General features: G+C 72.4%; 56 protein-coding genes and 2 pseudogenes (2 of these 58 running past the window's edge). 22 read left to right on the top strand and 36 right to left on the bottom strand.

Annotated elements, in window-relative coordinates:
* Nucleotides 1–2,589: the 5' portion of a DEAD/DEAH box helicase gene (locus tag AB0M80_RS20785; RefSeq protein ID WP_364567044.1), read on the bottom strand. The gene continues 189 nt to the left of window position 1, outside the view; 2,589 of the gene's 2,778 nt are visible here — the first part of the coding sequence; it begins with the start codon at nt 2,587–2,589; the stop codon falls past the left edge of the window.
* A 189-nt stretch (nt 2,590–2,778) separates the two neighbouring features.
* Between AB0M80_RS20785 and AB0M80_RS20780 the strand changes: the two genes are divergently transcribed.
* The gene (locus AB0M80_RS20780; RefSeq protein ID WP_364567041.1) at nt 2,779–3,354 is read left to right on the top strand and encodes a hypothetical protein; all 576 of its coding nucleotides are present in this window, start codon (nt 2,779–2,781) and stop codon (nt 3,352–3,354) included.
* On the opposite strand, the gene AB0M80_RS20775 is transcribed toward AB0M80_RS20780, so the two are convergent.
* The 7 genes from AB0M80_RS20775 to AB0M80_RS20745 form a co-directional block, all read right to left on the bottom strand.
* Nucleotides 3,351–4,232, bottom strand: a complete 882-nt coding sequence (locus AB0M80_RS20775) for a YegS/Rv2252/BmrU family lipid kinase (RefSeq protein WP_364567038.1) — start codon at nt 4,230–4,232, stop codon at nt 3,351–3,353. The two genes, AB0M80_RS20780 and AB0M80_RS20775, sit on opposite strands and share 4 nt — an antisense overlap.
* A complete protein-coding gene (gene tatC / locus AB0M80_RS20770; protein WP_364567035.1) occupies nt 4,232–5,203 on the bottom strand; it encodes a twin-arginine translocase subunit TatC in 972 nt (323 codons plus the stop codon). The genes AB0M80_RS20775 and tatC overlap by 1 nt, the downstream gene beginning before the upstream one ends.
* A 90-nt stretch (nt 5,204–5,293) precedes the next feature.
* On the bottom strand, nt 5,294–5,605 hold the full coding sequence (gene tatA / locus AB0M80_RS20765; RefSeq protein WP_364567032.1) for a Sec-independent protein translocase subunit TatA: 312 nt from the start codon (nt 5,603–5,605) through the stop codon (nt 5,294–5,296).
* A 31-nt stretch (nt 5,606–5,636) separates the two neighbouring features.
* Complete coding sequence (locus AB0M80_RS20760) at nt 5,637–5,849, bottom strand: bacteriophage holin (protein WP_364567029.1); 213 nt, start codon at nt 5,847–5,849, stop codon at nt 5,637–5,639.
* Nucleotides 5,850–5,858: 9 nt separating this feature from the next.
* Nucleotides 5,859–6,839, bottom strand: coding sequence for a WYL domain-containing protein (locus tag AB0M80_RS20755; RefSeq protein ID WP_364567026.1), 981 nt, complete (start codon nt 6,837–6,839; stop codon nt 5,859–5,861).
* Entirely contained in the window at nt 6,836–7,819 is a 984-nt protein-coding gene (locus AB0M80_RS20750) for a WYL domain-containing protein (RefSeq protein WP_364567023.1), read from the bottom strand. Before AB0M80_RS20750 ends, AB0M80_RS20755 begins: the two co-directional genes overlap by 4 nt.
* 10 nt (nt 7,820–7,829) lie before the next feature.
* Nucleotides 7,830–8,261 carry a helix-turn-helix domain-containing protein gene (locus tag AB0M80_RS20745; RefSeq protein ID WP_364567021.1) on the bottom strand — a complete coding sequence of 144 codons (432 nt, stop codon included), beginning with the start codon at nt 8,259–8,261 and terminating at the stop codon, nt 7,830–7,832.
* A 106-nt stretch (nt 8,262–8,367) separates the two neighbouring features.
* Here AB0M80_RS20745 and AB0M80_RS20740 point away from each other — a divergent pair, with 106 nt between their 5' ends.
* On the top strand, nt 8,368–9,276 hold the full coding sequence (locus tag AB0M80_RS20740) for an NADP-dependent oxidoreductase (RefSeq protein ID WP_364567019.1): 909 nt from the start codon (nt 8,368–8,370) through the stop codon (nt 9,274–9,276).
* A 20-nt stretch (nt 9,277–9,296) separates the two neighbouring features.
* Nucleotides 9,297–9,995 (top strand): SDR family oxidoreductase, encoded by a 699-nt coding sequence (locus AB0M80_RS20735; RefSeq protein WP_364567016.1) that lies wholly within the window; start codon nt 9,297–9,299, stop codon nt 9,993–9,995.
* Here the strand turns inward: AB0M80_RS20735 and AB0M80_RS20730 are convergent.
* Both AB0M80_RS20730 and pafA read right to left on the bottom strand, forming a co-directional pair.
* Nucleotides 9,992–11,026, bottom strand: coding sequence for an oxidoreductase (locus tag AB0M80_RS20730; protein WP_364567013.1), 1,035 nt, complete (start codon nt 11,024–11,026; stop codon nt 9,992–9,994). The two genes, AB0M80_RS20735 and AB0M80_RS20730, sit on opposite strands and share 4 nt — an antisense overlap.
* Nucleotides 11,027–11,130: 104 nt before the next feature.
* Entirely contained in the window at nt 11,131–12,489 is a 1,359-nt protein-coding gene (pafA, locus tag AB0M80_RS20725; protein WP_364567011.1) for a Pup--protein ligase, read from the bottom strand.
* Nucleotides 12,490–12,633: 144 nt separating this feature from the next.
* Here pafA and AB0M80_RS20720 point away from each other — a divergent pair, with 144 nt between their 5' ends.
* Both AB0M80_RS20720 and AB0M80_RS20715 read left to right on the top strand, forming a co-directional pair.
* The gene (locus AB0M80_RS20720; RefSeq protein ID WP_364567008.1) at nt 12,634–14,115 is read left to right on the top strand and encodes a phosphatase PAP2 family protein; all 1,482 of its coding nucleotides are present in this window, start codon (nt 12,634–12,636) and stop codon (nt 14,113–14,115) included.
* A gap of 103 nt (nt 14,116–14,218) precedes the next feature.
* Entirely contained in the window at nt 14,219–15,418 is a 1,200-nt protein-coding gene (locus AB0M80_RS20715) for an alpha/beta hydrolase-fold protein (protein ID WP_364567005.1), read from the top strand.
* Nucleotides 15,419–15,658: 240 nt separating this feature from the next.
* Here the strand turns inward: AB0M80_RS20715 and prcA are convergent, their stop codons facing one another.
* From prcA to dop, 4 genes are all read right to left on the bottom strand, one after another.
* Complete coding sequence (gene prcA, locus AB0M80_RS20710) at nt 15,659–16,450, bottom strand: proteasome subunit alpha (RefSeq protein ID WP_364567002.1); 792 nt, start codon at nt 16,448–16,450, stop codon at nt 15,659–15,661.
* 51 nt (nt 16,451–16,501) lie between these two features.
* The gene (prcB, locus tag AB0M80_RS20705) at nt 16,502–17,356 is read right to left on the bottom strand and encodes a proteasome subunit beta (RefSeq protein WP_364566999.1); all 855 of its coding nucleotides are present in this window, start codon (nt 17,354–17,356) and stop codon (nt 16,502–16,504) included.
* Nucleotides 17,357–17,496: 140 nt separating this feature from the next.
* Nucleotides 17,497–17,691 (bottom strand): ubiquitin-like protein Pup, encoded by a 195-nt coding sequence (locus AB0M80_RS20700; RefSeq protein ID WP_003075646.1) that lies wholly within the window; start codon nt 17,689–17,691, stop codon nt 17,497–17,499.
* A gap of 85 nt (nt 17,692–17,776) precedes the next feature.
* Nucleotides 17,777–19,279 carry a depupylase/deamidase Dop gene (gene dop, locus AB0M80_RS20695; protein WP_364566996.1) on the bottom strand — a complete coding sequence of 501 codons (1,503 nt, stop codon included), beginning with the start codon at nt 19,277–19,279 and terminating at the stop codon, nt 17,777–17,779.
* A 41-nt stretch (nt 19,280–19,320) separates the two neighbouring features.
* On the opposite strand from dop, the gene AB0M80_RS20690 reads away from it, so the two are divergent.
* Complete coding sequence (locus AB0M80_RS20690; protein ID WP_364566993.1) at nt 19,321–19,839, top strand: NUDIX domain-containing protein; 519 nt, start codon at nt 19,321–19,323, stop codon at nt 19,837–19,839.
* On the opposite strand, the gene AB0M80_RS20685 is transcribed toward AB0M80_RS20690, so the two are convergent.
* Genes AB0M80_RS20685 through AB0M80_RS20675 form a run of 3 tightly spaced genes read right to left on the bottom strand, consistent with a single transcriptional unit; the run spans nt 19,830 to nt 21,767 of the window.
* A complete protein-coding gene (locus AB0M80_RS20685) occupies nt 19,830–20,441 on the bottom strand; it encodes a hypothetical protein (protein ID WP_364566990.1) in 612 nt (203 codons plus the stop codon). The genes AB0M80_RS20690 and AB0M80_RS20685 overlap by 10 nt on opposite strands.
* A 52-nt stretch (nt 20,442–20,493) precedes the next feature.
* Nucleotides 20,494–21,435, bottom strand: a complete 942-nt coding sequence (locus AB0M80_RS20680; RefSeq protein ID WP_364566987.1) for an aldo/keto reductase — start codon at nt 21,433–21,435, stop codon at nt 20,494–20,496.
* Nucleotides 21,432–21,767, bottom strand: coding sequence for a hypothetical protein (locus AB0M80_RS20675; RefSeq protein WP_364566984.1), 336 nt, complete (start codon nt 21,765–21,767; stop codon nt 21,432–21,434). Before AB0M80_RS20675 ends, AB0M80_RS20680 begins: the two co-directional genes overlap by 4 nt.
* Nucleotides 21,768–21,838: 71 nt before the next feature.
* Between AB0M80_RS20675 and AB0M80_RS20670 the strand changes: the two genes are divergently transcribed.
* A complete protein-coding gene (locus AB0M80_RS20670; protein ID WP_364566981.1) occupies nt 21,839–22,177 on the top strand; it encodes a metalloregulator ArsR/SmtB family transcription factor in 339 nt (112 codons plus the stop codon).
* Between the two features lie 67 nt (nt 22,178–22,244).
* Nucleotides 22,245–23,126, top strand: a complete 882-nt coding sequence (locus AB0M80_RS20665; protein WP_364566978.1) for a TIGR03620 family F420-dependent LLM class oxidoreductase — start codon at nt 22,245–22,247, stop codon at nt 23,124–23,126.
* Here AB0M80_RS20665 and AB0M80_RS20660 read toward each other — a convergent pair.
* Entirely contained in the window at nt 23,115–23,966 is an 852-nt protein-coding gene (locus AB0M80_RS20660; RefSeq protein WP_364566976.1) for a DUF3626 domain-containing protein, read from the bottom strand. The genes AB0M80_RS20665 and AB0M80_RS20660 overlap by 12 nt on opposite strands.
* A 94-nt stretch (nt 23,967–24,060) precedes the next feature.
* On the opposite strand from AB0M80_RS20660, the gene AB0M80_RS20655 reads away from it, so the two are divergent.
* Nucleotides 24,061–24,987, top strand: a complete 927-nt coding sequence (locus AB0M80_RS20655; protein ID WP_364566973.1) for a DMT family transporter — start codon at nt 24,061–24,063, stop codon at nt 24,985–24,987.
* A 48-nt stretch (nt 24,988–25,035) separates the two neighbouring features.
* Here the strand turns inward: AB0M80_RS20655 and arc are convergent, their stop codons facing one another.
* Nucleotides 25,036–26,838, bottom strand: a complete 1,803-nt coding sequence (arc, locus tag AB0M80_RS20650) for a proteasome ATPase (protein WP_364566970.1) — start codon at nt 26,836–26,838, stop codon at nt 25,036–25,038.
* 366 nt (nt 26,839–27,204) lie between these two features.
* Between arc and AB0M80_RS20645 the strand changes: the two genes are divergently transcribed.
* On the top strand, nt 27,205–28,104 hold the full coding sequence (locus tag AB0M80_RS20645) for a hypothetical protein (protein ID WP_364566967.1): 900 nt from the start codon (nt 27,205–27,207) through the stop codon (nt 28,102–28,104).
* A gap of 13 nt (nt 28,105–28,117) precedes the next feature.
* Nucleotides 28,118–28,567, top strand: a complete 450-nt coding sequence (locus AB0M80_RS20640; RefSeq protein ID WP_364566964.1) for a hypothetical protein — start codon at nt 28,118–28,120, stop codon at nt 28,565–28,567.
* 118 nt (nt 28,568–28,685) lie between these two features.
* On the opposite strand, the gene AB0M80_RS20635 is transcribed toward AB0M80_RS20640, so the two are convergent.
* Nucleotides 28,686–29,516: a tRNA (adenine-N1)-methyltransferase gene (locus tag AB0M80_RS20635; RefSeq protein ID WP_364566962.1), complete on the bottom strand. Its 831-nt coding sequence runs from the start codon at nt 29,514–29,516 to the stop codon at nt 28,686–28,688.
* A 63-nt stretch (nt 29,517–29,579) separates the two neighbouring features.
* A complete protein-coding gene (locus AB0M80_RS20630; protein WP_364566960.1) occupies nt 29,580–30,731 on the bottom strand; it encodes a site-2 protease family protein in 1,152 nt (383 codons plus the stop codon).
* Between the two features lie 324 nt (nt 30,732–31,055).
* On the opposite strand from AB0M80_RS20630, the gene AB0M80_RS20625 reads away from it, so the two are divergent.
* From AB0M80_RS20625 to AB0M80_RS20615, 3 genes are all read left to right on the top strand, one after another.
* Nucleotides 31,056–31,958, top strand: coding sequence for a RecB family exonuclease (locus AB0M80_RS20625; RefSeq protein WP_364566957.1), 903 nt, complete (start codon nt 31,056–31,058; stop codon nt 31,956–31,958).
* Nucleotides 31,958–32,749, top strand: a complete 792-nt coding sequence (locus AB0M80_RS20620) for a thioesterase family protein (RefSeq protein ID WP_364566954.1) — start codon at nt 31,958–31,960, stop codon at nt 32,747–32,749. The genes AB0M80_RS20625 and AB0M80_RS20620 overlap by 1 nt, the downstream gene beginning before the upstream one ends.
* A gap of 64 nt (nt 32,750–32,813) precedes the next feature.
* The gene (locus tag AB0M80_RS20615) at nt 32,814–33,749 is read left to right on the top strand and encodes a ParA family protein (RefSeq protein ID WP_364566951.1); all 936 of its coding nucleotides are present in this window, start codon (nt 32,814–32,816) and stop codon (nt 33,747–33,749) included.
* A gap of 82 nt (nt 33,750–33,831) precedes the next feature.
* On the opposite strand, the gene hisG is transcribed toward AB0M80_RS20615, so the two are convergent.
* The 6 genes from hisG to metH all read right to left on the bottom strand — a co-directional run bounded on the left by hisG (nt 33,832) and on the right by metH (nt 41,345).
* Nucleotides 33,832–34,677 carry an ATP phosphoribosyltransferase gene (gene hisG, locus AB0M80_RS20610; protein WP_364566948.1) on the bottom strand — a complete coding sequence of 282 codons (846 nt, stop codon included), beginning with the start codon at nt 34,675–34,677 and terminating at the stop codon, nt 33,832–33,834.
* A 46-nt stretch (nt 34,678–34,723) separates the two neighbouring features.
* Nucleotides 34,724–34,987, bottom strand: coding sequence for a phosphoribosyl-ATP diphosphatase (locus AB0M80_RS20605; protein ID WP_013226745.1), 264 nt, complete (start codon nt 34,985–34,987; stop codon nt 34,724–34,726).
* A gap of 102 nt (nt 34,988–35,089) precedes the next feature.
* Nucleotides 35,090–35,575 carry a methylated-DNA--[protein]-cysteine S-methyltransferase gene (locus AB0M80_RS20600; RefSeq protein ID WP_364566946.1) on the bottom strand — a complete coding sequence of 162 codons (486 nt, stop codon included), beginning with the start codon at nt 35,573–35,575 and terminating at the stop codon, nt 35,090–35,092.
* A 24-nt stretch (nt 35,576–35,599) separates the two neighbouring features.
* Nucleotides 35,600–37,063, bottom strand: coding sequence for an AlkA N-terminal domain-containing protein (locus tag AB0M80_RS20595; RefSeq protein ID WP_364566945.1), 1,464 nt, complete (start codon nt 37,061–37,063; stop codon nt 35,600–35,602).
* Nucleotides 37,064–37,096: 33 nt separating this feature from the next.
* Nucleotides 37,097–37,774, bottom strand: a complete 678-nt coding sequence (locus AB0M80_RS20590; RefSeq protein WP_364566943.1) for an HAD family phosphatase — start codon at nt 37,772–37,774, stop codon at nt 37,097–37,099.
* Between the two features lie 19 nt (nt 37,775–37,793).
* Nucleotides 37,794–41,345: a methionine synthase gene (gene metH / locus AB0M80_RS20585; protein ID WP_364566941.1), complete on the bottom strand. Its 3,552-nt coding sequence runs from the start codon at nt 41,343–41,345 to the stop codon at nt 37,794–37,796.
* Nucleotides 41,346–41,383: 38 nt separating this feature from the next.
* On the opposite strand from metH, the gene AB0M80_RS20580 reads away from it, so the two are divergent.
* Nucleotides 41,384–42,295, top strand: coding sequence for a PAC2 family protein (locus AB0M80_RS20580; RefSeq protein ID WP_364566939.1), 912 nt, complete (start codon nt 41,384–41,386; stop codon nt 42,293–42,295).
* 4 nt (nt 42,296–42,299) lie between these two features.
* Here AB0M80_RS20580 and AB0M80_RS20575 read toward each other — a convergent pair whose 3' ends face one another.
* A complete protein-coding gene (locus AB0M80_RS20575) occupies nt 42,300–43,235 on the bottom strand; it encodes a phosphotriesterase (RefSeq protein WP_364566937.1) in 936 nt (311 codons plus the stop codon).
* Between the two features lie 38 nt (nt 43,236–43,273).
* Between AB0M80_RS20575 and AB0M80_RS20570 the strand changes: the two genes are divergently transcribed.
* Nucleotides 43,274–43,819: a CGNR zinc finger domain-containing protein gene (locus tag AB0M80_RS20570; protein ID WP_364566934.1), complete on the top strand. Its 546-nt coding sequence runs from the start codon at nt 43,274–43,276 to the stop codon at nt 43,817–43,819.
* Here the strand turns inward: AB0M80_RS20570 and AB0M80_RS20565 are convergent.
* From AB0M80_RS20565 to AB0M80_RS20555, 3 genes and pseudogenes are all read right to left on the bottom strand, one after another.
* The gene (locus AB0M80_RS20565; protein ID WP_364566931.1) at nt 43,814–44,647 is read right to left on the bottom strand and encodes a metallophosphoesterase; all 834 of its coding nucleotides are present in this window, start codon (nt 44,645–44,647) and stop codon (nt 43,814–43,816) included. The two genes, AB0M80_RS20570 and AB0M80_RS20565, sit on opposite strands and share 6 nt — an antisense overlap.
* A gap of 31 nt (nt 44,648–44,678) precedes the next feature.
* Nucleotides 44,679–45,311 (bottom strand): annotated as a pseudogene (locus AB0M80_RS20560) (MarR family transcriptional regulator); the annotation flags it as partial.
* A 123-nt stretch (nt 45,312–45,434) separates the two neighbouring features.
* Nucleotides 45,435–45,746 (bottom strand): annotated as a pseudogene (locus tag AB0M80_RS20555) (helix-turn-helix domain-containing protein); the annotation flags it as partial.
* On the opposite strand from AB0M80_RS20555, the gene AB0M80_RS20550 reads away from it, so the two are divergent.
* The gene (locus tag AB0M80_RS20550; RefSeq protein WP_364566928.1) at nt 45,745–46,017 is read left to right on the top strand and encodes a hypothetical protein; all 273 of its coding nucleotides are present in this window, start codon (nt 45,745–45,747) and stop codon (nt 46,015–46,017) included. The pseudogene AB0M80_RS20555 and the gene AB0M80_RS20550 overlap by 2 nt on opposite strands.
* Nucleotides 46,014–47,414 carry a serine hydrolase domain-containing protein gene (locus AB0M80_RS20545; protein WP_364566925.1) on the top strand — a complete coding sequence of 467 codons (1,401 nt, stop codon included), beginning with the start codon at nt 46,014–46,016 and terminating at the stop codon, nt 47,412–47,414. Before AB0M80_RS20550 ends, AB0M80_RS20545 begins: the two co-directional genes overlap by 4 nt.
* On the opposite strand, the gene AB0M80_RS20540 is transcribed toward AB0M80_RS20545, so the two are convergent.
* Entirely contained in the window at nt 47,321–48,556 is a 1,236-nt protein-coding gene (locus tag AB0M80_RS20540) for an MFS transporter (RefSeq protein WP_364566922.1), read from the bottom strand. The two genes, AB0M80_RS20545 and AB0M80_RS20540, sit on opposite strands and share 94 nt — an antisense overlap.
* The gene (locus tag AB0M80_RS20535) at nt 48,553–49,140 is read right to left on the bottom strand and encodes a helix-turn-helix domain-containing protein (protein ID WP_364566920.1); all 588 of its coding nucleotides are present in this window, start codon (nt 49,138–49,140) and stop codon (nt 48,553–48,555) included. Before AB0M80_RS20535 ends, AB0M80_RS20540 begins: the two co-directional genes overlap by 4 nt.
* A 146-nt stretch (nt 49,141–49,286) precedes the next feature.
* Here AB0M80_RS20535 and AB0M80_RS20530 point away from each other — a divergent pair, with 146 nt between their 5' ends.
* Together AB0M80_RS20530 and AB0M80_RS20525 are read left to right on the top strand one after the other, a co-directional pair.
* Nucleotides 49,287–49,763 (top strand): MarR family transcriptional regulator, encoded by a 477-nt coding sequence (locus AB0M80_RS20530; RefSeq protein WP_364566917.1) that lies wholly within the window; start codon nt 49,287–49,289, stop codon nt 49,761–49,763.
* Between the two features lie 158 nt (nt 49,764–49,921).
* Nucleotides 49,922–51,553, top strand: a complete 1,632-nt coding sequence (locus AB0M80_RS20525; RefSeq protein WP_364566914.1) for an ABC-F family ATP-binding cassette domain-containing protein — start codon at nt 49,922–49,924, stop codon at nt 51,551–51,553.
* Nucleotides 51,554–51,575: 22 nt separating this feature from the next.
* On the opposite strand, the gene mshC is transcribed toward AB0M80_RS20525, so the two are convergent.
* Both mshC and AB0M80_RS20515 read right to left on the bottom strand, forming a co-directional pair.
* The gene (gene mshC, locus AB0M80_RS20520; RefSeq protein WP_364566911.1) at nt 51,576–52,814 is read right to left on the bottom strand and encodes a cysteine--1-D-myo-inosityl 2-amino-2-deoxy-alpha-D-glucopyranoside ligase; all 1,239 of its coding nucleotides are present in this window, start codon (nt 52,812–52,814) and stop codon (nt 51,576–51,578) included.
* Between the two features lie 24 nt (nt 52,815–52,838).
* A complete protein-coding gene (locus AB0M80_RS20515; protein ID WP_364566908.1) occupies nt 52,839–53,615 on the bottom strand; it encodes a TipAS antibiotic-recognition domain-containing protein in 777 nt (258 codons plus the stop codon).
* A gap of 54 nt (nt 53,616–53,669) precedes the next feature.
* Here AB0M80_RS20515 and AB0M80_RS20510 point away from each other — a divergent pair, with 54 nt between their 5' ends.
* Nucleotides 53,670–54,932, top strand: coding sequence for an amidohydrolase family protein (locus tag AB0M80_RS20510; RefSeq protein WP_364566906.1), 1,263 nt, complete (start codon nt 53,670–53,672; stop codon nt 54,930–54,932).
* Nucleotides 54,929–55,276, top strand: coding sequence for a hypothetical protein (locus AB0M80_RS20505; RefSeq protein WP_364566904.1), 348 nt, complete (start codon nt 54,929–54,931; stop codon nt 55,274–55,276). The genes AB0M80_RS20510 and AB0M80_RS20505 overlap by 4 nt, the downstream gene beginning before the upstream one ends.
* Nucleotides 55,277–55,313: 37 nt before the next feature.
* Here AB0M80_RS20505 and AB0M80_RS20500 read toward each other — a convergent pair whose 3' ends face one another.
* Nucleotides 55,314–55,490 carry the 3' end of a VWA domain-containing protein gene (locus tag AB0M80_RS20500; RefSeq protein ID WP_364566902.1) on the bottom strand. The gene runs 1,785 nt beyond the window's last position, so only the last 177 of its 1,962 coding nucleotides appear in the window; its start codon lies beyond the right edge, outside the window; it ends in the stop codon at nt 55,314–55,316.

Here is a 55,490-nt window from a genome sequence, read left to right as displayed (position 1 = left end):
CTTCTCCAGCGATTCACCCCGGGCCCAGCGGTAAACCGGCCAAGCGAACCCGGCGTCCGGCTCGCGGGTCCGCTCCAGCCGGTGCCGCCGCTCGTCCTCGGTCAGCTCCACCCACAGCCGTGCCGTTTCCTGCCACGCTTCGGGCACCGCGCCACCCGGCAGCCGGGGTTCACCCGCGGTGTCCCGGCGGGCTTCGAACACGAGCGTGGAGACGACCGCGGCCAGTTCGGCCGGGTTGAGCTTGCGCCACACGCCGTGCCGGATGCACTCGGCGGCCAGCAGGTCCGACTCGCTGTAGAGCCGGGTCAACCGCCGGCCGTGCTCGGTGACCCGGTCTTCGCCGTCCCCCGCTGATTCCGGGCCCAGATAACCGCGTTCGCCCAACAGGGCGAGGATCCGGTCGAAGGCACGCGCCAGCGAGTGGGTGGTCGCCGCCACCTTCCGCTCCAGCTGCTCGGTCTCCGCGGCGAGTCTTTGATACCGCTCGATCCAGCGCAGGTTCGCCTCACGCTCGGCCAGCCCGTGACACGGATGAGCCCGCAGCGCCCGCCGCAACGCGGCCAGCTCACCGTCTTCGTTCGCCCCCGAACGCCGCTTCTGCCGCCCCGGCAACGAAATCCCGGCGCTCCGCAGCGCCGAGGCGACGTCCCGGCGCGCCCGCGGCGAACGCAGTTCGACGTGCTTGGGCAGCTTGATCCGCCCCAGCACCTCCACCGGCGCGGGGAAATCCGTCACCGACAGCGGCCCCGACCACCGGTCCTCGGTCACCACCACCGGCCGCGGCTCCCGGATCGGGTCCAGCCCCGGGTCGACGACCACGGCCAGCCCCGCCCGGCGGCCCGCCGGCACCGCGATGACGTCACCCTTGCGCAGCTTCTCCAGCGACTCCGCCGTACCGGCACGACGCACCGCGGTGTTCTGCCGGGACAGCGCCTTCTCCCGCGTCGAAATCTTCGCGCGCAGCTCCACGTACTCGAGCATCTCGTCGAAATCGCCGGTCACCGCGGCCGAATAGCCCTTCAGGGCTTCCTTGTTGCGTTCGATCCGGCGCGCGGTGCCCACCACCGACCGGTCGGCCTGGAACTGCGCGAACGACTGCTCCAGCAGCTCACGCGCCTCGGCGGCCCCGACCTGGGCCACCAGGTTGACCGCCATGTTGTAGCCCGGCCGGAACGACGACCGCAGCGGGTAGGTCCGCGTCGACGCCAGCCCGGCCACCTGCTTGGGATCGACCCCGGGCTGCCACGCCACGACGGCGTGCCCCTCGACGTCGATGCCGCGCCGCCCCGCCCGGCCCGTGAGCTGGGTGTACTCCCCCGGCGTCAGCTCGACGTGCGCTTCCCCGTTGTACTTCACCAGGCGTTCTAGAACGACCGTGCGGGCGGGCATGTTGATCCCCAGCGCCAGCGTCTCCGTGGCGAACACGGCCTTCACCAGCCCGCGGACGAACAGCTCCTCCACGGTTTCCTTGAACGCCGGCAACAGCCCGGCGTGGTGACCGGCGATCCCGCGCTCGAGCGCTTCCCGCCACTCCCAGTAACCGAGCACGCCGAGATCGCCCTCGGGGAGATCCGCCGTGCGCTCCTCGATGATCCGCCGGATCTCCTCGACCTCGCCGGGTCCGTTCAGCCGCAGCCCGGCCCGGACGCACTGCGTCACCGCCGCGTCACAGCCGGCGCGGGAAAAGATGAACACGATCGCCGGCAGCAACCCGGCCCGGTCCAGCTGCTCGACGACGTCCACCCGCGACGGCGGCCGGAACCGCGGCATCCGCGGCGGCGCACCCCGGCGGCCACGCGGCCCACGGAACCCGGCCGGCGCGTACTGGCGGCCGATCTCTTCGGTCCGGCGCAGCAGGGTCGGGTTGATCCGCAGCTCGGCCCCCGGGGCGTGCACGTCATCCCCGGCGAACAGGTCGAGCAGCCGGTTCCCGACCAGCATGTGCTGCCAGAGCGGCACCGGCCGGTGCTCGTCGACGACGACCGTCGTGTCGCCCCGGACCTCCACCAGCCACTCGCCGAACTCCTCGGCGTTGCTGACCGTCGCCGACAGCCCGACCACGCGGACGTGCTCGGGCAGGTGCAGGATCACCTCTTCCCAGACCGCGCCGCGGAACCGGTCGGCGAGGTAGTGGACCTCGTCCATGACGACGTAACCGAGGTCGGTGATCGTCGACGAGCCGGCGTAGAGCATGTTGCGCAGCACCTCGGTGGTCATCACGACCACCTGGGCGTTGCCGTTGATCGAGGTGTCCCCGGTCAGCAGGCCGACGGCGTCGGCGCCGTAGCGGGCGACGAGGTCGGCGTACTTCTGGTTCGACAGCGCCTTGATGGGTGTCGTGTAGAAGCACTTGCGGCCTTCGGCCAGCGCCAGGTGCACGGCGAACTCGCCGACCACGGTCTTGCCGGCTCCGGTCGGCGCGCACACGAGCACGCCGTGACCACCCTCGAGGGCCTCACACCCGCGGATCTGGAAGTCGTCGAACTCGAAGGACGCCTCCGCGGCGAAGCGCGTCAGCTGGGGGTACTTCCCGCGACGCGTGGAGGCCGCATAGGCCTCGGCCGGGGACGAAGAAGGGCTACTGGCCACCTCGTCAGGGTTTCACATCCCCCGGGCAGTCCGCACGCCACGTGACCAACGGCGTGGCGCTCCCCGTCTCTGCGTCCTTCGATTTCTCCGGTCGTCACTTGGTGATCGAGAAATTCGGCCCGCCTTATAGGGCGTTATACACTTGCCGGTCCGGGGAACCGGTTGCCGTCCGGCCGCGTCGGAGCCGGCATGACCGAACCGTGCCCGAGCTGCGGCTTGCTGGATCGGGTGCAGCACGTGCCCGCGGCCTACCACGGCGGTCACTCGTTCTACCGTGGCCAGGGCCCGGCGGTCGCGATACCGGCCGGTGACAGCGTCGTCTACACGAACAGCCAGGTCAGCGGGGTGTCGGTCACCGCGGTCGCCCGTGCGCTGGACCCCTTCCCTCCCCCGCGCCGCGGCGGCGGGCTGCTGGCGGCCGCGATCGTGCTGGCCTTGGCCGGGAGTTGTTTCCTGCTGCTGCCGTTCTCGGCGTTCGACGACCCGCCGCCCGGCGGCGCGGCGACGAAGGTGCTGGGTGCGGCCGTGATCTCGCTGCCGTCGGTGTGCGTGTACGGCGCGGCCGGCGTGCTGGTCTGGCTGTACGTGCGGCGCTTGCGGGAGCACCGGCGGCAGCGGCGCGGCGTGCCCGCGGCGCAGCAGGTGTGGGAGCAGGGCTGGTTCTGCCACCGCTGCGGTGGGGTGTACTTCGCCGACACGGGACGGCTGCTGACCCCGGCGCACTTCCGGCAGCTGGTGGCGCGGGCGGGTGGCTACGACCGCTAGGCCAGCACCGTCAGCGCGCCCGGGACGCAGGTGACCGTCACCGGCACCGTTCCTTGCGGTTCCCCGTCGGCGTAGGCGGGCCAGGTGTTGCCGGCCAACGTCACCGAGCGGGCGCGCAGGGTGCGGACCGCGGGGTGGGTGAGGTGCTTGCCGGTGCGCAGGCCCGGGAGCATCCGGATCAGGCCGCGGCGGGTGGCGTGGCCGATGATCGTGACGTCGAAGACGCCGTCCTCGGGGTCGGCCGTCGGGCAGATCGGGACGCCACCGCCGTAGAAGCGGGTGTTGCCGATCGCCACGAGGGTCGCGTCGAGCTCGAGGCGATCGGTTCCGGTGTCGACGACCACCGGGCGGGACCGGAACGCCGCCAGCTCGGCCAGGATCGCGACGTCGTAGCGCCGCGGCCCGGACGGCCAGCGCATCCGGTTGGCGCGTTCGTTGACGCTCGCGTCGAAGCCCGCGCACAGCACGGTCGCGAACCAGGTACTGCCGACGCGGCCGAGGTCGATCCGCCGCCGGGCGCCCGAGCGCAGGGCCGCGACCAGCGCGTCGACCGCGGGGAGCGGCTCGCCGGGCAATCCGAGGGCGCGGGCGAAGTCGTTGCCGGTGCCCGCCGGGACGAGCCCGAGCGCGACGTCGTGGTCCGCGCAGAACTGGACGCCCTGGTGCGCGGCGCCGTCGCCGCCGAGGACGATCAGGACGTCCAGACCGGCGCCGTGCGAGGTCCGCATCAGCGCGCGGGACTCCTCGACGGAGTGGGCGACCAGCACGTCGAGCCGGTCCACGGCGGTGCGCAGCCGCTCGGCGACGGTGTCGGCGATCCGGGCGGCGGCGCCGTGCCCCGACGCCGGGTGCACGGCGAGCGCGGCGTGGATCCCCACTAGGTGACGTCGTCGGTGCTCGACCGGCCGCCGGACGCGGTCGGAGCGGACGGCTCGTCGTCGACCTTGCTCGGGGTGTAGTCGAACGGGGCGGCTTCGTCGTCGGCGAGCTTGTCCCAGCCCTCGTCGGAGCGGACCTTGTCCTTCTTGCGGTCGTGGAAGCGCGCCATCTGGATGGAGATCTCGAACAGCACCGTGAGCGCGCCGGCCAGGCCGAGCATCGAGAAGGGGTCCGAGCCCGGAGTGGCGAAGGCGGCGAACACGAACAGCGCGAACACGATGCCGCGGCGCCACTTCTTGAGCTGCACGTACTTCACGACGCCGACGCGGTTGAGCATCACCACGAGCAGGGGCAGCTCGAAGCTGATCCCGAAGATGACCAGCAGCGACAGCATGAACGAGATGTACTTGTCCGCGGTCAGCGCGGTGATGAACTCCCCCTCGCCGAAGCCCATGAGCAGCTGCAGCGCGTGCGGGAACAGGATGTAGGCGAGGACCGCGCCCGAGGCGAACAGCGCCGACGCGAAGCCGACGAACGTCAGCGCGTACTTGCGTTCCTTGGAGTACAGGCCGGGCGCGATGAACGCCCAGAACTGGTAGAGCCAGGCCGGGGCCAGCAAGACCGCACCGGCGGCGACGCTGACCTTCAGCTGGATCATGAACGCTTCGAACGGCTGGGTCTGCAGCAGCTGGCAGCCCATTTCGCTGTTGAGCCGCCGGTTGGCCGGGATGGCGCAGTAGGGCGCCTTCATGATCTCGCCGAGCGACGGGACCGGGCCCATCTTGGTGCTGAACCAGATGAACCCGAAGATGGCGCCGGCGATGACGGCGAGCATGGCGAAACCGAGGCGGCGGCGGAACTCGTAGATGTGCTCGATGAGCGTCATCGTGCCGTCGGGGTTGGCCCGGCGGCTGCGCTTGCGCCGCTTCGAGCCGCGGTGCTCACCGTTTCCGGAGGCGGGTTCCGCCACGGGTTGTTCCGTTCTCGTCGGAGTCCGCGCAGAGCGCGCCGGGACCGGCGCGCTCCGCGGACAGGGGACCAGGTGTGCCGGAGCCGCCGCTCAGCTGACGTTCTTCTGCGGCTGGTCGGCGGCCTGCTGCTTCTTCAGCTCGTCGAGCTGGCGCTGCAGGTCGGCGACCTGCTGGTCGGTCGCCGTCGCGGCGGGGGTGGCCGGGATCTGCTTCGTCTCGACGGGCTCGGCGTCTTCGTGCGCCGCGGCCTTGTCGCCGGTGAGGTCCTTGGTCTCGGCCTTGAAGATCTTCATGGACTTGCCGATGGACCGGGCCGCGTCGGGAAGCCTCTTGGCCCCGAACAGCAGCACGACGACGAGCACCAAGATGATCAAATGCCACGGCTGCAATCCGTTCAGCATGGTGGCCTCCTATCTGCGTCTGGTAGGGATGTTACTGGTTTTCCGGCTTGCGGTGGCGCTGCGCGAACGCGACGCGCAACGCCGCCGACCGCGCGCGGACGAGCCCCGCACGGTCCTGGGTGTTCGTAGCCACCATGCTTGCGGTCCGCCGGAAGGCACGCAAGACCTTGACGGTCCGCACCAGCAGGACAACGAGGCCGGCGAGGCCGAGCACGATGAGCACGGCGGTGGGCAGGTACGGCACGTCGTCAGCCTAGTGGTCGCAGGTTGACGGAAGGTGACGGGCTCGGGCCACGGCGCCGGCGGCGCGGCGACCGACGTCCGACGCGAGGTCGGCCGGGCTCTCCACCAGCGCTTCTCCGCCCAGCCCCAGCACCAGGCGCACCATCCAGGACTGGTCGGCGTAGCGCATCCGGATCCGCAGGCGGCCGCCGTCGAGCTCGTCGAGTTCCTCGCACGGGTAGTACTCGGCTACCCAGCGTGCGTCCGGGTCGAGGACCAGGACCGCTTCCCGCTGATCGGGACGCTCACGGAAGACACCCTCGGAGATGTCGGTGGGGTGGGCGTGCGCGGGCGGCCGCGACGGCTCGTCGAGGATCGTCAGCTCGTCGATCCGGTCGAGCCGGAACAGCCGGACGGCCTCGGCGCGGCGGCACCAGGCCTCGAGGTAGCCGACCGCCTGGACGATCAGCAGCCGCATCGGGTCGACCGTGCGCTCGGTGATCTGGTCCTTGGACGCGGTGTAGTAGCTCATCCGCAGGGCGTGCCCGCTCTGCAGCGCGCGGGCGACCTCCTCGCGGGTCCGCGCGGTCTTCTTGCCCTCCCGCACGCCCCCGCCGACGACCACGCCGGCCGGCTGGGCCTGCCCGGCGGCGGCCTCGATCTTGGCGATGGAGCGGCGGACGGCGTCGCCGTCGAGCACGCCCGGCGTCTCGGCCAGTGCCCGCAGCGCCACCAGCAGCGCGGTCGCTTCGCCGCCGGTGAGCCGCAACGGGCGGCTCATCCCGGCGTCGTGGGTGACGACGATCGTGTCGCCCTCGAAGGACAGGTCGATCAGGTCGCCGGGGCCGTAGCCGGGCAGCCCGCACATCCACAGCAGCTCGAGGTCCTTGCGCAGCTGCTTGGGCGTGACGTCGAAGTCCTGCGCCGCTTCGTCGACGCGGATGCCCGGGCGCGCGAGCAGGTAGGGCACGAGCGCCAGCAGCCGCGGCATCCGGTCGGTGGATCCGCTCACAGCGCGCTCACCTGCCGGGCCACGACGGCTTCGAGCCGGTCCTGGACGCTCTTGGCCAGCACGTCGGGTTCGAGCACGAGGACGTCGGGGCCCTGGGCGGCGATCCAGTCGGCGGCCGATTCCGGGTAGAGCAGGCCGATCTCCACGAGGTCGCCCTCTTCGCCGTCGATCGCGCACCGGCCGACCACGGTGCCACGGCGGCGGACCCCGGCCGCGCGGCCGTCGGCGACCCAGATCCGGGCGGTGGTGACCGGGGCCGGTTCGCTGTCGCCGGTGGCCGTGACCAGCTTGAGCAGATTGACGCCGTCGGGGCGCCGGACCTCGCCGGGTTTGCCGACGGGGCGGACCTGCCCGGTGACGCGCGACAGCCGGAAGCACCGGGTGGCGCCGCGGTCCCGGTCGTGCCCGACGACGTACCAGCGGGCCCGCCACGACACCACGCCCCACGGTTCGAGGGTCCGCATGATCCGCTCCGGGGAACCGCTGCGGCGGTACTCGAACCGCACCGCCTGGCCGTTCTGGACCGCGGCCAGCAGCGGCCCGAACGCCGGTTCGGCGCGCACGCGTGGCTCGACCACCGTGGGAGCCTGGTCGTCGACCTCCAGGCCGGCGGCGCGCAGCTTCACGAGCGCGCCGTGGGCCTGGCCGGTCAGCTCCGGGGAGTCCCACAGCCGGGACGCCAGCGCGACCGCGGCGGCTTCGTCGGGGGCGAGGTCGATTTCGCCGAGTTCGTAGTCACGGCGGGCGATGCGGTAGCCCTCGATCGCGTCGAAGGCGGAGTTGCGGCCGGTTTCCAGCGGAATACCCAGTTCGCGCAGCTCGGTCTTGTCCCGTTCGAACATCCGGAAGTAGGCCTCGTCGCTGGCCGCGTCGCCGTATCCGGGCACGATGCCGCGGATCCGCTCGGCAGTGAGGTACTGCCGGGTGGACAACAGGGCCAGTACCAGATTGACCAGCCGTTCGGCGCGTGCGGTGGACACCCGGTAGAGCCTAGCCCGCGCCGTCCGGCCCGATCGTGAGGTCCGGGGTACGCGCGTCGTAATCGGTGCGGGCGGCGTCGACGGCGTCGAAGTTGGCCTCGGCCCACGCCTTGAACCCGGCCATCAGCGCGCGCAGCGATTCCCCCAGTGGCGTAAGGGAATAGTCGACGCGGACGGGCACCGCCGGGGTGACCTCGCGGCGCACCAGGCCGTCGCGTTCGAGCACGCGCAGGGTTTGGGTGAGCATCTTCTGGCTGACCCCGGCGATGCGGCGCGAAAGGTCGCTGTAGCGCTGCGGGCCGTCACCGAGCGCGACCAGGATCAGGCTGACCCACTTGCCGGCGATCTCGTCCAGCAGCTTCCGGGTCGGGCACGCCGCCAGATAGGCGTCGTAGGCGGCCTTTTCGGCTTGCCGCCGCTGTTCCGCCGTGCGCGTGGGCACCGGCCTCACCTCCTCGTGCGGTGGGCACCCGCAGGTGCGTACTTCCCAACGGAGAGTAGCTCCCCATACGTTCGCGAGGAAGGTTCGACCCGCGAAGGAGACGAAGATGCGTGCGATGGTGGTCCGCCGGTTCGGTGGCCCGGAGGTCCTGGAGGCCGTCGAGGTGCCGGTGCCCGAGCCCGGTCCCGGGCAGGTGCGGATCCGGGTGGCGGCGGCCGCGGTCAACCCGGTCGATGCGGCCACCCGTTCGGGAGCGCTCAGCGAGGCGGGGGTGATCCCGCCGCGGGAGGTGCTCGGTCTCGGCTGGGACGTCGCCGGCCGGATCGACGACGCCGGGGACACCCGATTCGGCGTCGGCGACGCCGTGATCGGGCTGCGCGACCGCATCGCCCTCCCCCTCGGCGCTTACGCCGAGTACCTCGTCCTCGACGCCTCGGCCGTGGCCCCCGCGCCACCCGGCCTCTCCCCCGTCGAAGCGGCTACCCTCCCCCTCAACGCCCTGACCGCCGCCCAGGCGCTCGACCTCGTCGAGACCACCGGGACCCTGCTGGTCACCGGCGCGGCCGGGGCGGTCGGCGGGTACGCCGTCGCCCTCGCGCACGCCCGGAAGCTGCCGGTGGTCGCCGTGGCGTCCGAAGCCGACGAAGCTCTCGTCCGGCAGTTCGGTGCCGGCGAGTTCGTCCCCCGCGGCCCGGCGCTGGGCGACCGCGTCCGGGCCGTGGTCCCCGGCGGGGTGGACGCCGTCCTCGACACCGCGCTGCTGGGGCTGGACGCGCTCGACGCCGTCCGGGGCGGCGGCGAGTTCGTCGCCTTCGCGGCCGGAGCCGCACCGCTCCCGCTGCGCGGCGTCCGCGTCCGCCACGTCTGGATCCGCGCGGACGGCGAGCGGCTGGCCGAGCTGGCCGGGCGCCTTCCCGCGCGCGTCGCCGGCGTGCTCCCCCTGGCGGAGGCGGCGGCCGCGCACGAACGGCTGGCCGCGGGTGGGCTGCGCGGCCGGCTCGTGCTGACTCCGTGAATCATCCCTAGCCTGGACGCATGGATGATCGCGTTCTCCTCATCACCGGCGCCTCCCGCGGCCTCGGTGCCGCCACGGCACGGCTGGCCGCCGCCTCCGGGTTCAAGGTCGCCCTCGTCGCCCGCAAGGCCGAGTCCGTCACGTCCCTCGCGGCCGAGCTGGGCGAAGACCGGGCCATCGCCCTCGGCGCGGACGTCGGGGACTGGCCGGGCATCTCCGCCGCCGTCGACGAGACCGTGGCGCGGTTCGGCCGGCTCGACGCCGCCTTCGCCAACGCCGGGATCGGGGTCGGGACGTCGTTCTTCGGCGACGACGACCCCGACCCGCGGGCGTGGGAGCCGATGGTCCGCACCAACGTGCTCGGCGCCGCCTACACCGCCCGCGCGGCCCTGCCCGCGCTGAAGGAGTCCTCGGGGCACCTGCTGATCACCGGTTCGGTCGCCGGCCGCTACATCCGCAACGCCAGCCTGTACTCGGTGACGAAGTGGGCGGTGACCGGGATGGCCGGCGCGATCCGCGAAGAGGCCGTCGGTACCGGGGTGCGGGTCACGCTCATCAACCCCGGCATCACCGATACCGACATCCTCGACGACAACCAGCGCACGAAGCCGAAGCTGGAAGCCGACGACATCGCCCGCGCCGTGCTCTACGCGCTCTCACAGCCGCCGTCGGTGGACGTCAACGAGATCATGGTCCGCCCGACCGGCCAGGTGCTCTAGCGGCTCAGGCGGGCCACGCGGCCACCGGCGCCACTCGCCCAGCACATCGTCCCGGCGCAGTCCACCGAGTCGAAGCTGCCGGTGTCGAACGACGTCCAGTGCCGCCCGCCGTCGGGGCTGTAGTCGCTGCCGCCCGGGCCGACGGCGAGCACCGAGCCGCCGCGCCAGGCCAGCCCCGACCGGTACCCGGCGGGGTACTGCGCCGGGGTGTGCCAGGTGCGGCCGCGATCCCGGGTGAGGGCGACGGCCGGGCCGGGCGCGGCGGGGTTCGCGTAGTCGCCGCCGATCGCGACGCCCTGCCCCGGCGTGCGGAACGCGACGGCGAACACGCCCGCGGACGGGCTGCTGGGCAACGGCGTGGCGGCCGCCGTCCAGTGGCGGCCGCCGTCGCCGGAGTGCAGGACGCGGGCGGTGGCGCCGCCGCCGGTGGCCAGCCAGGCGTCGGACGGCCCCGCCGTCGTGAGGCACTGGCCGCTGGCCGCGAACCCGGCCTCACCGGGCAGTGCGGGCGGGAAGCCGCTGTCGGGCACCGGCCGCCAGCTGCGGCCGCCGTCGAAGGTGGCCTGCACGCGGAACCGGCCGTCGACGGGGTCGCTCATCGCCAGGCCGCGCCACGGGTCGAAGAAGGCCAGGCAGTCGTAGAACGCCGCCGCGTCGGTGTTCTGGAAGCTCAGGCGCCAGTGCGCGCCGCCGTCGTCGGTCCGGTAGACGCGGGAGTCGGTGCCGGGGCCGATGGAGAGGACCACGGCGTGGGTGGCGTCGAAGGCCTCGATGTCGCGGAACTGGAGCGTCTCGGTCCCGGGCGGCCCGACGGACTTCCACGTGCGCCCGCCGTCGACGGTGCGCAGGACGGTGCCCTGGGTCCCGCTCACCCACGCGACGCGCCCGCTGACGGCGGACAGGCCCCGGAACTGGGCGGCGACGCCGGTCGGGGCCGGCTCCCACTTCGGCAGGCGCTCCCCCGCCGACGCCGGAGCCACGATCGAAACCACCAGAGCGACCACGAGGACGACCACACGCACGACACGCATGCGCCGATCCTGCCGCACCCCCGCCCCGACTTTCGTCGCGTCCCCGAACGCCGTGAATGCCCCCTTGACGGCTGTAAGAGCCGTCAAGGGGGCATTCACGAAGGTCAGAGCGAGCTGATCAGGCGTTCCACGCGTTCGTCGACCGAGCGGAACGGGTCCTTGCACAGGACCGTGCGCTGGGCCTGGTCGTTGAGCTTCAGGTGCACCCAGTCGACCGTGAAGTCACGGCCCGCGGCCTGGGCCGCGGCGATGAAGTCGCCGCGCAGCTTCGCGCGGGTCGTCTGGGGCGGGGTGTCCTTGGCGGCCTCGATCTCGCCGTCGTCGGTGACCCGGCGGACCAGGCCCTTGCGCTGCAACAGGTCGAAGATGCCCCGGCCGCGGCGGATGTCGTGGTAGGCGAGGTCGAGCTGCGCGATCCGCGGGCTGGACAGGTCCAGGTCGTGCTTGTGCCGGTAGCGCTCGACCAGCCGGTGCTTGATCGCCCAGTCGATCTCGGTGTCGATCTTGCCGAAGTCCTGCTGCTCGACCGCCTCCAGCGCCCGGCCCCACAGCTCGACGACGCGTTCGTTCGCCGGCGTGGAGCCGTTGTCCTTGAGGTGCTGGACGGCGCGGGCGTGGTACTCGCGCTGGATGTCCAGCGCCGACGCCTCACGCCCGCCGGCCAGCCGCACCTGGCGGCGGCCGGTGAGGTCGTGGCTGATCTCGCGGATCGCCCGGATCGGGTTGTCCAGGGTGAAGTCGCGGAACTGGACGCCGGCCTCGATCATCTCGAGCACGAGGTTCGCCGAGCCGACCTTGAGCATGGTCGTCGGCTCGGCCATGTTCGAGTCGCCCACGATGACGTGCAGCCGCCGGTAGCGCTCGGCGTCGGCGTGCGGCTCGTCACGGGTGTTGATGATCGGCCGCGAGCGGGTCGTCGCGCTCGACACGCCTTCCCAGATGTGCTCGGCACGCTGGGAGAGGCAGTAGACCGCGCCTCGCGGGGTCTGCAGCACCTTGCCGGCGCCGCAGATGAGCTGGCGGGTCACCAGGAACGGGAGCAGCACGTCCGCGATCCGGGAGAATTCGCCCGCGCGGGTCACCAGGTAGTTCTCGTGACAGCCGTACGAGTTGCCCGCCGAGTCGGTGTTGTTCTTGAACAGGAAGATGTCGCCGCCGATGCCCTCGTCGGCGAGCCGCCGTTCGGCGTCGACCAGCAGGTCCTCGAGGATCCGCTCTCCGGCCTTGTCGTGCGTGACGAGCTGGACCAGGTCGTCACACTCGGCCGTCGCGTACTCGGGGTGCGAGCCGACGTCGAGGTAGAGCCGCGAGCCGTTCGACAGGAACACGTTGGAGGAGCGTCCCCACGACACGACCCGCCTGAACAGGTACCGCGCCACCTCGTCGGGCGAGAGCCTGCGTTGTCCGTGGAAGGTGCACGTGACCCCGAACTCGGTCTCGATGCCAAAGATCCGCCGCTGCATTCCACCAGAGTAGGCGCTGGACCCCCTTCGACGGTGCGCCGTTCGGGCGTCGACACGCCCCCAGTACGCCACAGACGGTGAAAACTGCCCGGATCAGGCACGATTGGAGCACGGCTCTTGACGTCACGCGGAAGGCGGACTCCTTTGTCACACCAGCTCATCCGGGCCTTCCGGCGGGTCGGCCGGACCGACCGCACCCTGATGCGCCGCAGCGCTGCACTGCCCGCCTCGAAGGCCGACGACGCGCTGATGGCGCTGTCGAGATCCGCGAACAAGTCCCGCCTGTGGTGGGGTGTCGCCGCGGTGCTGGCCACCCGCAAGGGCGCGACCCGCCGGGGCGCGCTGCGCGGGGTCGTCGCGATCGCCGGGGCCAGCGCCGCGGCGAACCTCATCGGCAAGCCGCTGTTCCCCCGCCGCCGCCCGGCCGAGGAAGAGGTGCCGATGCGCCGCCGCCTGCGGAAACGGCCCACGTCCTCGTCGTTCCCCTCCGGGCACTCCGCGTCCGCCGCGGCCTTCGCCACCGCGGTGGCGATGGAGTCGCCGCGAGCCGGGCTCGCGGTGGCCCCGTTGGCGCTGGTCGTCGCCTACTCCCGGGTCCACACCGGCGTGCACTGGCCCTCCGACGTCGGCGTCGGGCTGGGCATCGGCGTCGGCGTCGGCCTGGCCACCCGGCACTGGTGGCCGCTGCACGACGACGTCCCGGGCCGCACGGCCCACGACGCGGACGCGCCCGAGATGGTCGACGGCGAGGACATGCTCGCGGTCGTCAACCCCAGCTCCGGGGTGGCCGGCCAGGACCCGACCGAGGACGTCAAGTTCGCCTGGCCCAAGGCCACGCTGCTCTACCCCGACCCCGAACAGGGCCTGCGTGCCCAGCTCGAAGCCGAGATCGACGCCCGCGGCACGATCCGCGCACTCGCGGTCGCGGGCGGGGACGGCACCGTCGCCGCGGTCGCCTCCGTCGCGGCCGAACGCGACCTGCCGCTCGCCCTGGTCCCGGCGGGGACGCTCAACCACTTCGCCCGCGACGTCGGCGTCACCTCGATGCCCGACGCCGACGCGGCGACCGAAGTCGGCAACGCCGTGCGCGTCGACCTGGGCGAGGTCGAGATCGACGGCGCCGGCGACGCGGCCCACCGGTGGTTCGTCAACACCGCCAGCCTCGGCGGCTACCCGGAGATGGTCCGGCTGCGCGAGAAGCTCCAGCAGCGGCACCCCAAGTGGCCCTCGGCCGCGATCGCGCTGGCCAGGTCACTGCGGAACGCCAAGCCGCTGACCGTCCGGCTCAACGGCAAGCGGACGCAGATCTGGCTGCTGTTCGTCGGCAACGGCACGTACGCGCCGAAGGGGTTCGCCCCGAGCCGCCGTCCCGCGCTCGACACCGGCCTGCTCGACATCCGCTATCTGCGCGCCGACCTGCCCTACTCGCGTGCCCGGTTCCTGCTCGCGATGATCACCCGCAGCCTCGCCGCCAGTCACGTCTACCAGGAGCTCGACCTGCCCGAGCTCGACGTCGAGCTGCTCGACGGCAACCGCCGCGTCGCCACCGACGGCGAGGTCGGCCCGCTCGGCAACCGGTTCCGCTTCCGCTCGCGGCCCAGCGCGCTGACCCTCTACCGCCTTTGATTGATCTTTACCTTCTCTCAACGAACCCACAGCCGCCCCCGGCTAGCTTCGCGGTCGAGTTGCGGGCACTCCTGCCCGCGGCCGGGGGACGAGCGGGGATTCGATGGACGGGCACGGCCTGGCGAGCGTCATCCACCGGGCCGCGAGCGATCCGGTGCTCCCCGGCGACGTCACCGCCCGCGCCCGCGACCTGGGCCCGCTCGAGTCGCCGCTGATCTGGCTCGCCCTCGCCTCGGCCGCGGTCGCCGTCCTCGCCGTCGTGGTCGCGCTCGGGTACCGCCGCCGCGTCCGGCGCTGGGGGTGCACGGCCTTCGGCGTCCTCCTGCTGCTGGCGGCGGTCACCGCGCTCAACAGCTACGTCGGGTACGTCCGCACCGCCGACGACCTGGCCCGGCTCCTCGAGCGTGGCCCCGGCGTCGTCAACCTCGCCGGCCACCTGCTCGACGACGGCCAGGAGGCGCCCGCTTCAGCCGCCCCCGCGCCGCACCCCGGCGCGGGCGCGGCCGCCGCCGGTCAGCGGATCGACGTCCTCAGCCTGCCCGACCCCGCCCACGGGGTCCCGTCGGGCAGCAACTACGTCATCCTCCCGCCGGGGTACGACGCCGACCCCGCCCGCCGTTACCCGGTCGTCTACCTCATCCACGGCTACCCCTTCGGCGGTCCCCGCGACTGGCTCACCTCCGGCGACGCCCCCGGCACGCTCCTGGCGCTCCAGCGGGCCACCGTCATCGCCCCGATGATCGTGGTCAGCGTCGACCTGACCGCCGGCCACCCCAGCACGGACTGGGAGTGCCTGAACGTGCCGGGCGGCCCGCAGCTGGAGACCTACCTCGCCGGCACCGTGGTCCCGGCCGTCGACCAGCGCTACCGCACCCTCGCCGACCGCACGCACCGCGCGCTGGGCGGCATGTCCGGCGGCGGCTTCGGCGCGCTCAACATCGGCCTCCACCACGTCGGCGAGTTCGCCACCCTGGTGATCGCCCTGCCCTACGACGACCTCAACGACTCGATCGGCATCCTCGACGGCAACCCGGCCGCCATCGCCGCCAACACCCCTCGCCGCTACCTGCCGGCGATGGAGTTCACCGCGCCGATCTCGGTGCTGCTCGCGGTCGGCACCGGCGCCCCGACCGACGTCACGACGGCCCACCGGATCGCCGACGCACTGCGCGCCCGCGGCCAGGAGGCGGTGGTCCACGCCGAACGCGGCTTCAACCACACCTGGCACACGGCCCGGGCCACGCTGCCGTACCTGCTGGCCTTCGCCGACCAGACCTTCCGGGCCTCGCCCGCGACGTCCTGAGCCGTTGGAGCTTCTGCCGGGTTGCTCCCGCCGGCCCGAACGCCGGATTGTTCAACGGCCGTCACGCCGCGTCAAGGCGGGAAAGCGTGCCTTGACCCGGCCCGCCGGCCGCTGATGCGGCTGCGTATCGGGCCGGCAGGGGGGTGTGGCCGATGGCCTGCGGGCCGTCTGCATCGGCGAACAATGGCAGCGGGGGCGCGGCCCACCGGCCACGCCCCCGCCTCCGCCTCCGCTCGGAACTTATTCGCCTTCCGGCTTCTTCTCGGGCTCGTCCACGTGGGGGTCCGGCACCGGCAGCAGCGTGTCCAGCGCCGTCCCCGTCAGGCGGCGGAACGACCGCCGCGGCCGGTCGCGGTCCAGGACCGCCACCTCCAGCTTGATCGGGTCCGCGTCGCCGTTGCCGTTCGCCGCGGCGTTCCCCGAGGAAGACGAACCCGCCGAAGACGTCGTGGGCGCCGGCTGGGTCGGCGTCCGCAGGGCGGTCACCGCCACCCCCAGCGCCGCCTGCAGGTCCAAGCCGTCCTCGAACGTCTCCTTCATCTTCGCGGCGATCTTGTCGGCCTGCCCGCCCATCACCACGTACTGCGGCTCGTCGAAGATCGACCCGTCGTAGGTCAGCCGGTACAGCTGGTCCTCCGCCGCGCTCGCCGCGACCTCCGCCACACAGATCTCCACCTCGAACGGCTTCAGCTGCTCGGTGAAGATGCTGCCCAGCGTCGCCGCGTACGCGTTCGCCAGTGCCCGCGCGCTCACGTCACGCCGGTCGTACTGGTACCCCTTGAGGTCCGCGTGCCGGATGCCGGCCACGCGCAGGTTCTCGAACTCGCTGTAGCGCCCGACCGCGGCGAACCCGATCCGGTCGTAGATCTCGGAAACCTTGTGCAACGTCGCCGACGGGTTCTCCGCCACGAACAGCACGCCGCCCGCGTACTTCAGCACCACCACGCTCCGGCCGCGCGCGATGCCCTTGCGCGCCAGCTCGGAACGCTCCCGCATCAGCTGCTCGGGAGAGGCATACAACGGCATCGTCACGGTGTGCGCTCCAGGTTTTTCGGTGTTCCAACGTTCACTGGTCGAGTCCGGTCAGGAAAGCCGGCGCTGGTGGCGCTCGATCCGCCCCGCCACCACGGCTTCGGCCACCGCGGCGGTCTCGGCCTCGGACAGCTGCATGGCGCCCTGCTCGGCGGTGATCGTTACGACGCTCGGGAAGATCCGGCGCACCAGGTCCGGCATGCCCGAGGCGGTGTCGTCGTCCGCCGCGTCGTACAGCGCCTCGACCGCCACCCGCGTCGCGGCCTCGACGTCGGCGTCCGGGTCGTGCAGCTTCTTCAACGCGGACTTCGCGAACAGCGAACCCGAGCCGATGCCCGCGTACCCGCCGTTCTCCTCGTACCGCCCGCCCGCGGCGTCGTAGGACACGATCCGCCCGGCGTGCTTCGGGTCCTCGGCATCCAGGTCGTACCCCACGAACAACGGGATCGCCGCCAGCCCGGCCATCGCCATCTCCAGGTTGGCCTTCACCATCCCGGCCAGCTTGTTCGTCTTGCCGTCCAGCGACAGCGAAACGCCCTCGATCTTCTCGTAGTGCGCCAGCTCCACCGCGTACAGCCGCACCATCTCCACGGCCAGCCCCGCCGTGCCCGCGATGCCCACCGCCGAGTACTCGTCGGTGACGTGCACCTTCTCCATGTCACGGCTCGCGATCAGGTTCCCCGACGTCGCCCGCCGGTCACCTGCGATCAGCACACCGCCCGCGAAGGTCAGCGCGACGATCGTCGTCCCGTGCGGCACCCCCAGCTCCGAGACACCGCTGCCCACCCGGCGCTCCGGAAGCAGCTCCGGCGCCTGCACGCGCAGGAAGTCCGAAAACGACGACGTCGCCGACGAGAAGTACGCGGCCGGCAGCGCGGGACCCGAGATGCCCCTGGTGTTGTCCATACGTGCTCAAAAATCCCATCTGTGCGGGCCAGGCGAGCCCGGGCCCCGCGCCCGGAGCCCCGCCCGCACGCGGACGCGCCCACCACGCGGAGCCCCGGCCGCCGGCTGAACGGTCGGCAAGGGCGCAGTGCCCCGAGCGGCTACTCGCCGCCCTTCTGCACGTAGGCCCGGACGAAGTCCTCGGCGTTCTCTTCGAGCACGTCGTCGATCTCGTCGAGGATCGTGTCCACGTCCTCGCCGAGCTTCTCGCGCCGCTCCTGACCCGCCGCGCCGGTGTCCTCGAACTCCTCGTCGGAGTCACCACCGCCGTGCTTTTCGATCTTTTCCTGGGCCATCTCGCCTCCCGGTGTGGCTGATGTTTCCTAGCCTACCCAGCGGCCCCGACATTCGGGGCAACGCCGCGATCGGTGTGCCAACCGCCTAGTCCGAACCGGTGAGCGCCTCCACCAGCTCCTCCGCCGTCGCCGCGTTGTCCAGCAACTTGCCGACGTGCGCCTTCGTCCCCCGCAACGGCTCCAAGGTCGGGATCCGCACCAACGACTCCTTGCCCACGTCGAAGATGACCGAATCCCACGAAGCCGCCGCGATCGACGTCGCGTACTTCTCCAGCGCCCGGCCCCGGAAGTAGGCCCGCGTGTCCGACGGGGGCGTCGTCACCGCGGCCAGCACCTCTTCCTCCGACACCAGCCGCTTCATCGACCCGCGCGTCACCAGCCGGTTGTACAGGCCCTTCGCCAGCCGCACGTCCGAATACTGCAGGTCGACCAGCCGCAGCCGGGGTGCGCCCCAGGCCAGGTTGTCCCGCTGCCGGTACCCCTCCAGCAGCCGCAGCTTCGCCGGCCAGTCCAGCCGGTCCGCGCACTCCTGCGGATCCCGCGCCAGCGCGTCCAGCACCTCGCCCCAGACCCGCAGGACCTCCTTCGACGCCTGGTCCGCGTCCGTGCGCTCCAGGTTCTGCGAAGCGATCTCGTGGTAGGCGAACTGCAGGTCCAGGCCGGTGTACTTCTTCCCGTTCGCCAGCGCGACCTGCGTCTTCAGCGTCGGGTCGTGGCTGATCTGGTGGACCGCCTTGACCGGCTCGTCCAGCTTCAGGTCGTCGAACCGGATGCCGGACTCGATCAGGTCCAGCACCAGCGCCGTCGTCCCGACCTTCAGGTACGTCGAGTACTCCGACATGTTCGCGTCGCCGATGATCACGTGCAGCCGGCGGTACTTGTCCGCGTCCGCGTGCGGCTCGTCGCGCGTGTTGATGATGCCGCGCTTCAGCGTCGTCTCCAGGCCGACCTCGACCTCGATGTAGTCCGCACGCTGGGAGAGCTGGAAGCCGGCCTCTTCGCTCTGCTGGCCGATGCCGACCCGGCCCGAGCCGGTCACCACCTGCCGCGACACGAAGAACGGCGTCAGCCCCGCGATGATCGCGGTGAACGGGGTCGACCGCGCGCACAGGTAGTTCTCGTGCGTGCCGTAGCTCGCGCCCTTGCCGTCGACGTTGTTCTTGTACAGCTGCAGCTGCGGCTGACCCGGCACGGACGCGGCCTTCATCGCCGCCTCCTCCATCACCCGCTCGCCCGCCTTGTCCCAGATGACCGCGTCGCGCGCGTTCGTCACCTCGGGCGCCGAGTACTCCGGGTGCGCGTGGTCGACGTACAGCCGCGCCCCGTTGGTCAGGATGACGTTCGCCGCGCCCAGGTCCTCGACGTCCGGGTCGTGCCCCGGCCCGGACGGGCCGGTCAGGTCGAACCCGCGCGCGTCCCGCAGCGGGCTCTCCACCTCGTAGTCCCACCGCGCCCGCCGGGCGCGCGGGATGTCGGCCGCCGCCGCGTAGGCCAGCACGACCTGGGTGGAGGTGAGTACCGGGTTCGCCGTCGCGTCGCCCGGCACGGAGATGCCGTACTCGACTTCGGTTCCCATGATCCGCCGCATGTCACCACCCTACGGGGTCGCCCTAGTGGAACGATGCACCCATGCCAGGCAGTGACGAACTCGTTGCCCTCTATGACCAGGCCGGCTCGGTCGTCGGCACCACCACCCGCTCTCGGGTCCGCGACGAGGCGCTGTGGCACGCCGCCGGCGTCGTCCTGGTCCGTTCGGGTGACGGAAACGCGGTCTACGTGCACCTCCGCACCCCCGGGAAGGACGTGTTCCCCTCCACCTGGGACTGCTGGGCCGGCGGCGTGGTCGCCGCCGGGGAGACCCCGGCCGAGTGCGCCCGCCGCGAGCTGGCCGAAGAACTCGGCGTCCAAGGGGTGGAACCCGTCCCCCTGTTCACCAAGGTCTACGACGACGGCCGCAACCGCTCCCACAACTTCGCCTTCGAGGTCCGCTGGGACGGCCCGATCCGCCACCAGGCCGAAGAGATCGTCGAAGGCCGCTGGATCACCTTGGCGGAACTGCGGGCCTGGGTCGACGACCCGGCCCCGGAACTGCCCTTCATCCCCGACGGCCGCGAAGGCGTCCGGGAATGGTTCCGCCGCTACGGCTGAGCCGCGAGCTTCGCCGCCATCGCGGGCAACAGGCGCTTCGCCGCGTCCACGGCCCGGGCCTCCGTGCTCGCCGAGACCGTCAGCCCGGAGACGAGCCTTCCCTTCGCCAGCAACACCGTGCAGGTCTTGCCTTCGCGCCAGGCCCGCTGGAGGTCCACGCCGGGCTGCTCGGGGATGCTCACCGTCTTGCCCGCGCACTCGGCGTTCGCCACGGCCTGCGCAGCGGCCGGGTCCGGGTACGCGGCGACGCGGTGGCGGAGCACGGACCCGCTCGGATAACGCCAGGTCGCGGTCCGGCTGGTCGCCGAGACCCCTTCGGTCAGACACCCCGCCGCTTCGCCCGAACCCGGCTGCACACCCTCCTCCGCGACGTCCACGTCGGACAGCAGCGCCCGCTCGGCGAGCAGGCCGAGATCGGGCGCCGGGGGCGGGACGGGAGCCGCCTTCGCGGGACTCACCGGAGCTTCGGTGACCGGGGCGGTCGACGACGTGGGCACCGGATCGTCGTAGTACGTCTCGAGGTTGTTCGGGTCGGGCCCGTCGCAGCCCGTGAGGCCGACCAACGCGACCGCGGCCAACGCGATCGCCTGCCGATGACGCACCTGCTCCGGCCTCCCGTCGTCCGTGGCGTGCCTGCGAGGGTAATGCAGCCCCTCAGCGCCACTCCAACGAGGACCGGTGTCGCCAGTACGCGCCGGGCTCCTCGGCGAGCGCGGCCAGCGAGTCCCGTTCGGCCGCGGTCAGGTCCAGGGCCGTGGCCCGCAGATTCGCCTCGAGCTGCGTCGTGCTCGCCGGGCCGATGACCGCCCGGCCGGCCCACTCCTGCGCCAGCACCGCGGCCACCGCGACCGCGTCCGGCCCGGTCCCGTGCGCCGCCGCGACCTCGCGCGCCACGGCCGGCGCTTCGACCACCAGCCGGCCGTTGGCCAGGGTTTCCTTGACCAGCACCCGTTTCCCGGCCGCGTGCGCCGCGGCCAGGGCCGGGCCCGCGGACGGTTCCAGGAGGTTCCACGTCGACTGGACCGCCGAGAACACCGCCCGCCCGGCCACTTCCAGCGCAAACGCCCGCTCGATCGCGGCCGCCTGGGCCGGCCCGGACGTCGAAAAGCCCACCGCGACACCGTTCGCGGACAGTTCCGCCAGCGCTTCGAGCAACGGCTCGTCGGTGAACAACGGACTGTCCACAGTGAGCGAATGAACCTGGTACAGGTGCACCCGATCCCCCAGCAGTCCCAGGGTTTCCGCCCACTGCGCGGCGAACCGCGCCGCCGAGTGCTCCTTCACCTCGTGCACGTCGGCGTCGAGCCGCCAGTCCCCGACGTAGGCGTAGCCCCACTTGCTGGAGATCTCGACGTCGGCGTGCCCCCGCTCGGCGAGCCAGCCGGCCAGGAACTCCTCGGAGCGCCCGTACGACCGCGCGACGTCGACGTGCCGGACACCCGCGGCGTACGCGTCGTCGAGCACCGCGAAGGTCGCGGCACGCATCGAAGCGACGTCCCGCACGGGCGGCAGCGCCCCGTCCCGGCCGAGGTTGATGTACGCGGGACGGCCCAGCGCCGCCAGGCCGAGGGCGATCCGGTCGACGCGCGTCCTCATGCCGTCTGCTTGTGCCGGAGGATGGCCAGCCACTGGTCCGAGTTCTGGGCCTGGCGGTGGAGTTTTTCGAGGCGGGCGGCCGGCGCGCGGACGTAGCCCTTGCCGAAGACCGGGGCGATCTGACGCAGGCTGGCGCCGCCTTCACGGGCCGCGAGGAGCAGCCAGTCCGAGGCGTCGGCGCAGGCCGCGGAGGCGCGGCGCAGCTCCCCGAGCAGGTCGATGAGTTCCTGGGCGCTCACCTCGCCCCCTTCGACGGCGGCGGCCGTCGTCTCCAGCCAGGCCAGGACGGCGGCTTCGGTGATGGGCGCGCGGGGCCGGGTTTCTTCGATCACGACGGTGAGTATAGGTCGTTATACGCGAGCGTCCGGGACCTCGCGCCGGCGTGCCTATACTGGAGCCGGTCATGACCACGCACATCGAACCCGCGCCGGACGTCGAGCAGCTGCTCGAGGTGTTCAAGGCGCTCGCGAACCCGGTGCGGCTGCAGGTGCTCGGCTGGCTGCGGGAGCCGGAGCGGCACTTCCCCGTGGAGCGGGCTATCGCGGACCCGGTCGAGGTCGGCGTGTGCGTGAGCCACATCCAGGAGAAGCTCGGGCTGGCGCAGTCGACCGTCTCGGCGTACATGGCCGTGCTGCACCGCGCCGGTCTGGTGCGGGCGACGCGCGTCGGCAAGTGGACGCACTACAAGCGCGACGAAGCCCGGATCGCCGAGCTCGTCGACCTGCTCGGCCGCACCCTCTGACCCACTCCCCTGCCCCGGGTGGCACCTGCATGGCCATACATATCGTAAATCTGCGATACTTCGATTTATGAGCATGATCGAGAACATGCGGCTGAACCGCTACGGGATCTGGACGTTCGACTTCGAGGACCAGCCGGCCGCCCTGATCCGGGACTCCGTGCAGGAGCTGGAAGAACTCGGCTGGCCGGCGGTCTGGATCCCGGAGAGCGAAGGGCGGGAGGCCCTGACGCACGCCGGGTTCCTGCTGTCGGCCACCGAACGCCTCACCGTCGTCAACGGCATCGCGCAGATCTGGTCCCGCGAGCCCCGGTGGACCCGTGGCGCGGCCCTCCTGCTGGCGGACGCCTACCCGGACCGCCACCTGCTGGGTCTCGGCTTCGGCGCCGGGAAGCCGGGCGCAAAGCCGCTTCAGGCGATGAACGCCTACCTCGACGCCCTGGACATCGACAAGAACGTCAACCCCGCACCGCGTGCACCGGCACGACGGCTCCTCGCGGCGTACGGCCCGAAGATGCTGGAGCTGGCCCGCGACCGGTCGGCGGGCGCGCACACCTACCACGTGACCCCGGAGCACACGGCCCAAGCGCGCGAAATCCTCGGCGCGGGACCGTTCCTCGGCGTCGAGCACGCCGTGCTGTTCGAGACCGACCCGGCCAAGGCGCGGATGATCGCCCGCGCCCACCTGCACAGGTACCTGACCTCGGAGTACAACGTCGCCAAGTTCCGGCGGCTCGGCTACACCGAAGCGGACGTCGACGGAGGCCGCGGCAGCGACCGGCTCGTCGACGACCTCGTGTTCTGGGGCGACCTCGAGACGATCACCGCGAAACTGGCCGGGCACCTGGACGCGGGCGCCGACCACGTCGGCATCCAGGTCATCGGGGTCGAGCCGGGCGCCTCGGCCATGCCGCACTGGCGGCGGCTGGCCGAGGCGCTGCTACCCGCGTAGGCCGAACCGCGCGGTGCAGTGCCACACGCGCTTGAGCACCTGGGGGTCGTGCCGGCCGGCGCGGACGGCCTCGCCGATGATGCGGGCGTCGAGCCGGCCGTCCTCGGCGATGTCCTCACCGGCCCGCACGACGTCCTCCCCGCGGTAGTCCGCGTGTTCGGCGAGGGCCGCCACCGGAAGCCGGAACCCGTGGTGCCACACCGTGGGAAACGGCAGGTCGGCGGCCGCCGATTCGACGTCGGTGCCCCGGAAGGACGGGTCCAGCACGAGGGCCGCGACATCGGAAGCCAGCCGGAGCGGGCCGTGGACGTGGGCCTCGATGTAGTCGTCGAGCTCGTCCGGGGCGTCCGCTTCGACGACGGGCAGCAGCGGCATGTGCGCGGCCGTGCCGAAGTGCGCCGGCTCGCGGAAGCTGTCCGGGTAGCAGAAGGTCGTGCGCGTCAGCACCTCCCGCTCGAGCCGGAAGTGCGCCGAGCCGAACCGGACCGACCCGCCCGCCGGGCGGCGGCGGTGGTTGAGCGAGCCGTACTTCGGCCGCGCCGAAGGCGGGAGTTCGTCGTAGACCCCGCCGAACATCCGGTGTTCCCACCGCCATCGGTCACCACCCGGGTGCGCGGTCAGCCCGCCGTTGCCCGTGCCGGTCTCGAACTGCGAGCGGTAGACCCCGTCGGTCACCCAGTGCCGCAGCAGCGGCACGTCCACCACCAGCCGGTCCGGGTGGAAGTGCACCGTGACGTCCAGCCCGTCGGGCAGCGGCGGCCCCGCGACCCGGTCTGCGACGTACCTCACTGCGGGCCGCCACTCTTCGTCCGGCGCTCGTCGGCCGTTCCCCCAGGTCATGAGCGCAGCGTAGCCGGTTCGTATAGGCCGTTATACACAACGCGGGGTCCGAAAACCGCTGGCTCCGCGGCCGGGCGCCGGTTTGACTGCGCCCATGCGATGGGCGGATTTCGGGGTCACGGTGCGGTTCGGGCTGCTGGCCGTGGTGTGGGGTGCGAGTTTCCTGTTCATCAAGGTGGGTCTCGGCGGGCTCTCCCCCGGCCAGGTCGCACTCGCCCGCGTCGCGCTCGGTGCGCTGGCCCTGGCGGTCGTCCTGGTGGCGCGGCGGCGGCCGCTGCCCCGCGATCCTGTGCTGTGGGGCCACCTCGCGGCCGTGTCGGTGCTGTTGTGCGTCGTGCCGTTCCTGCTGTTCTCGTGGGCGGAGCAGTACATTTCGTCCGGCCTGGCCAGCATCTTCAACGCGACGACGCCGCTGATCACGATGCTGCTGGCGGCCGCGGCACTGCCCGAGGAGCGGTTCACCCCGCCCCGGGTGCTCGGTCTGCTGCTGGGGTTCCTGGGCGTGCTCACGATCGTCGGGGTGTGGCACGGCGTGGACGTTTCGCACCGGCTGACGGCCCAGCTCGCCTGTTTGGGCGCCACCACGTGTTACGGCGCGTGTTTCGTCTACCTGCGCCGATTTGTCTCACCACGTGGGACGGATCCGGTCGTCGTCGCGTTCGGGCAGACGGCGTCGGCGACGGTGATCCTGGCGCTGCTGGCCCCCGTGATCGCCGCCACGCCGGTGCACCTGGACCTGCCGGTGGTGGCGAGCATGCTGGCGCTCGGCGTCTTCGGCACCGGCCTCGCCTACGCCTGGAACACCCGGATCATCGCGGCTTGGGGCGCCGCCAACGCCTCCGCGGTGACGTACTTGACGCCGGTGGTCGGCGTGCTGCTGGGCGTGCTGGTGCTGGGCGAACCGGTGAGCTGGAACCAGCCGGCCGGGGCGCTCCTGGTCGTGCTGGGCATCCTCGCGGCCCACGGCAGGTTGCGCGTACGCCGCGCAACCCGGGCCGACGGCGAACTCATCCGCCGCTAGCCACGCCGATGGGGCGGTCGCCGCGGCGACCGCCCCATCGGGTTCGGACTACAGGTACTGACCGGTGTTCGTGGCGGTGTCGATCGCCCGCCCCGAGTCCTGGTTCTTGCCGGTGACGAGCGTGCGGATGTAGACGATCCGCTCGCCCTTCTTGCCGGAGATCCGGGCCCAGTCGTCCGGGTTGGTGGTGTTGGGCAGGTCCTCGTTCTCCGCGAACTCGTCGACGATCGCGTCCAGCAGGTGCTGCACGCGGAGACCCGGCTGCTGGGTCTCCAGCACCGACTTGATCGCCGACTTCTTCGCCCGGTCCACGATGTTCTGGATCATCGCGCCCGAGTTGAAGTCGCGGAAGTACAGGACTTCCTTGTCCCCGTTGGCGTAGGTCACCTCGAGGAACCGGTTCTCGTCGCTCTCCTCGTACATCCGCTCGACGGTGTGCTGGATCATCGCGTCGAACGTCGCCTTCGGGTCCCCGCCGAACTCGGCGAGGTCGTCGGCGTGGATCGGCAGGCCTTCGGCCAGGTACTTGGAGAAGATGTCCTTCGCGCCTTCGGCGTCCGGACGCTCGATCTTGATCTTGACGTCGAGCCGGCCCGGCCGCAGGATCGCCGGGTCGATCATGTCTTCGCGGTTGGAGGCGCCGATGACGATGACGTTCTCCAGGCCTTCGACACCGTCGATCTCCGACAGCAGCTGCGGCACGATCGTGGTCTCCACGTCGGACGAGACGCCCGACCCACGGGTCCGGAAGATCGAGTCCATCTCGTCGAAGAACACGATCACCGGGGTGCCCTCGGAGGCCTTCTCCCGCGCCCGCTGGAAGATCAGGCGGATGTGCCGCTCGGTCTCCCCGACGAACTTGTTGAGCAGCTCGGGACCCTTGATGTTCAGGAAGTAGGACTTCCCGTCCTCGTTGTCGCCCCGCGCCGCCGCCACCTTCTTGGCCAGCGAGTTCGCCACCGCCTTGGCGATGAGCGTCTTGCCGCAGCCCGGCGGGCCGTAGAGCAGGACACCCTTGGGCGGCCGCAGCTGGTACTCCTGGTACAGATCGGCGTGCAGGAACGGGAGCTCGACCGCGTCCCTGATCTGCTCGATCTGCCGGGTGAGGCCACCGATGTCCTCGTAGCGGACGTCGGGCACCTCCTCCAGCACCAGGTCTTCGACTTCCGCCTTCGGCACGCGCTCGTACGCGTAGCCGGCCTTGGAGTCGACCAGGAGCGAGTCGCCCGGCTTGAGCGGCTGCTCCGCCAGCAGATCGGAGAGCAGGACCACCCGCTCTTCGTCCGCGTGCCCGACCACCAGTGCGCGAGGGCTGCCGCCCTCGACGTCCGGTGCGAGCACCTCGCGCAGCGCGCACACCTCACCGACGCGTTCGAAACCGCCGCCCTCGACCACGGTGAGCGCCTCGTTGAGCCGCAGCGCCTGACCGCGGCGCAGCGACGAGATCTCGACCGCGGGCGAAACCGACACCCGCATCTTGCGGCCGGCCGTGAAGACGTCCACCGTGTTGTCCTCGTACGCCTCGACGAAGACGCCGTACCCGGACGGTGGCTGGGCCAGCCGGTCGACCTCCTCGCGGAGAGCGAGGAGCTGTCCTCGCGCTTCGCGCAGGGTTTCGACCAGTTTGGTGTTCCGCTCGGTGAGCTGGCTCACCCTTTCCGAGGCCTCGGCGAGCCGCTGTTCGAGAACTCGGTTCTGCCGTGGCGAGTCGGTCAGTTTGCGGCGCAGCAGCGCCACTTCCTCCTCGAGAAAACGGATCTGCCGAGCCTGCTCGTCCGCCGTCGTCCCAGCTCCGGATGTTGCTGAAGGGTCGGCCTCCTCGCGCCGACCTCCGGGAAGGTCATGATGCATTGGGCACCTCCTCGGAGTGCTTTTCATTCCACGGTACCGGCGATCACCGACAAGAAAAGCCCTTTCCGGATCACAAGATCGGCGCGTCGCGGTTTCGCAGCCTCCCCCAGCACGGACATTCCCGCAGCGCAAGCGGCCATTTCGGTGCCGTGGCGCCCGTCCACGACGGGTCCGGCCGGGCCGGGATGAAGCAAGCACGTCGGGAGTACCCCGCCCGCGAGACCCCCAACCGCCGCGGGGATCCGGGCAATTCCGGCCAGTTCCGCCCTAACCGCGCGGCGGGACGGGCCGGTGGCTAGCATCGGGCGACGCTGTGCCGGCCCCGACGGCCGGGCGCCATCGAAGGAACGCTAGGGGGCACCACTCATGACCTACCCGCCGCAGCAACCGGGCGGCTACGGCCAGCAGCCCGACGGCTACGGGCAGCAGCCCGGGCCGTACGGTCAGCCGCAGCAGGGCGGCTACCCCCAGAGCGGTCCGCAGCCCCAGCCCGGCTACGGCGGCACCCAGCAGTTCGGCGGGCCCGGCCCGTACGACGGCGGCACCCAGCAGTACGGCCGGCCCGGCCCGTACGACCAGCCCGGCCAGGGCGGCTACCCGCCGCAGACGGGCCCTCAGCCCCAGCAGGGCCACCCGCAGTACGGGCAGCAGGACCAGTGGGGCCAGCCGCAGCAGCAGGGCTTCGGCGGCTACGACCCCTACGGCGGCGGCAGCTTCGGTGAGGCTCCCCCGCCCAAGAAGAAGAAAACCGGCCTGATCGTCGGCATCGCGGCGGCCGCCGTGGTGGTCGTCGGCGGCGGCGTGACCGCGCTGGTCCTCACCAACGGCGACGACGGGCAGGCCGCCGCCCCGCCCGCGAGCAGCAGCTCGGCGGCGCCGACGTCCGCGCCGAAGGCGTCCACCCCGAAGCCCAAGACCACCACCGCGCCGGCCAGCCCGACGTCGAAGAGCAGCAAGCCCGCGGGCGGCCCGGCTCCCAGTGGCAAGGCGAGCTCGCAGGAGCTGTTCGACACGACGATCACCGCCTACAACGCGGGCGACGAGAAGGCGCTCGGCGACACCATCTGCCGCAGCGTCTACGAGGGCACCACGGGCGAGATCCCGAAGGTCACGGTCAAGCTGACCGGGACGCCGACGGAGACGGGCGAGAAGGCCACCGTCCGCTACTCCGCCAGCGACGGCAGCAAGACCAAGGTTGGCACGATGTCGGCGCAGAAGGAAGCCGGCCTGTGGTGCCTGTCCAACGTCAAGGCGGACGGCTCGTGAGCACCCGGCGACGGTGAACCGCGCGTTCGCCACCGGGCTGGTCCTGCTCGGCGTGACCGGGGCGGGCGTGGTGCTGGGCCTGCTGCTCGTCGCCCCGGCCGGCCACCCGCCCGGCTCGTCGAGCCCGCCGGCGCCGTCGACCCACCCGTCGGCGCCGCCCTCTCCCGACGCCGCCGACACCGCGGCGGTGGCCGTGCTGGCCCGGGCGATCGTCGACGCGATCGCCGGGCACGACTCGGCGGCGTTCGGGAAGCTCACCTGCCGCCCGCAGAGCGCCGAAGCCCTCGCGGGCCTGCAGCGGATGTGGGACGCGGCCGGTCCGGTCACGGTGAAGCTGGCCGGGCCCCCGGACCTGCGCGGCGAGTCCGCGACGGCGAAGGTCCACGTCGAAGCGGCGGGCGGCACCAAGGACACGCCCTTTCCGCTGCACAAGGAGAACGGCCGCTGGTGCGTGCCGGGCTGAGCCGGCGAGGGCTCCGGTCAGGCGGCGGTGAAGTCCGCCCGGCCCGGATCGGCGTCCCGCAGGAGCGGGCCGATCGAGGTCGCGCGGCGGCCACGGTGAATCCGGTGCGGCGGCGTTCTCAGCCCTTGCCCTTGCTCGGCCGGCGTGAGACCCGCGGGGACACCGTGCCGTCCGCCAGCCGCCGTGCGGTGAGCAGGAACGCCGTGTGCGCCACCATCCGGTGGTCCGGGCGGACCGCCAGGCCCACCACGTGCCACGGCCGCATCAGCGTCTCCCACGACTCGGGCTCGGTCCAGCACTGCTGCTCGCGCAGCGACTCGGTGACGCGCGAAAGCTGCGTGACCGTCGCGACGTAGACCGTCAGCACGCCGCCCGGCACCAGGTGGGCGGCCACGTTCGGCAGCTGCTCCCAGGGCGCCAGCATGTCCAGCACGACGCGGTCGACCTCGCCCTCGTGCGACGCCAGGTCGGCGACGGTGAGCGACCAGTTGGCCGGCTTCTCGCCGAAGAACTTCTCCACGTTGCGCTCGGCGTGTTCGGCGTGGTCGGCGCGGATCTCGTAGGAGTGCACGCGCCCGGCCGGGCCGACCGCGCGCAGCAGCGAACACGTCAGCGCGCCGGAGCCGGCACCCGCCTCGAGCACGCGCGCACCCGGGAAGATGTCTCCCCACATCACGATCTGCGCCGCGTCCTTCGGGTAGATCACCTGCGCGCCGCGGGGCATCGACAGCACGTAGTCCGGCAGGAGGGGGCGCAGCGCGAGGTACGTCGACCCGCCCGCGGACGTGACCACCGATCCTTCGGGCCGGCCGATCAGGTCGTCGTGGGCCAGTGCGCCGCGGTGGGTGTGGTATTCACCGCCACCGGCCAGCGTCAGGGTGTAGTGCCGCCCCTTCGAGTCGGTCAACTGCACCCGATCACCCGCACGAAACGGTCCGCTGACCGACAACACTTCCTCCTGCTCACCCGGATGGCCGACGACAGATCTTCGCAGGCGGTCCGGGCCGCGCCCTCAGCGGGTACGGCGGTTCAGCGCGGCCCGCAGGTCGTCGCGGCGCAGCACGCCCGCCGGGCGGCCTTCGTCGTCGACCACGAGGAACTGCCACGCCGCGGTTTCGCGGACCCGCTCGATGACGTCCTCCCCCGGTTCCGACGCCAGCAGCACGGTCTCGGCCCGGATCGGCTCGGCCGCCAGTTCCGCCGGCGCGTGCGGCGACGAGCTCGCGAGCCGCTCCGCCGCGCCTTCGTCGAGGAGGCCGGCCGCTACGCCGTCGGCGCGGACCAGGACCACGCCCCGGCCGGCCGACGCGGCCAGCGCGTCCGAAACCGGGCTCTCGGCCGGCAGCTGCAGCACCGGCCGGACCAGCTCGCCGAGGACGAGGCCGTCCGGCCACGTGCGGCGCGCTTCCGCGGCCAGCTCCGACCGCGCACCGAGGATCACGAACCACGCCGTCACGACGCAGACGCCCAGCCGCAGCCACCGGTCCGGGCTGCCGGTCGCCAAGCCCCACAACGCCCAGACGAGCAGCCCCGCGGCCACGACCCCGCCGCCGGCGACCGCGGCGCGCGTGCCCTTCGCGCGGATGCCGGTGATCGCCCAGACGCCGGCGCGGACCAGCCTGCCGCCGTCGAGGGGCAGCCCGGGCAGCAGGTTGAACACGCCGACGGCGAGGTTCGCCACCGCGCACTCGGCCACCAGGAGCCAGACCGCGCCGTCCGGGGGCACGGCGAACATCAGCAGGCCGCAGAAGCCACCGAGCAGCAGTGACACCGCGGGCCCGGCCGCGGCCACCATGCCCTCGTCGCCGGGGCGCTTCGGCGTGCGGGCCACTTCGGACAGGCCGCCGAGGAGGAAGAGGCGCAGCCGCCGCACGGGGATCCCCAGCCGCAGCGCGACCAGGCAGTGCCCGAGTTCGTGGGCGAGCACCGACAACCCCAGCAGCAGCGCGAACGCGCCGGCCAGCAGCCACGACGTCGCCGTCGAGGCGTCCGGGAGCAGCCGCCCGACCAGTGGCGCGTACAGCACGACGACGACCAGCGAGCCGACCCACCAGGACGGCGCGAGCAGCACCGGCACCCCGGCGACCCGGAACAGCACGAGGCCGCCGTCCGAGAGGACGGCCTGCCGGGTGCCGCCGGTGCCCTGCTCACTGGTCGCGGCCATGCGGAGAGCCTAGAGCCCCCGGTGTGGGGAGCGGGTGATCCGGGCCCGCCGGTGTCGCATCCGGACGACCCGCGTACCCAGCCGGACGACTCGCGCACCTGGACGGACGACTCGCGTACCCAGCCGGACGACTCGCGTACCTGGACGGACGACTCGCACCTGGAAGCCCGGCTCGATTCCGGGGGCGAGCCGACGGTTCAGGGACGCGAGCCGGCCCTTGGCGTACGCGAGTCGTCCGTCCAGGTACGGGTGTCGTCCGTCCAGGTACGGGTGCCGGGCGTTGCGGTCGCCGGAACTGTCGGACCCCGGCGTTACGCTCTGCCCATGCCCGACGCCGACACCGTCACCACCGACCCGATCACCGCCTCCGCCGTCGCCACCGAGGTGCGGCGGCGGCCCGCGTTGTCGCCGTCACGGGCCAGCGACTTCAAGCAGTGCCCGCTGCTCTACCGGTTCCGCGCGGTCGACCGGCTGCCGGAGGTCCCGACCAAGGCCCAGCTGCGCGGCACGCTCGTCCACTCGGTGCTGGAGCGGCTCTTCGCGCTCCCGGCCGCCGAACGCGTCCCGCCCCGGGCGCGGGAGCTGCTCGGCCCGGCGTGGACCGAGCTGTCCGCGGACCGTCCGGAATGGACCGAACTGTTCGACGGCGGCCAACCGGACGACCACGCCGCATGGCTGCGGTCGGCGGAAAAGCTGCTGGACGCCTACTTCGAGCTGGAGGACCCGCGGCGGCTCGAACCGGAGGCCTGCGAGCTGCACGTCGAGATCGAGCTCGGTTCCGGTGTTCTGCTGCGCGGCTACATCGACCGGCTCGACGTCGCGCCGACCGGCGAGATCCGGGTCGTCGACTACAAGACCGGCGCCGCGCCGCGCGAGATCGGCGAGGCCAAGGCGATGTTCCAGATGAAGTTCTACGCCGTGGTCCTGTGGCGGCTGCGGGGGATCGTGCCGCGCCAGCTCAAGCTCATGTACCTCACCGACGGCCAGTCGCTCGCCTACACGCCCGACGAAGCCGAGCTGCTCCGCTTCGAGCGCACGCTGGAAGCCATCTGGCAGGCCATCCTCAAGGCGGGCAAGACCGGCGACTTCCGGGCGAACAAGAGCAAGCTGTGCAACTGGTGCGACCACCAGGCGCACTGCCCCGAGTACGGCGGCACGCCACCCGAATACCCCGGCTGGCCGGAGCCCGACGCGGGCGACGAGACGCCGCTGGACCGGGCCGACTGATGGCCGACGCCTTCTACGTCCCGCTCGGCGAAGACCGGTTCTCCGCCACCGGGCACACGGCCGGGCCGTGGTCCCCCGACGCCCAGCACTTCGGCCCGCCGTCGGCGTTGCTGGTCCGCGCCCTCGAAAACGTCGAATCCGGCCATCCGGCGGAGCTCGCGCGCGTGACCGTGGAGATCCTCGGCCCGGCGCCGGTCGCCGAGCTCACCGTGCGGGCCCGGATCGAGCGGCCCGGCCGGTCGGTGGAACTGCTGCAGGCGGAGCTGGCGAGCGTCGATCGCGTCGTGGCGCGGGCCTCGGCGTGGCGCGTCGCGACATCGGACACGGCGGAGGTCGGCACCGACGCCGGCCCCCTGCTGCCCGGACCCGGCAGCGTCGAGGAGTCACCGTGGCCGGACAGCTGGCAGAGCGGCTACCTCGACGCGGTGGAGTGGCGCGCGGTGCGCGGCGGCATGGACGTGCCCGGTCCGGCGGCGGTGTGGGCCCGCCAGCGCGTCCCGCTGGTCGACGGCGAGGAACCGAGCGGCCTGCAGCGGCTGTTCACGGTGGCCGACTCCGCCAACGGCGTGTCGAACTACCTCGACCCGCGCCGGTGGTGGTTCATCAACTCCGAGCTGACCGTGCACCTGCGGCGGACGCCGTCCGGCGCGTGGATCGGCCTCGACGCGGTGACCCTGGTCGGCCGGCACGGCATCGGCACGGCGACGAGCATCCTGCACGACGGCGACGGCCCGGTGGCCACCGGCGCCCAGGCGCTGATGGTCCGGCCGCGACAGGCCGGGGGCGGATAGCCACCCACAACGGCCCCGCATCCAATAACCTTCGCGGAACGACCGACTTGAGGAGCGCTCCGGCATGCAGATCACCTCGGTGGTCAACCAGAAAGGCGGGGTCGGCAAGACCTCTCTGAGCGTCGGCACCGCGGCCGCACTGGCCGAGCGGGGCCGGCGGGTGCTCCTGGTCGACCTCGACCCGCAAGGCCACGCGACGACCGAGATGCTCGGGTTGTCCGAGGTCCCCGCGGACCAGCCGAGCCTGGCGAAGGCGCTGGCCAAGACGTGGAAGGGCTCGATCGAGGAACTCGTCGTCCCGCACCCGCGCAGCAACCTGGGCCGCGGCGGCGCGCTCGACGTCGTGCCGACGTCACCGGGGATGTTCGACCTGATCCGGCGGCTCGACTCGTTCCGCGTCCCCGGCTGGCAGCTGGCGCGGGTCATCCAGTTCGCCAACTACGACCACTGCGTCATCGACTGCCCGCCGGCGCTGGACGTGCTGACGAACAACGCGCTGGCGGCGTCGCACGGCATCCTGGTGCCGGTCCAGCCGGACAAGACGAGCATCCGTGCGCTGCGGCTGCTGGCCGACCAGGTGCGGTACGTCGAGCAGACCGTCGGGCGGCAGCCGCTGGCGTGGTTCGGCCTGGTGCCAAGCCTGTACCGGCGGCCGATCTCGCACTACGCGGCCGCGGCGCTGCAGGAGATGTACGAGTTCGGCATCCCGATGCTGTCGCACCTGCCGCTGGGCGTGGTGATGAACGAGGCGGCCGCGCACGGCGTCCCGGTGACGACCTACGCCCCGGAGACGTTGCAGGCGCTGTCGTTCCGCGAGATCGCGGACACGCTGGACAGCCACCTGGCGCAGAACGCGGCCCCGGCGGTGATCCCGGCCGACGAGGAGTTCGTCTTCGAAGACTTCATCTCGGAGGTCGCGGTGGCCCGCAACGTCAACGACAACGGCGTCCGCAAGGGCCTGTACGACCTGCTGCCGAAGAAACCCCACCGCCCGCGCTGAGTCCCGCGTGTCGCGAATGACTCATCGGGGTCCCCCCTGAGTCATTCGCGACGTCGCACGGCGGGGGTCAGCACGGCGGGGGTCAGAGGCGGCAGGAGCGGATGTCCGACGCCAGGATCGCCTTCGCGCCGACCTCGGCCAGCTCGTCCATGATCCGGTTGACCTCCTTGCGCGGCACCATCGCGCGCACCGCGACCCAGTCTTCGTGGGCCAGCGGGGCCACCGTCGGCGACTCCAGGCCCGGCGTGATCGCGATCGCGCGCTCCACCAGCGTCCGCGGGCAGTCGTAGTCCAGCATCATGTACTGCTGCGCGAACACGACCCCGCGCAGGCGGGCGGCCAGCTGCGACTTCGGCTTGCTCTCCTCGGAGCCCTTCCGCTGCAGCAGCACCGCTTCCGACACGCAGATCGGGTCGCCGAACGCCACCAGGTTGTGCTGGCGCAGCGAGCGGCCGGACTCGACCACGTCGGCGATCGCGTCCGCGACGCCGAGCTGGATCGAGATCTCCACCGCGCCGTCGAGGCGGATCACCTCGGCCTCGACGCCGTGGCGGGCGAGGTCGTCGCGGACCAGCCGCGGGTACGACGTCGCCAGCCGCTTGCCGTGCAGGTCCGCCGCCTTCCAGTCCTTGCCCGCCGGGGCGGCGTAGCGGAACGTCGAGCCGCCGAAGCCCAGCGCCTGGACCTCCTCGACCGCGGCACCGGAGTCGAGCGCGAGATCGCGGCCGGTGATGCCGAGGTCGAGGTCGCCCGAGCCGACGTAGATCGCGATGTCCTTGGGGCGCAGGAAGAAGAACTCGACCTCGTTGACCGGGTCGAGCACGGTCAGGTCGCGCTGGTCATGCCGCTTGCGGTAGCCCGCCTCGCCGAGCATCTCCGTCGCCGCGGCGGCGAGGGCTCCCTTGTTCGGCACGGCAACACGCAGCATTTCGCTTTTCTCCTCGTTTTTCGAGCGACGTTCCTCGAGCGACCCGTCACAGGTAGCGGTAGACGTCCTCGGTCGACAGGCCACGGCCGAGCATCAGCACCTGCACCCGGTACAGCAGCTGCGAGATCTCCTCGGCGAGGCGCTCGTCGGACTCGTGTTCGGCGGCGATCCACACCTCGCCGGCTTCCTCGAGCACTTTCTTGCCCTGGGCGTGCACCCCGGCGTCGAGGGCGACGACGGTGCCGGACCCGTCCGGACGGGTACGCGCGCGCTCGGCAAGCTCCGCGAACAGCTCATCGAAGGTCTTCACGGTCCGGAATCCTTCCATCCCGGACCCCGCGGCGCCGCTCCGCCCCGCCGCGGGTGCTGCCCATCTCACACTGCCGTGGACACCGGTTCCCAGGAACTGGGATCAGAAGAGCGCGCCCTGCTCGAAGTCGAGCAGGTAGCGCTTGCGCTCGAGACCGCCGCCGTAGCCGGTCAGCGAACCGTTCGAGCCGACCACCCGGTGGCAGGGGACGATGATGCCGATCGGGTTCTTGCCGTTGGCCAGGCCCACCGCGCGTGACGCCGCGGGCTTGCCGAGCCGGTCGGCCAGCTGGCCGTAGGAGATCGTGGTGCCGTAGGGGATCTTGCGCAGCTCCGCCCAGACCAGCTGTTGGAACGGTGTGCCCGCGAAGGCCAGCGGCAGCTCGAACTGGTGGCGCTGCCCGGCGAAGTACTCCTTCAGCTCGCTCTCGGCGCGGAGGAAGACGGCCGCGCCCGGGTCGGGCGGGCCGAAGGTCGGCTCGGCCGGGCGGTGGCGCTGGTCGACCATGTAGAGGCCGCAGAGCGCCTCGCCCTCGGCGACCAGGGTCAACGGGCCGCACGGGCTGTCGACGACGGCGTGGGAACGCATGGTTTCTCCTGTCAGAGGGGTCGTTCAGGCGGCGGGCATCCGGTTGATCGCGTGGTCACCGGTGGCCCACAGGTGCTGGGTGGCGTAGGCGCGCCAGGGACGCCACGCCGCGGACCGGGCGACGACGGCGGCCTGGCCGCCGAGACCGAGGGTCTCCGCCGCGTACTTGATGCCGAGGTCGGTGGGGAGGAACGCGTCCGGGTCGCCCAGCGCCCGCATCGCGATGCTCTCGACCGTCCACGGCCCGAAGCCGGGCAACGCGCTCAGCGCGGCCCGGGCCGCCTCCCAGTCGCTGCCCGCGCCGAGGTCCAGCCCGTCCGTCAACGCCGACACCAGCCCCAGCAGGGTCCGGCGGCGGCTGCGCGGCATGGCCAGGGTCTCCGGGTCGAGGGAAGCCAGCGCCTCGGGCGAAGGGAACAGGTGGGTCAGGCCGCCTTCGGGGTCGTCGACCGGTTCGCCGTGCGCGACGACGAGCCGGGCCGCGTGGGTCCGCGCCGCCGCCGTCGAGACCTGCTGTCCGAGCACCGCGCGCACGGCGAACTCGGCGCCGTCGGCCGTGCGCGGGACGCGGCGGCCGGGCGCGGCGGCGACCAGCGGCGCGAGCAGCGGATCGGTGGCGAGCTGGTCGTCCACGGCGACCGGGTCGGCGTCGAGGTCCAGCAGGCGGCGGCACCGGCTGGTGGCGGCCGGCAGGTCCCGGAGGTCGGCCAGGGTGAGCCGGCAGGCGATGTGGCCGGCTTGCGGCCGCAGCGCGACGACGCCGTGGCCGTGCGGCAGCCGCAGCGTCCGGCGGTAGGCGCCGTCCCGCCACTCCTCCACCCCCGGCACACCGGTCGCCACGAGGTGCCCGAAGAGGTTGTCCGGGCACAGCGGCTCCCGGTAGGGCAGCCGCAGGACGAGCGCCCCGGCCGCGGCCGACGGTGTGCCCTTCGCGCGGCTGCGCAGCTCCGTCGGCGAGAGGGCGAACACCTCGCGGACGGTGTCGTTGAACGTCCGGATGCTGCCGAACCCGGCGGCCAGCGCCAGCTCGGTCATCGGGAGGGTGGTCGTCTCGATCAGGGTGCGCGCGGTCTGCGCGCGCTGGGCCCGCGCCAGCGCCAGCGGACCGGCACCGAGCTCGGCGAGGACCTGCCGTTCGATCTGCCGGACGCTGTAGCCGAGCCGGGCGGCGAGACCGCGCACGCCTTCGGTGTCCACGACGCCGTCGGCGATCAGCCGCATCGCCCGCGCCACCAGGTCGGCGCGCTCGTTCCACAGCGGCGAGCCGGGGCTGGCGTCGGGGCGGCAGCGTTTGCAGGCCCGGAACCCGGCCTGCTGGGCGGCAGCGGCGCTCGGGTAGAAGCTCATGTTCCGCGGTTTGGGCGGCACCACCGGGCAGCTGGGCCGGCAGTAGATCTTCGTCGTCAGGACGGCGGTGTAGAACCACCCGTCGAACCGGGCGTCCTTCGCCTGCACGGCCCGCACGCACCGTTCGAAGTCATCGTGCACCGCTTCAGCATCGCGGACCCGGGCGACTCGGGGCTAGCGGAAATGCGACGTGGTGCTCAAGGCCGCCAGCGCCGCCACGTCGATGCCCACCAAGGAGTCGCGGAACACCCGCCGCTCCCCCGCTTCGACCTCGACGTCGTTCGGGATCACGAGCACCGTGCAGCCCGCCGCGACCGCCGACGCCGTGCCCGGCGGCGAGTCCTCGACCGCGACGCACCGCTCAGGCGAGACGCCCAGCAGCTCCGCGGCCTTGAGGTACGGCCGCGGGTGGGGCTTGTTGAGCCCCTCGACCTCGTCGCCGCACACGGTGACGTCGAAGAAGTCGCGGCCGATGGTGTTCAGCGCGAGCTCGGTCAGGTCACGCTCGGTCGAGGTGACCAGCGCCGAGCGCAGGCCCGCCTCGCGCACCGCGGTCAGCGCCTCGCGGGCACCCGGGCGCCACGGCAGCTCGTCGTCGAACAGCCCGGCCGTGCGGCGGCGGATCTCCGCACCCGTCGACGCGATCGCCTCGGGATTGACCGGAAGGCCGACGACTTCGAGCAGGTACGCCGAGGTGTCGTCCATGTTGGACCCGACGAGCGTCATCCGCTGTTCCTCGGAGAGCTTGCCGCCGAGCGACTCCACCGTCTCGTAGAGGGCGACGTCCCAGAGCTTCTCGGAATCGACGAGCGTGCCGTCCATGTCCCACAACACGGCGTCGAGACCGTCCACAGTGGATCCCCTCCGGGGTCTAGGTGTTGAAGTACTTCGCTTCCGGGTGGTGGCAGACGATCGCGTCGGTCGACTGCTCGGGGTGCAGCTGGAACTCCTCGGACAGCTTGACGCCGATCCGGCCCGGCTCGAGCAGGGCGACGATCTTCGCCCGGTCCTCGAGATCGGGACAGGCGCCGTAGCCCAATGAGAACCTCGCCCCACGGTAGCCGAGCTTGAAGAACTCCTCGACGTCGTCGGGGTCCTCTGAGGCGACCGCCACACCGCCGGGGAAGGTCAGCTCTTGCCGGATGCGGCAGTGCCAGTACTCGGCCAGCGCCTCGGTCAGCTGGACGCCGAGGCCGTGCACTTCGAGGTAGTCGCGGTAGGCGTCGGCGGCGAACAGTTCGTTCGCGTAGTCCGCGATGGGCTGGCCCATGGTCACGACGGTGAAGGGCACGACGTCGACCTCGCCGGTTTCGCGGGGGCGGTAGAAGTCGGCCAGGCAGAGCCGCCGGTCGCGGCGCTGCCGCGGGAAGGTGAAGCGCAGCCGCTCCGGCGCATCCGGCTCGGGTTCGGTGAGCACGACCAGGTCGTCGCCCTCGGCGACGCACGGGAAGTAGCCGTAGACGACGGCCGCGTGGGCCAGGACGCCGTCCGCGGTCAGCCGGTCGAGCCAGTACCGCAGCCGCGGCCGTCCTTCGGACTCCACCAGTTCTTCGTACGTCGGCCCGGCGCCGCCGCGGGCGCCCTTGAGCCCCCACTGCCCCATGAACGTCGCGCGTTCGTCGAGCATCGCGGCGTAGTCGGCGAGCGCAATGCCCTTGACCACCCGCGAGCCCCAGAACGGCGGGACCGGCAGCGGCACGTCGGTGGCGACGTCGGACCGCGCGGGCGGCGGCCCGGCGAGGACTTCCTCGTCGGCTTTGCGGGCTTTGCGCGCCTCGGCGATCCGCAGCGAACGTTCGCGGCGTTCCTTGCGCTCCTGACGCTTTTTCTCCGCGTCGGCGTCCACCAGCGGCGATTCCCCGCGCTTGGCGGCCATGATCGCGTCCATCAGCCGCAATCCTTCGAACGCGTCCCGCGCGTAGCGGACGTCGCCGAGGTACAGCTCCGAGAGGTCGTTCTCCACATAGGACCGGGTGAGCGCGGCGCCGCCGAGCAGCACCGGCCAGCGCGCCCAGACGCCCCGGGAGTTCATCTCCTGGAGGTTCTCCTTCATGATCACCGTGGACTTCACCAGCAGCCCGGACATCCCGATCGCGTCGGCGCCGTGTTCCCGGGCCGCGTCCAGGATGGTCGTGATCGGCTGCTTGATGCCCAGGTTGACGACTTCGTAGCCGTTGTTGGACAGGATGATGTCGACGAGGTTCTTGCCGATGTCGTGCACGTCGCCGCGGACGGTCGCCAGCACGATCCGGCCCTTGCCGGCGTCGTCGTCCTTCTCCATGTGCGGTTCGAGGTGGGCGACGGCGGCCTTCATGACTTCGGCGGACTGCAGCACGAACGGCAGCTGCATCTGCCCGGACCCGAACAGCTCGCCGACGGTCTTCATGCCCGACAGCAGCGTGTCGTTGATGATCTGCAGGGCGGGCCGCTGCGCCAAGGCCGCGTCGAGATCGTCGGCGAGGCCGTTGCGCTCGCCGTCGACGATCCGGCGCTCGAGGCGTTCGAACAGCGGCAACGCGGCCAGCTCCTCGGCCCGCGACGCCTTGGACGACGCCGTGCTCACGCCCTCGAACAGGCCCATCAGCTCCTGCAGCGGGTCGTAGCCTTCGCGGCGGCGGTCGTAGACGAGGTCGAGCGCCACCGCGCGCTGGTCGTCCGGGATCCGCGCCATCGGCAGGATCTTCGACGCGTGCACGATCGCGGTGTCCAGCCCGGCCTGGACGCATTCGTGCAGGAACACCGAGTTCAGCACCTGCCTCGCGGCCGGGTTGAGCCCGAACGAGATGTTCGACAGGCCGAGCGTGGTCTGGACCTCGGGGTGACGGCGCTTGATCTCGCGGATGGCCTCGATCGTCTCGATGCCGTCGCGGCGCGACTCCTCCTGGCCGGTGGCGATGGTGAACGTCAGGGCGTCGACGATGACGTCCGAGGTGCGCAGGCCCCAGTTCGTCGTGATGTCCTCGATCAGCCTCGACGCGATGTCGGCCTTCTTCTGCGCGGTGCGCGCCTGGCCCTCTTCGTCGATGGTCAGCGCGACGACGGCGGCGCCGTACTCGCGCACCAGCTCCATGACCTGGGCGAACCGGGATTCCGGCCCGTCGCCGTCCTCGTAGTTGACGGAGTTGACCGCGCACCGGCCGCCGAGCCGCTCCAGCCCGGCGCGCAGCACCGGGACCTCGGTGGAGTCCAGCATGATCGGCAGGGTCGACGCCGTGGCGAGCCGGCCGGCCAGCTCGGCCATGTCCGCCGTGCCGTCGCGGCCGACGTAGTCGACGCACAGGTCGAGCAGGTGGGCGCCGTCGCGGGTCTGCTCGCGGGCGATCTCGACGCAGTCGTCCCAGCGGCCCTCGAGCATCGCGGTGCGGAAGGCCTTCGAGCCGTTGGCGTTGGTCCGTTCGCCGATCATCAGCACGCTGGCGTCCTGCTTGAACGGCACGGCCTGGTAGAGCGACGACACGCCGGGTTCGGGCCGCGGCCGCCGCGGCACCGGAGCGGTGTCCGCCACCGCCGCGGCGAGCTGCCGGATGTGCTCGTCGGTGGTGCCGCAGCAGCCGCCGACCAGGCCGACGCCGAACTCGCGCACGAACCCGGTCAGCGCCTCGACCAGCGCTTCCGGGCCGAGCGGGTACACCGCGCCGTCCGGGCCGAGCTCCGGCAGCCCGGCGTTCGGCATCACCGACAGCGGCACCCGGGCGTGCTTGGCCAGCTGCCGCAGGTGCTCGCTCATCTCGGCCGGGCCGGTGGCGCAGTTGAGCCCGATGACGTCGATGCCGAGCGGCTCGAGCGCGGCCAGCGCGGCACCGACCTCGGTGCCGAGCAGCATGGTGCCGGTCGTTTCGACGGTGATCGAAGCGAGGATCGGCACGGGCCGGCCCTCGGCGGCCATCGCCCGCTTCGCGCCGATGATCGACGCCTTCGTCTGCAGGATGTCCTGGGTGGTCTCGACGATCACCGCGTCGGCGCCGCCGGCCAGCAGGCCACGGACCTGCTCGCGGTAGGCGTCCCGCAGCGTGGTGAACGGTGCGTGACCGAGGGTCGGGAGCTTCGTGCCCGGGCCGACCGAGCCAAGCACGAACCGGGGGCGGTCCGGCGTCGCGAACTCGTCGGCGGCCTCGCGGGCCAGCCGCGCGCCGGCCTCGGCGAGTTCGAAGATCCGCTCGGTGATGTCGTACTCGGCGAAGTTGGCGAAATTGGCCCCGAAAGTGTTCGTTTCGACCGCGTCCGCGCCGGCTTCCAGATACCCGCGGTGGACCGAGCGGACCACGTCCGGCCGGGTGACGTTGAGGATCTCGTTGCAGCCCTCCAGGCCACCGAAGTCGTCCAGGCTCAGGTCGTGGGCCTGCAGCGCGGTGCCCATCGCCCCGTCGGCCACCAGGACGCGGGAACGCAGCGCAGCGAGGAACGGCGACAGGCGATCGGACATGCTGAACAGGGTAAGGCCGGTGGTCGTAGGCTGGTCCGGTGAGTGAGCCCGACGACGAGACCCCGCGGCCGCCCGGCGACCGCCCCGAACCCTCCCGGCCACTGATGGTGGTCGCCTTCGAAGGCTGGAACGACGCAGGTGACGCGGCCAGCCGGGCGGTCGAGCACCTGCAGCTCAACTGGGACGCCACGCCGCTGGCGGAGCTGGAGCCCGACGACTACTACGACTTCCAGGTCAGCCGCCCGACCGTCCGGATGGTGGACGGCGTCACTCGACGGGTGGACTGGCCGACCACGACGCTGTCGGTGTGCCGTCCCGACGGGTTCGACCGCGACGTCGTCCTCGTCCAGGGCCCCGAGCCGAACATGCGCTGGCGTGCCTTCTGCGCCGAACTCCTGGAGCACATCCAGCAGCTCGACGTCGCGACCGTGGTCACGCTGGGTGCGCTGCTCGCCGACACCGCGCACACCCGGCCGGTCCCGGTCACCGGGACGGCGTACGACAAGGACACCGCGTCGCTGTACGGGCTCGACCTGAACAACTACCAGGGCCCGACCGGCATCGTCGGCATCCTGCAGGACTACTGCGTGCAGGCGGGCATCCCGGCCGTCTCCATCTGGGCCGCGGTGCCGCACTACGTGTCGCACCCGCCGTCCCCGAAGGCGACCCTGGCGCTGCTGCACAAGCTGGAGGACATCCTCGACGTCGAGATCCCGCTGGGCGCGCTGCCGGAGCAGTCCGAGGAGTGGCAGCGCACGGTCAGCGAGATGGCCGACGAGGACGAAGAGATCAGCGAGTACGTCCGCAGCCTCGAAGAGCGCGGTGACGCGCAGACCGAGGTCGCGGAACAGGACGTCAGCGGCGACAAGATCGCCGCCGAGTTCGAGCGCTACCTCCGCCGCCGCGGCCGTGGCGGCAACGGCGGCCAGGAGGGCTTCGGCCTGCGCTGAGGCGTTACTTCAGCCAGCTGGTGGCGAACGCCCGCGCGGGGTTCGCCACCAGCATGGCCGTGACCACGTCACCGCCGAGCACCTTGGTGAGCCGGGGCGCGAGCGTGGTGAGCAGGTAGCCCGGACCCGGCTGGGCGAGCGCGGCAGCCGTCGTCGTGTCGCCGCCGAGCAGCATCTGACCGCCGTACCCGCCTTCCACCAGCGTCTCGATGCTGTCGAAGAGCCGCCAGTCGGTGGCGTGGTTGGCCCGGGACGGGCCGTCGAACCCGAGGAACACGCCGGTCTCGGCGATCTCCCGCTGGATCCGGGCGTCCGGGTTGCGGTTCAGGTGGCCGAGGATCACCCGGTCGGGGGGAACGTCGAGCTTCGAGCACAGGAGCTCGACCGTCTCCAGCGCCGCCGTGCCGAGCTCGAGGTGGACGGCGATCGGCGCCCCCGTCTCCTGGTGGGCGACCGCGGCGGCGGTCATCGTCAGCCGGGCGTGGGAGTCGATCGTGTGGAAGGCGCCGGCCACCTTCACCAGCCCGGCGCGGGGGCCGGTCCGCGGCTCGTCCGGCAGGTCCGCGGGCTGCGTGCCCTCGGTCAGATCGGCGACGAACTCCCGCACCAGGTCGTCGATCACCCGGCCGAGGATCGCCGGCGCGTAGTGCTCCGCGCGGTGCAGCCCGGTGGCGGCGACCACGTGCGCGCCGACCTCGCGCGAGATCCAGGCGAGTTCCCGGGTTCGCCGCGTCAGGCCGTACGGCGTCCACTGGACGAGCGCCGAGCCGCCTCGCGTCTTGAAGTGGAGGAGCGCCTCCGCGGCGGCCGTCGGGTCGTCGAGCTCTTGGCCGGGCAGCAGTTTCGAGGCGAAGAAGAGGTGGTCGTGCGAGTTCGTCACGCCGAGTTCGCCCGGATCGATGTCGCCCAGCACCGTGCGGACCTTGGGTTCCCCAGTCACGCCGCCGAGCGTAACGCCTCACCCGTTACGATGGCGAGGTGTCCGAAGACTTTCGCCTCGACATGGGGGCGCCCTGGTTGAACCTGCTCGCCACCCGCGGCCGGACCTTCGGTCCACAGCCGGTCGAACGGATCCCGACGCCGGAGCGGCTCGCCGACTGGCTGGCGCGGGTCGAGCTGACGCCGCTCGCGCCGGTCAAGCACGCCGACCTGCGCACGGCCCACCGGCTCCGCGAGGTGCTCCGCGAACTCGCCTTGGGCGCGGTCGACGGGATTCCGCCGAGAGCCGACCAGGTGAGCCCGCTGACGGCCTTCCTCAAGACCGAGCCGGTCCACCTCGCCGCGCTCGACCGGCTCCACCGCAGTGCCCCCGCGACGGCCGCCGACGCGTTCGGGCGGCTCGCGCACCAAGCCGCCGACTGGCTCACCGGCCCGCTGCGCCACGACCTGCGGGCGTGCCCCGAGCAGGACTGCCGCGGCGTCTTCGCCGATCCGGGCGGGCGGCGGCGCTGGTGCCCCTCCCCCGCCTGCGCCAGCCGCGGCCGGGTCCGCGCGCTCAGGGAACGGCGACGCGCGGAATCATGACGGCCACAGGAGCCGGCGCATCGGGACCGCACCCCGCGCCCGCTTCCGCCACTCGCGCGGGTAGCCCAGCGAGACCTCCTCGAACCGGACGCCGTCGGCCTCGGTGCTGCGGGGAATGTGCAGGTGGCCGTAGACCGCGATCTCCGCGCGGTAGCGGACGTGCCAGTCCTCGGTCTTCGTGGTGCCGCACCAGAGCGCGAACTCCGGCCAGTACAGCGGCGCGGTCGGGTGCCGGTGCAATGGCCAGTGCGACATCAGGATCGTGCCGTGGTCTTCGGGGATCGCGTCGAGGCGTTCGGTGCTGATCTTCAGCCGGTCCTCGCACCACGCCTGCCGGCTCGGGTACGGGTCCGGGTGCAGGAAGTACTCGTCCGTGCAGACCACCCCGGCTTCCCGGGCTTGGCGCAGGGCCTCCTCCAGGGACTTGCCCGCCGCCTCCGGGGTCCGCCAGCTGTAGTCGTAGAGCAGGAACAGCGGCGCGATCGTCAGGGGCCGCGAGCCGTGCCGCCAGACCGGGAACTCGTCCTCGGGCGTCAGCACGCCGATCTCGCGGCACCGCTCGACGAGGTGCTCGTAGCGGGCCTGGCCCCGCAGCTGGCACTCGTCGTTCTTCGTCGTCCACAGCTCGTGGTTGCCCGGCACCCAGACGACCTTCGCGAACCGGCTGCGCAGGGTCTTCAGCGTCCCGATGGTGGCTTCGGCCAGCTCGGCGACGTCGCCGGCGACGAGCAGCCAGTCTTCGGGGGTTTCCGGGACGACCGAGTCGAGGATCGGGCCGTTGCCCTCGTGGGTCACGTGGAGGTCGCTGGTGGCGAAGAGGTGCGGCACCCCTCCACCGTAACCACCGCGGGCCGGGTGGCTACGCAAAACCTGCGGATCGCTCCTCCAGAGCTTCGCGCTGGACCGGGCTCAGGCGGTCCGGCCTCGGCGTGAGGGTGACCGTCCCGGATTCGCCGTCCCGCAGGGCGAGCGGGTCGGCCAGCGCCGGCCGCCGCCGGATCGCGTCCAGTGCGGCTTCGGCCCGCTCCCCGGGCCAGCCGAGCGCGGCCGCCAGCTCGTCCGGGGTGAGCGGCCGCCGGGCGTGCACGAGAGCGGCGACCACGGTCAGAGCGTCGTACCCGGCGGCCTCCGCGACGGTGCTGCCGCTCATCTGCTCGCTGAGCCGCCCGAAGAACCGCCCCATCCGGGCGAGCCGGGCGCCGGCGGTCGTGTCCGGGCCGAAGATCTCGCTCCCCTGCTGCGCGGCGACGGCCAGCCGGCCGTGGGCGCCGGTGTCGGCCTGCCACGCCCGGAGCCAGACGTCGTCGTCGACGCGGTAGCGCTCGCGGCGCCCACCGGGGTCCGGCCCGCGCGCGACCAGCTCCATCGCTTCGAGGGCGCCGATGGACTTGGACACCGACGCCGGGCTGACCTGCAGCAGGCGCACCAGGTCGGCCGAGGTCAAGCCGCCGGCCTCGGCGGCGAGCAGGCAGGTGAACACCCGGGCGGTCATCCGCGGCAGGCCGGTGGCGGCCAGCAGGGCCGCGAACTCGTCCACGAAGCCGCGCACGACCTCGGCCGGCTCGCCGCCGGGCCGGGGCCGCCTGCGCCGCCGGGCGCGGTGACCGGCGGCCTCCTGCGCGCGGGCGGGCCGGTACTGGCCCGACGTGCTGTTGCGGGCCACCTCCCGGCTGATGGTGGACGTCGGGCGGCCGAGCCGCCGTCCGATCTCGGCGTACCCGAGCCCGTCGGCGAGCCAGTCCGCGATGCGACGGCGGTCGTCGAGGGTCAGCCTGCCTCCGGGCACCGGACTCCTCCCTCCCTGTGCGTTCACCGACAGCACAGTGCAACGGTAGTTGCGTTCACCCGCAGCCCTGTTGCAATGATTTGCTGCTGTATCAGGAGATTCTGTTGAGCGCCCATGAAACGCAACGTAGCTTTTCCGCATGCAGAAAGCGAAGGCACACGTACTGGCCTGGTCGACCGTCTCGGACGGAGACAAGTTCTGGAGCGCCTTGAAGAAGGCCAACGCCCAGCTCCCCCCGGGTGCCGCGTGGAAGCTGGCGGTCGCGAGCAAGGACGGCGCCAAGGCGGTGAACGTCATCGCCCACGACTCCGTCGACGGTGTCCGGGAGTTCTTCGAGACCCACGCCGGCGCCTACGCCACCACGGAGTACTTCGAAGCCGACGCGGCCAACGCGGTCGGGCTTGTCCGATGACGATCGACGTACCCCGGATCCGGGGCAAGGTCGCCGGACTGCTGACCCGGTACGGCATCCCCAGCGCGGCGATCGGCGTGCTCCGCGACGGCGAGATCACCGAGTTCGCCGTCGGCGTCAAGAACGTGGAAACCGCCGAACCGGCGACGACGGACACGATCTACCAGTGCGGCTCCATGACCAAGACGTGGACCGCGCTGGCCTTCCTGCAGCTCGTCGACGAGGGGAAGGCCGACCTGGACGAGCCGGTACGGACCTACCTGCCCGGGTTCACGGTGGCCGATCCGGAGACGACCGCGAAGGTCACCGCCCGGCACCTGCTCAACCACACCAACGGCATCGAAGAAGCGTTCGGCGACCCCGGCGAAGACGACGACGTCCACGAGCGCATGGTGGCGAACATCGCCGGCGCACCCCAGGTCTTCCCGCTGGGCCACACCCACGGGTACAGCGCGGCGCTGGGATACGCGATCCTCGCGCGGATGATGGAGGTGCTCGACGGCCAACGCTGGGACGACGTCATGCGGGACCGCCTCTTCGCTCCGTTGGGCCTGACCAGCACGGGCAGCCGCCGGGAGCAGGTGGACGAGGCCAGGGCCGCGACCGGGCACCTGATCCGGTCCCTGGCCGAAGGCCCCGTCGTGACGCCGGTGGACCACCTGCCGCGCGCCTTCGGGCCCGGCGGCACCATCACCTCGACGACCCGGGAAGTGCTCACGATGGCGCACGTCCTGCTCCACGAGGGCAGGGCGCTCGACGGCAGGCGGATCGTGTCGGCCGCCGGCGTCCGGGAGATGCTGCGGTCGCGGGTGCCGGTCCCGGACCCGTACCTGTTCGGGCCGGAATGGGCGCTGGGGCTGATCGTGTGCGACTGGCACGGCGAAACCGTCTACGCCACCGACGGCAGCACGATCGGCCAGAACGCCCGGCTCCGGCTGCTGCCGGAGTCGAACACCGCTGTGACGGTGCTGACCAACGGCGGACCGCGGGAAAGCTTCGCCCGCCAGGTGCTCACCGAGATCGGTACCGAACTGGGCACGGTCACGCCGCCGGAACTGCCCACGCCGGAACCGGCGCTGGAGCTCGATCTGTCGAGGTACGAGGGAGTTTACGAGCGTCCCGGTGCCCGGTACGAGGTGTCCGCCGGCGACGGGACTCTCTGCCTGACCCTGGATCTCGACCCGATGCAGGCGGCGTTCCTCGGGAGACCCGCCCGGCTGGAGTACGAGCTGCTCCCGGTGAGCCCGACGCAGTTCCTGATGCCATCGGCGGATCCGCTGGAGGACACCCAGACGGTCGCGATCTACGACTTCACCGACGGGGCCGCGCGGTACCTCCACACCAACTGCCGGGTCCATCCCCGGCGGGCGAGCGCGATGACCCCGGCGAGGACGTAGACGCCCGACTGGACGTTCAGCAGCACCGCGGGCCCGGTCGTCGCGACGAGGGTGCCCGCCAGCAGCGCGCCGGCGGTCGTGCAGGTGGCCACGACGGCGAACGTCGTGCTCAGCACGCGTCCGGCGCGCTCGGGCGCGACCGCGCTCTGGATTTCCGACAGCACTCCGGCGCCGACGACCACGCCCGGGGCGCCGGCCACGACGAACAGCCCGGCGTACACGCCCAGCGCCGTCGTGACCAGCGAGAGGTTCCAGATCACCGCGGACACCAGCCCCAGGGCGAGGGAACCCCAGCCGAGCAACGCGGCCGGCGCGGCCCGCCGGGCGACGGTGGCCAGCGCGAACCCGGCGGCCAGGCCGCCGATGGCCTGCACGCCCCGCAGCAGGCCGGCGTCGGCTTCGCTGCCGCCGAGCACGTCGAAGACGTAGACCACGAACAGCACCAGGAACATGCCCTGGGCCAGCGACGTGCACACCAGCGCGAGCCCGGTGCGCCACAGGCGCCGGTTGTGCGTCAGCTCGCGCAGGCCGTCGAGCCAGGCCCGCACCACCGGTTCCCGCGCGGGAACCGGTGCCGGCGCGGCGACCCGGCGGAACGGCTTGGCCAGCAGCGCCGCGGCCACCACGAGCACGGCCAGGTAGCCGGTGATGACGTCGGCGAGCCCGCCGAAGCCCAGCAGCGCACCACCCGCCCAGCCGCCGGCCAGCCGGGCGACGCTGCCGTTCACGCTCATCAGCCCGTTGGCCCCGGTCACGTCCGCGACCCCGACCAGTTCGGGGACCAGCGCGTTGCGCGCGGGTTCGAACACCGAGGCCAGGGCCGCCTGGCCGGCCATCACCGCGTACACCACGGCGACGCCGGGCTCGGCCAAGAGCGGGAGCGCCACGACGGCGAGCCCGCAGCAGACGCCGAACAGCACCGCGCGGCGGTTCCACCGGTCGGCGACGACCCCGGCGACCGGGCTCAGCAGCACCGCGGGCAGCAGGCCGAGCACGATGCTCAGCGCCGTCGTCGCGGCGGAGCCCGTGCGCTGGAAGACGTAGACCGGCAAGGCCACCTGCAGCATCCACTCGGCCGTCTCGCCGAAGAACGCGGCCACCCACAACCGCGCGAACGCCGGCACCCCCAGCAGCTGTTTCACGCCTCCGCCTTCCCCGAGTGTTCTATGCGCGGGAACGCGCGCAGGCTGACGTGCACCGGGCGCGCGTTCGCCGGGGCGTCCGGCCGGATCGCGCCGACGTAGGGCCGGACCAGCGCGTCGATCGCGTCGCTCAGCCGGGTCAGCTCCTCCGGCGTGACGCGCAGCGTGTACGTCGAGAGCCCGGAGGCCGCGACCCAGTCCGGGTCGAGGTCGTCGAGTGAGTCCAGGTACCGCTGGGTGAGTTCCTGCTCGTGGCCGAGGCTCGCGCCCACGACGCCCAGCTGCGCGGCTCGACGGGCCGGGTCGTCGGCGAACTGACCGATGTCCAACCCGACCTGCCGGGCGCGCCACGGGCGTTCGCGGCCGTCTTCGCCGTCGGCGCGCTCGACCAAGCCGTACTGCGCGAGCTGCCGCAGGTGCCAGCTGCAGTTGGACGCGGTCGAGCCGACGGCTTCGGCGCACTCGCTGGCGGTACGCGGGCCGACGGCGGTCAGGTGGTTCAGCAGCGCCGAGCGCAGCGGGTGCGCCAGCGCGCGCAGCAGCTCGACGTCCTCGATCCGCTTGCGCGGGGGCAGCTCGGCCATCGACCGTCCAATCTGAAAGGATTATTTCGAAAGTTCTCTTTCATACTTGGTCCCGCCCGTGGGTTTGTCAACCGGCTTCGCTATCGTTCGCCGGGCAGTGACTGCACGGAGCAGTGACTGCGTAGTGACCCGACCTTGGATGGACGTTGCCCGACCAGCGCGAACTCGCCACCGCCGCCGCCCTCGCCCTCCCCCGCTTCGTGGGCTCGACCGCGCTCTTCCACGCGGCGGTCGCCGAACGGATGGCCGTCACCCCGACCGAGCTGCACTGCCTGCACCTGCTGCACGGCGGCGTCAGCGACTCCCCGACCGAGCTCGCCCGGCTGCTCGGGATGAGCACGGGCGCGTTCACCCGGCTGCTCGACCGGATGGAACGGCACCGGCTCGCCGAGCGCGCCCCCGATCCGGCGGACCGCCGCCGGCTCGTCGTCCGGCCGCTGCCCGACCGGATGGCCGAGCTGGCCGACCTGTACGCGCCGATGGCCCGGTTCGTCGGCGAACGCCTCGCCCGCTTCGACCGCCGTCAGCTGACGGCGCTGCTGGAGTTCCTCACCGACGGCACCGCGGCGGCCGAACGGTCGACCACCGGCCTCCCGGATGTGACCCAGGCCATAACCGGTTGACTAACTCTACGGACGTTGCGTTAACCTGGTTCCACTATGAGGAACTGAACCGCGCCCATCCCGCTTCCGAGGCGGCACCCGGTCGAGCCTGACGCTCCCGGCGGCCACGACGCCCGGCGGGATTTCCGCTTTCTTCCCCCAGGGCTCGGTGATCGCACATGTCCCCCCTTTTTCCGTTGCAGGCCAAGGACGTCGTCTTCGGCTACGGCACCCGCGTCGTCCTCGACGGCGTCTCACTGACCGCGTCGGCCGGGCAGCGCCTCGGCCTGGTCGGCGAGAACGGCGCCGGCAAGTCCACCCTGCTGCGCCTGCTCGCCGGGCTCGAAGAACCGCGCTCCGGCGAGGTCCTGCGCGGCCCGGACGTCGGGTTCCTGCTGCAGGAACTGCCGTTCCCGATGGAAGCGACGTTCGCCGGCGTCCTCGACGACGCGCTCGCCGAAATCCGCACGGCCGCGGCCCGGCTCGACGAGCTGACCGCGGCGATGACCGACCGGCCCGACGACGAGGGCGTGCTCGAGGAGTACGGCCGGGTGCTGGAATGGGCGCAGGCCCACGACCTCTGGGACGCCGACCGCCGCGCGAGGCTCGTCTGCGACGGGCTCGGCCTCGGCGGCGTCGAGCCCGACCGGCGGCTCGGCACGCTGTCGGGCGGCCAGCGGTCCCGGCTCGGCCTGGCCGCGTTGCTGATCCGGCAGCCGGAGACGCTCCTGCTCGACGAGCCGACCAACCACCTCGACGACGCCGCGATGGCCTTCCTGGAACGCCACCTCACCGAACTGACCGGGATCGTGGTGCTGTCCTCGCACGACCGGGTGTTCCTCGACGCCGTCTGCACCGACATCGTCGACCTCGACCCGGCCGCGGCCGACCGCCAAGCCGGCGGCGCGGTGCGCTACGGCGGCAGCTACTCCGACTACCTCGGGCACAAGCGCGCCGAACGTGCCCGTTGGGAACAGCGCTACGCCGAGGAGCAGGAGGAACTGAAGGAACTGCGGGAAACCGTCGCGGTCACGGCGCGCAACGTCGCCTACGGCCGCGGCCCGCGCGACAACGACAAGTTCATCCACCACTTCAAGGGCGCCCGCGTCCAGAAGACGATCTCGCGCCGGGTCCGCGACGCCGAGCAGCGCCTGGAAAACCTGGAGCGCGACCAGGTGCGCAAGCCGCCGGCACCGCTGCGGTTCCGGGCCGAGCTGACCGGCCGCGCGCCGGGTGACGGACCGGCCGTCTCGGTGCGCTCGCTCGAAGTGCCGGGGCGGCTGCGGTTGCCGCGGCTCGACGTCGACGGTTCGGCCCGGTTGCTCGTCACCGGCGGGAACGGCGCCGGGAAGTCGACGCTGCTCTCGGTGCTGGCCGGCCGGCTCGCGCCGGCGGCCGGGACGGTCCACTTCGGACCCGGCGTGCGGGTCGGGCTGCTGGAGCAGGACGTGACGTTCCCCGAACCGGACCGGACCGCGGCCCGGGTGTACCGGGACGCGCTCGGCGAGGACGCTCCCCCGCTGAGCCGGCTCGGCCTGCTGGCGTCACGGGATCTCCGGCAACCGGTGGGCGCGCTGTCGGTCGGCCAGCGGCGCCGGCTCGCGCTGGCGATCCTGCTCGCCGACCCGCCGGACGTGCTCCTGCTGGACGAGCCGACGAACCACATTTCGCTGACCCTGGCGGAAGAACTGTTCGCGGCTTTGGAAACGGCCCCGGGCGCCGTCGTCATCGCGTCCCACGACCGCCGGCTACGCCGCGACTGGTCAGGCGACCACCTGAGCCTCTCCGACGGCCACTCAGCCGCCGTATAGGCCGTTATACGGTCGGCGGTGGTCAGAGGGTGACGCCGAGGAGGGCGTCGACGGCGGAGCGGATCAGGCCCGGGGCCGCCGGGTCGGTGCCGTCGCGGCGCAGGGCCTCGTTCGCCCACGCGTCGATCGCCGCCAGGGCCTTCGGCGTGTCGAGGTCGTCGGAGAGGTGGTCGCGCAGCCGCGAGACGGTGTCCTCCGCCGACGGCCCGGTGGCCAGTGAGACGGCTTCCCGCCAGCGCGCGAGCCGGGCTTCGGCGTCCGCCAGCAGCTGAGCCGTCCAGGGCCGGTCGGCGCGGTAGTGCCCGGCGAACAGCGCCAGCCGGATCGCGCCCGGGTCCACCCGGTCGGCCCGCAGCCGCGAGACGAACACCAGGTTCCCGCGCGACTTCGACATCTTCTCGCCGTCGAGGCCGATCATCCCGGCGTGCACGTAGTGCCGGGCGAACGGGCCGTCCTTGGCCACCGCCTCGGCGTGCGCCGCGCTGTACTCGTGGTGCGGGAAGATCAGGTCCGAGCCGCCGCCCTGGAGGTCGAACCCGAGGCCCAGCCGGTTGACCGCGATCGCGCTGCACTCGATGTGCCAGCCCGGGCGGCCCGGGCCGAGTTCGGACTCCCACGACGGCTCGCCTTCGCGGGCCACGCGCCACAGCAGCGCGTCCAGCGGGTGGTGCTTGCCGGGGCGGTCGGGGTCGCCGCCGCGCTCGGCGAAGAACTTCGCCATGGTCTCGGCGTCGTAGTTCGATTCGTACCCGAACCTCCCGGTCGCCGTGTGGTCGAAGTAGACGTCGGGGAACTCCGCGTCGTCCGCGCGGTAGGCGCTGCCGTTGGCCAGCAGCTTCGCGATGACCTCGACGATCTCCGGGATGCTCTCCACGGCGCCGACGAACTGCTTCGGCGGCAGTACACGCAGCGCGGTCATGTCCTCGCGGAACAGCGCCGTCTCGCGCATGCCCAGCACGACCCAGTCGTCCTGGTCGCGCGCGGCGCGCTCCAGCAGCGGCTCGTCGATGTCCGTGACGTTCTGCACGTAGTGGACGTCGTGCCCGTTGTCCCGCCAGATGCGGTTCACCAGGTCGAAGGCGAGGTACGTCGCGGCGTGCCCCAGATGCGTCGCGTCGTAGGGCGTGATGCCGCAGACGTACATCCGGGCGGTGGCGCCGGGCGCGGTCGGGCGGATCTGCCCGGTGGCCGTGTCGTGGAGCCGCAGCGGGCGGGGGGTGCCGGGGATGCGGGGCACGTCGACCGATGACCAAGTCTGCATACCTCGACTGTAAAGGCTGGCTCGTCAGGCCTTCCCGAGCGGTGGGACGAGCCGTACTCGCGCGTAGGCTTCGATGGCCCGCGCCAGCCACGCCGGGAGTTCCGGGTCGGCCCGCTCGGCCAGCTCCCGTTGCCGGGGATCGTTCAGGTACAGCCCGCCCAGCGCGGCGTAGGCCGGGGCGGTCGGCTGCCAGAAGCGGCTCACCGACTCGTAGTGCTCGGCGACGGCGTCCAGCGAGGCCGGGTCCTCCGGCGCCGCACCGGAGCGCATGACCGCCGCCAGCCGCCGGAACAGCGCCGCGCTCCGGGCGGCAGCGTGCTCGTAGTCCGCGGCGGTGAGCCCGTCCTGAGCGGCCAGGGCGCCGTCGAAGGCCGCCGCGGCGCCCTCGCCGAACGTCTCGCGGTAGGTCTGCCGCATGGCGGCGCCGTCCTTGCGCAGCCCGGCGAAGAACCGGTCCGGGTCGTCGATCCGGGCCTGGCCGAGGTCGGCGATCGTCTCCTCGACGGTGGCGATGACCCGGTCGAGGCGGCGCCGCTCCTGCTCGAGCTGGGCCAGGTGCCCGCGCAGCGCGGCCGCCTCGCCGACCTGGTCGTCCAGCACGGCGCCGATCTCGGCCAGGCCGAGCCCGAGCCGCCGCAGCAGCAGGATCCGCTGCAGGCGCAGCAGTTCGAGCCGGCCGTACCAGCGGTAGCCGTTCGCCGCCACCGAAGCCGGCGTGAGCAGGCCGATCGCGTCGTAGTGGCGGAGCATGCGCGCCGACACGCCGGACGCCTTGGCGACCTGGCTGATCGAGTACCGCATTCCGCCAGCTTAGAAGTTGACCTTCACACGATGTCAACTTCTACCGTGGGCGCCGTGACCACGACCATCACCGGCGCCCGCGTCTTCGACGGCGAGCGCCGCACCGACCACACCGCCGTCCGGCTCGCGGACGGCCGCATCGCCGCGGTCGGCGACGACACCCTGCGCCGGCCCGGCGACGAGCACGTGGACGCCTGTGGCGGCACCCTGCTGCCCGGGCTGATCGACGCCCACGTGCACCTGCTGCCCGGCGCGCCCCGGCAGGCCCTCACGTTCGGCGTCACGACCGTGCTCGACATGTTCAGCAAGCCGGACACCGTCCGGGAGGCCCTGGCCCGCGCGGCCGGACCGGACGCCGCCGACGTGCGGTCGTCCAGCGTCGGGGCCACGGCACCCGGCGGGCACCCGAGCATGATGTACGCGCCTTTCCCGTGCGTGACCGGACCGCAGGACGCCGAGCGGTTCGTCGCCGATCGCGTCGCCGAAGGGGCGGCGCACCTCAAGGTGCTCTACGACGACGGCACCGGCGGGCCGATGCCGATGCCGTCGCTGGCCGTGCCGACGATCGCCGCGCTGGCCGAGGCCGCGCACCGGGCGGGGCTCGTCGTCGCGGCGCACGTGTCGACCGCACGCGGGGCCGTCGACCTGCTGCCCACCGGTGTGGACGTGCTGGCCCACGTGCCGTTCGACGCCCTCACCGGCCACCAGGTCGCCGCCATCGCCGCGGCGGGTATCGCGGTCGTTTCGACGCTGTCGGTGGCCGACGGCTTCCCCGGCGGTGCCCTGCTCGGCGAACCCGCCCTCGTTCGCCGGCTGGGGCCGGCGTGGTGCGCGGTCCTCGAACGGCAACGGCGGCGGTGGCGGCCGCCGCAGCTGCCGGATTTCGCGGCCGCGCGGGCCAACGCCCGGCTGCTGCACGAGGCCGGCGTGCCGCTCTTGGCCGGGACGGACGCACCCAACCCGGGCACGGTCCACGGCGCGAGCCTGCACCGGGAGCTGGGGCACCTGGTGGCGGCGGGCCTGCCGCCGGCCGCGGCGCTCACCGCGGCGACCGCTCGCCCGGCCGACGTGTTCGGCTTGGCCGACCGCGGCCGGATCCGGCCCGGGCTGCGCGCGGACCTCGTCCTGGTCGACGGCCACCCCGACGAAGACATCACGCGGACGCCGCACCTCGCGGCCGTGTGGAAACAGGGTGTGCGCGCCGACCTCGACGCCTACACCGGCTCGGCCGACGAGCAGGCCGGGCTCGCCGCCTTGCGAGCGCAGACCGAGAAGGTCGTCGCCGCCGTCCGCGACCGGCTGGGAGTCGAGCTGTGAGCACGATCGAGGTCCGGCGCGACGAGGACGGCGAACTCCTCGGTCACCTGCGGCGGGTGGCCGTGGGCTGGGAGCCGGTCACCGTGTTCCACGCGGCGCTCGCCGAGCCGACCGGGCGCGACGAAGCCGAGGACGTCGTCCGCCGCGACGGCCTTTCGAGCCTGAGCGACCCGTGGTGGGTCGAGGAAGCGCCGGGCCGGTGGACGGAGGCACGCATCCAGGAAGCGCACCCGGACCGACTGCGGGTGCGCTGGGCGGACCCGCTGGCCGACCAGCCCGCGCCCGGCCGGTGGATCGACCCGCGCGCGGTGCGCGTCCGGCGGCACCACCCAGGACGCCCGTGAGCGGGTGCTCCCGCGGCCGCGGGAGCACCCGCCGGGGTCACCGCCGCGTGCGCAGGTAGTCGCCGACCACGGCGGCGCCGAGGCCGTCGAGGTCCGGGGCGACCACCCGGCCGCCCGACCGGCGCGCGATCAGGTCCACGAAGGACGTCAGCCGCGGGTCGTCCCCGAGGCGGAACACCGTGATCGACGCACCCAGCTTCGCCAGCTTGTCCAC

Origin of the sequence: Amycolatopsis sp. NPDC051045, assembly GCF_040682955.1 — a bacterium.
Lineage (GTDB): Bacteria > Actinomycetota > Actinomycetes > Mycobacteriales > Pseudonocardiaceae > Amycolatopsis.
The sequence above is the reverse complement of the archived record's forward strand: the minus strand, read 5'-3'. Positions and strand labels throughout refer to the sequence as shown.

Bases quoted from the DNA above. Each gene is read 5' to 3' on its own strand.
- AB0M80_RS20550 (WP_364566928.1), top strand. From the start codon at position 45,745: ATGCAGAAAGCGAAGGCACACGTACTGGCCTGGTCGACCGTCTCGGAC.
- AB0M80_RS20780 (WP_364567041.1), top strand. From the start codon at position 2,779: ATGACCGAACCGTGCCCGAGCTGCGGCTTGCTGGATCGGGTGCAGCAC.
- dop (WP_364566996.1), bottom strand. From the start codon at position 19,279: ATGCGGCGGATCATGGGAACCGAAGTCGAGTACGGCATCTCCGTGCCG.
- AB0M80_RS20690 (WP_364566993.1), top strand. From the start codon at position 19,321: ATGCCAGGCAGTGACGAACTCGTTGCCCTCTATGACCAGGCCGGCTCG.
- AB0M80_RS20680 (WP_364566987.1), bottom strand. From the start codon at position 21,435: ATGAGGACGCGCGTCGACCGGATCGCCCTCGGCCTGGCGGCGCTGGGC.
- AB0M80_RS20600 (WP_364566946.1), bottom strand. From the start codon at position 35,575: ATGCGTTCCCACGCCGTCGTCGACAGCCCGTGCGGCCCGTTGACCCTG.
- AB0M80_RS20515 (WP_364566908.1), bottom strand. From the start codon at position 53,615: ATGCGGTACTCGATCAGCCAGGTCGCCAAGGCGTCCGGCGTGTCGGCG.
- prcB (WP_364566999.1), bottom strand. From the start codon at position 17,356: ATGGACAACACCAGGGGCATCTCGGGTCCCGCGCTGCCGGCCGCGTAC.
- AB0M80_RS20665 (WP_364566978.1), top strand. From the start codon at position 22,245: ATGAGCATGATCGAGAACATGCGGCTGAACCGCTACGGGATCTGGACG.
- AB0M80_RS20740 (WP_364567019.1), top strand. From the start codon at position 8,368: ATGCGTGCGATGGTGGTCCGCCGGTTCGGTGGCCCGGAGGTCCTGGAG.
- AB0M80_RS20655 (WP_364566973.1), top strand. From the start codon at position 24,061: ATGCGATGGGCGGATTTCGGGGTCACGGTGCGGTTCGGGCTGCTGGCC.
- metH (WP_364566941.1), bottom strand. From the start codon at position 41,345: ATGTCCGATCGCCTGTCGCCGTTCCTCGCTGCGCTGCGTTCCCGCGTC.
- AB0M80_RS20645 (WP_364566967.1), top strand. From the start codon at position 27,205: ATGACCTACCCGCCGCAGCAACCGGGCGGCTACGGCCAGCAGCCCGAC.
- mshC (WP_364566911.1), bottom strand. From the start codon at position 52,814: ATGCAGACTTGGTCATCGGTCGACGTGCCCCGCATCCCCGGCACCCCC.
- AB0M80_RS20700 (WP_003075646.1), bottom strand. From the start codon at position 17,691: ATGGCCCAGGAAAAGATCGAAAAGCACGGCGGTGGTGACTCCGACGAG.
- AB0M80_RS20615 (WP_364566951.1), top strand. From the start codon at position 32,814: ATGCAGATCACCTCGGTGGTCAACCAGAAAGGCGGGGTCGGCAAGACC.
- AB0M80_RS20625 (WP_364566957.1), top strand. From the start codon at position 31,056: ATGCCCGACGCCGACACCGTCACCACCGACCCGATCACCGCCTCCGCC.
- AB0M80_RS20730 (WP_364567013.1), bottom strand. From the start codon at position 11,026: ATGCGTGTCGTGCGTGTGGTCGTCCTCGTGGTCGCTCTGGTGGTTTCG.
- AB0M80_RS20545 (WP_364566925.1), top strand. From the start codon at position 46,014: ATGACGATCGACGTACCCCGGATCCGGGGCAAGGTCGCCGGACTGCTG.
- tatA (WP_364567032.1), bottom strand. From the start codon at position 5,605: ATGCTGAACGGATTGCAGCCGTGGCATTTGATCATCTTGGTGCTCGTC.
- AB0M80_RS20735 (WP_364567016.1), top strand. From the start codon at position 9,297: ATGGATGATCGCGTTCTCCTCATCACCGGCGCCTCCCGCGGCCTCGGT.
- arc (WP_364566970.1), bottom strand. From the start codon at position 26,838: ATGCATCATGACCTTCCCGGAGGTCGGCGCGAGGAGGCCGACCCTTCA.
- AB0M80_RS20620 (WP_364566954.1), top strand. From the start codon at position 31,958: ATGGCCGACGCCTTCTACGTCCCGCTCGGCGAAGACCGGTTCTCCGCC.
- AB0M80_RS20630 (WP_364566960.1), bottom strand. From the start codon at position 30,731: ATGGCCGCGACCAGTGAGCAGGGCACCGGCGGCACCCGGCAGGCCGTC.
- pafA (WP_364567011.1), bottom strand. From the start codon at position 12,489: ATGCAGCGGCGGATCTTTGGCATCGAGACCGAGTTCGGGGTCACGTGC.
- AB0M80_RS20670 (WP_364566981.1), top strand. From the start codon at position 21,839: ATGACCACGCACATCGAACCCGCGCCGGACGTCGAGCAGCTGCTCGAG.
- AB0M80_RS20525 (WP_364566914.1), top strand. From the start codon at position 49,922: ATGTCCCCCCTTTTTCCGTTGCAGGCCAAGGACGTCGTCTTCGGCTAC.
- AB0M80_RS20715 (WP_364567005.1), top strand. From the start codon at position 14,219: ATGGACGGGCACGGCCTGGCGAGCGTCATCCACCGGGCCGCGAGCGAT.
- hisG (WP_364566948.1), bottom strand. From the start codon at position 34,677: ATGCTGCGTGTTGCCGTGCCGAACAAGGGAGCCCTCGCCGCCGCGGCG.
- AB0M80_RS20535 (WP_364566920.1), bottom strand. From the start codon at position 49,140: ATGGCCGAGCTGCCCCCGCGCAAGCGGATCGAGGACGTCGAGCTGCTG.
- AB0M80_RS20660 (WP_364566976.1), bottom strand. From the start codon at position 23,966: ATGACCTGGGGGAACGGCCGACGAGCGCCGGACGAAGAGTGGCGGCCC.